This window comes from Micromonospora sp. NPDC047527 (genome assembly GCF_040643015.1).
In the GTDB taxonomy this organism is placed as follows: Bacteria; Actinomycetota; Actinomycetes; order Mycobacteriales; family Micromonosporaceae; genus Micromonospora.
Window position 1 is genome coordinate 1 of record NZ_JBEYTK010000014.1, and the last position, 57,671, is coordinate 57,671.

Here is a 57,671-nt window from a genome sequence, read left to right on the forward strand (position 1 = left end):
TTCGCCTCCGCCGACGGCTCAGGCCGCTTCTTCCGTCCGGTCTGGTCGTTCAGTGTCGCGGTCATCACGGCACCCTCCTCACCAGGCACAACGCCTGGCAGGTCAGGCCGGAAACACCCTTAGATCCACAGACCCGGGTCAATCCCGATCACGGAAAGTGGGCCAGATCCAGTTTTCACGCGGCGTCGACAGGGAACTGTCGATCAGCAGGCGACGGCGAGTGCCGCCGGCCTCGGGAGAGGCCGCGAGCCTAGCTACCGATGGTGTTTTCCAGGAGGCCGGAACGTGTCAAGGATTTGAGGCCAGCGGGAGTTATGCGGCTTGAGGTTCCGGCTGTGGTTTGTTGATCCAGACCTGTTTGGGCAGATCGAGGATCTTGGGCAAGGGCCGGTTGGCGCCGAAGCGTTCCGGGTGTGCTGCGCGGGCTGCGGCGAGGGTGTCCTCTCGGCCGGCGCGCACGGTGTGGTGGCGGCCGTGGTGGACCTCGGCGGGGGTGTGCAGGCCGATCCCGGAGTGTCGGTGGCAGTTGTTGTACCAGGTCACGAAGTCGGCCATGAACGCCCGGGCCTGGGCCAGGGACGCGAACCGGTCCGGGAAGACCGGCGCGTCCTTCAACGTCTTGAACCAGGCTTCGCTGTACGGGTTGTCGTTGGACACCTTCGGCCGGGAGTGTGACCGGGTCACGGTCAGGTCTTCGAGCAGGTCAGCCACCGATTTCGACGTCATCGACGTGCCGCGGTCGGCGTGCACGACGTGCGGCACGCCGTGAACGCCGAACACCTCGCGCATCATTGACTCGGCAAGGGGACCGGACTCGCGGGCGTGCACACGGGCACCGACGATGTACCGGGAGTAAATGTCGATCATTACGTAGGCGTCGAAGTAGGTGCCCTTCACCGGGCCGGCCAGTTTCGTGATGTCCCAGCTGAACACCTGCCGCGGCGCGTCGGCGACCAACTCCGGGCGCTGACGGGCCGGATGCCTGGCCAGCCGGCGACGTTCTCTGCCCTGCCGGTGTTCCCGCAGAATCCGGTACATCGTGGCGATCGAGCCGACGTAGACGCCCTCATCGAGCAGGGCCGCGTAGATCTGCGCCGGAGCGGCGTCGACGAACTGCGGGCTGTCCAGCAGCCGCAACACGTGCTCCCGCTCCGCCGCGGTGAGCGCGTTCGCCGGCGCCGGACGCGGCCGGTGTGACGGACTCGGCCGGCGCCGGTCCCGGTCAACGCTGGACCGGGCGATCCCGGTCATCGCCGCCGCGGCCCGCGTCGTCGCCCCCGCACCGATCAGCTCCCCGAAGGCGTCCATCAGCGCTTGCCGAGCCCGAACACGTCCGGACCGTCCGGCTCGCTCCTGGAGATGTCCTCCAAGAGCTCGCGCGCTTTTCCCATGATCGTCAACGCCGTCTCCGTCCGCGCCAGCCTCGCCTGAGCCTGCGCCAACTCACGCCGCAACCGGGCGATCTCGGCCTGCTCCGCGCTGGGCCGCCCGACCGTCTCACCAGCCGGTTCGCCCTGCAACAACCCTGCGTCCCGCGCCCGGCGCCACTCCGACATCAACGACGAGTACAAACCCTCCCGCCGCAGAAACGCCCCACCCTCACCAGCCGCGACAGCCTGCTCGTAGGCGGCCAACAACTCCAACTTCTGCCCCGGAGTAAACGACCGGCGTGCCCGCGGACCACCCGAACGCGGACCCTTCTCACGACTCATGACCCCATCCTGGGCCGTCACGACGTCAACAGCAGTATTCAACGACTCTCGATCCTGAACTCGCCCTGTCCGACGGACTTGCTACGTAGTCAGCACGATCGAGTGCTGGCCTGTGCGAATGCCAACGGCCGCCGTTCACCGCTTGTCGTTGATCACCAACACCTAGCGTAGTTCTCGGCGTGGAGAACGGAGGTGGCTTCTGGCGGGGAACGGATTTGGGAGACGGCACTAAGTGAATCACGCACACCACTTCTCAAGTTCCACGTGACAATTCCGGGCGAACACCTCCAACCAAGCGACGCCACGAAGTGAGCAAAGCCGGGACACACCCTGGTGCGCTGACGACTGGAGCGCCGCTCCCTTTCGAGTAGCCGATCAGGCGCTAGCAACCCCAGAGCGTCAACTCTTTTTCTTGGTCAATAATCCAGATCCTGTCATCCTTCACCCTCATGGCGGGAGCGACGAGCCCGGTGAAGCCATGAGGTCCAGCTCCGTCTGACCGCCACAGCGAGCCCGGTGCTGCCACCCAAGCCACCGGAGTCGACTAGTGCTCCCCAACTGCCGTAAAGTGTCGATCCTAGTAGTGATCCGGGCCCCCGGTTGCCGAGCATGGACGCCTCAAGATCGAGAGTGACGAGCCGAGGTATGACGAAGTACGGTTTCTCCCTTCTTGCCTTCAACGTTCATCGCCACGGCGCCACGGCTGAACCTCTTGGAGCCTTCGATGGCGGCACCGGAGATGCCCTGCCTATCCTCTACGGGATACTCCGCGGGCTGCAGACCGAAGGCGTGAGCAGCAAGGATCGCCACCTGAAGGTCAAGCGTGTGACTCCGTTCGGCCGCACGGTACGTTTCGCAGTCAGGGTGGGGAACAGTGGACAGTCGTCCGAATTTTATGATCGCGACGACGAAGACACGATAGTCTTTACGCGCAATGGCCGACACATTGAGCACACCACATTAAGAGGTGTGCTGGTCGCACCAGGAAATTCTGTTACCGGACTACTGGCCATGGAGGTCCATGGTCGCGTGGGGGCCAAAACATTGCTGGCGCCTGAGCTCTCCCGCCGGTTCCGGGCCTTCAGTGATAATCACGTCCTAAGTATCGACGCGGTCGCGGACGAAGACGGCCTAGTCAAGCTCCTTGAAGAGGCGCAGGCTCGCCAGATCACACTGCGCCGTCGTGGTCTGACCTCTGACGTCGCCAACGCCGTTGAGCTTTCCGCCGAAGACGCAGAAGCAGGCCGACTAGAGCTTAGAATTACCCCCGGCAAGGTCAAGCAGTTTCAGCAGAGGTTGATAGCAAAGCTGCGTGGCGAAGACGACAGCACGCGCCAACGACTGTTGCATATGGGAGGCATCGACTTTGACGAGCTAAGTGTTGCTCTAACGGTGGGAGATCGCAACACGACACTCACGGTGACCGCTGACCGCGTTCCATCCTTCGTTTACGACCTAGCGAGGGGGAACACCCCACCTGACGATGACTCCTTCTATCGCGAGGTGCTGAAGACCATCAACGATGTTGTAACCACCGTGGGCGTAACTGTCGGAGCCGGATGGGACACTGGAACCTGGTCGGAAGAAGCGCTCAAGATCCACCTCACGGTGCCGCAGGAGGAGTTGACCCATGCGACGGAGGGAAAGCAGTAAGTTCTCAGCGCTGGTGCTGGTGCAAGACCACTATGACACACTGCGCAACTTCGACACGAAGCAACGTCGCCCTGCCGATTACCTTGGGTACCTCGGGCCACCTACGGTGATCGCGCTGGTGACGTGGTTCCTGGATGGCAGGGCGCGCAATGTGCCCGACTTGCTAGCAGCGGTCGCAATCCTCACTGGCTTAATCTTCAACGTCTTCGTTCTAATTTTTGATCTCACAGCTCGCGCTACCGACACACTGCCGCGGGAAGTGCGAGGCGTCGTCGACCAACTCGCGGACGAACTGCGAGCCAATGTCAGCTACGCAGTCCTCGTTGGTATCCTTCTGACAGGCATTCTGGGCGGCGTCGTCATGTTCACAGAAACCGATAAGCCGCTCGGGCGAAGCCCCTCGGCGCTAATAGTCTTTGTTGGACTGCACCTTCTGATGACGATTTTCATGATTCTAAAAAGAGTTCGGGCAATGTTCCGCTCATTCCGCATGAAGCACACCGAGATCACACCGTAGCGAATCCGCCAAGCTTTCGGCCCATAGCGACTTCACCAAGTCAAACTTGTCTCGAAACACAGTTTATCAAAGCGGAGCAGCGCCCAAGAGCCGGCTCAATTGACTAGCAGGTCTTGAGGAATTTCGACTAGCCCCAAGGCGCCTGGCTCAAGTTTGACAAGCCCGTCGCCATGATGATTGCGGGCAGACGCACGCATTGCGAGTTGCCCGTCATCGCTCCTTAGCCACGCAGCTAGAGTTTCTATCCCGGCCCTCACACTGGACTCCCCGCTTCTCCGCCTAAGTCGGAGTCCGTAAAGGGTATTGGTGGGGACAGCAAAGATCTGGTTGACAACGATTCTGAACCGGTCTTTACCCATTGGGCCTACAAGAATGTCAGGTGCGATAATCTTTTCAAGAGCATACCAGGGCTTCCTCTTGCTACAAAGGTGACCCTCGTGGATTCGCTGTTCTTCAGCGCTAGCTATAAGCTCCTTTAGCGCAGGATCTTGTGCCTTATCTTCGTCGAGGTCAAGGAGCCAGCATCTAACGCCATCCTCGCCGAGCTTGCCGTGGGAAGCTGCGTCCAGAATGTCACCCTCGAGCGACCGCAATCTGCTGATTGCCGGTACACAGGATCCCGCCGGAAGCAAGCCCATTTCCTCGCTGGTGCGTAGGAAAAAGGTGTTAGCCCCAGTCGCAACCCCTCTACGAACGACGGCGACCGAAGCCAACGGAACCGTCGACTTCACGGATACTCCTCGACTAGCTCGCGAGGTGGACAAGAGCCGCTTCGGACTGAAGCTCGCCGGGACAGGGCCGTTCCGAGTTATCTCACCTAGAGCTCCTCGCCGAAAGCCTTCTTCGAGACTGCCTGTGACGTTATAAACTTTCAGCGTCTGCGCAGTGCGCCGCTGTGGCCCGACAAATATCACCATCGCCGCCACCTGCGCGCTCGGGAATACATTGAGATCATTGGGGAAGAGATGTAGCTGAACATCCCGTCTGCTCGACTCCCAAATTCTCTTCCGAACCGATCTGGCGTAATCTGCCTCAAGCCAATTAGCCGGCAGCAGTAAGCATAACGAGTCGACCGGCGCCAGAGAGGCCAAGGCAGCCGCAAGGAAGTAGGTTGAAAGACCAGCTCTTGCGCCGGGGCTCAGTTCACCAGCCGCCGCTTGTGCCGCTTCCTTCTCTGACGAGGTCAGCAGTTGATGCCTGGTGTAAGGCGGGTTCCCAAGAATCAGGCGAGGCCCATCCAACTCTCCCCAGCGAGTTGTCAGCCACTCAAGAAAGTCCTCGTGTCTGATCTTCAATCGCGTTGCTTCGCGGCTTCCGCCGTGCTGTGCCACGCCGGGGCGAGTCGCTAATAGCCCCAACGTCACGAGATTCACGTCGACTGCGTGGACCTCTGCCTTCTTCCACCACTGCAAGGCCGCTGCCGAGAAGGCGCCGACACCCGCTCCCGGGTCGGCAACAACACGAGGAGCCTTCGGAAGGTCTTTAACCAGCTCGCTGATGTAGTCCAGCACTGCGGCTGGCGTGAAGAACGTGCCGAGACGTCGGCGTCGAGGCCCAGAAACGATCCTTTCATAGATCAGCGCTAGAGGGTCCGACTTCCCATCAAGATCGAGACACAGAGCGTCCACAAGATCGGGCGAAGGCTGAGGCGCAGAAAGAAGCCAGCGTTGCACGTGATGGGGGAAACTCGAGAAGTCCATATCCGGGTTCGAACGTCTCGCGATTGCAGCGGCAACGCCCCCCAGAGCCGCGAGTTGACTCCGTTCATTCTCGTTTGCGCCCATCACGTCGCCAGCTGGAATCGCGATAGCCTTGGACTTACGACACCAACGAGCGACTTCCGTTACCGAGGACGGCCAAGTTCGCAGTTTCCTCTCGGCTGGGACAGCATCGCCACCGGGCTGAGTTCCATCGCCGTCAGGCTTAGATGCGTCTTGCGTCGACACGCGGTAGGGTCCTTACTTGCTTGTACTAGGGGGTTGGTCAAGTTTGTTTCATTAGTTCGGCGCATAGTAGCGCCATTCAACCCGAAAATCAACAATCTGTGGCACTACACACCATCCGGCAAGCCGGCGTGAAGAACCGTGACAGGTAAGTGAACTAGGGACTCGGTCCATCGTCCATTCCGGTCCACCGGCAGGTACGGCGTCAGTGCCAGCGCTCTACACCATCCGACGATTCGGACACCTTCGACGGCAAGCTCGCAACAAACTATTGCCCAGTTGCCGTCCCGACGTCCAACCTCGTATTCGTTGCGGGACAGGAAGAAACGGAAAGCCTCTCGCGGACGACCGCCTTGGGTTTTTACTTCGAGCCTGCGCCCAGGTCCTTGAAGGTTGGGCGCGAAGATGTCATAACCCAAAGAGTCGGACACGAGGCTGACCCGCTGGGTCTGCTCGGATAGGTCCGGCCGGCCGAGCTCTTCAAGCTCTGCCCTACATGCATTCAGTACATGCTCTTCGCCGAGCGCCCCGAGCTCCTCGCGATACACGTCGGCCGTCCGCCAGTCTCCGCTAGCCGCGTGAGGAAGGAAGGCGAAACTATTTCTTTCGTCATTGTCCGGCTCGGGATAGGTAGACAAGAGGCAATCCAGGAGGGCAACAGCCTCCTGAGGGGGAATCTTGCATAGAATGGATAAGTCGTCATTGGGCAACACGCGGCCATCTACTTCCGACAGTAGGCCCGCTTCTATCAGCAGGTCCTGGCCGCTTGCAAGATTTTGTTTGCTCTGCTTTCCGTCAGTTGTTGCATGAGCATAGGTTAGGCGAGCTGTTTCAGTGTCGTTGCCTGCCCGATCAATCAAGCGCGCCACCGCGAGAGCGCTTTCAATCTGGAAACGCGAGTAGCGGCTAGTCTGCATCGCCGTCAGCCGAGGCCGAGGCTTCGCCGAGGTGACGCAGGACCTCCTCGAGGTCATCTGGATCGTCGAGAGCGTCACCGTAGTCTTCATCATCGGGAAGCGCCATCTGTACGAGACCGGGGTCGCTCAGCATTTGCGACAATCGACGAGTCTTCTCTTCGACACGGCGATCCACTCGCTCGTCGATCGTATCCTCAGCGATGAGAAGTGTTATGCGGGTGACGGCATCCGGCCTTAATCCAAGACGGTGGATCCGGTCCAGCGACTGCAAGTACTGACCAGCGTTGAAGGTCCTATCGATATAAATCGCATCGTGGCATGTATGATGCAGGCTCACGCCTTCGGACATCGCGGCCGGATTGGCAAGGAGCACCATGCAATCGTCATCGTTGCGGAACCGATCCAGCTCTCGCTCTCGTGTACGGACACCAGGCGGAGCGTCCGGGTCGCTTGGGACGGAGCCATACACCAAGGCAGGGCGCAGGGCTCCCAGTTGACGCTCGAGAGTAAGCAGATTGTGAGGGAAGTTTGACCAAACTAACGTCTTTCTTCCAAGCATATAGTTATCGCGCACGATAGCGCAGGCGCGTCCGATTTTTGCTGGCACTTGGTGATAGTCGTAGCGCTCGAGTAGCCTGGCCAGACTCGTGCCCGGCTGGATTGACAGTGGTGGGTACCTGTAACTCGAGGTGTGGTCAGCGCTCGCTGACAGCAACTTCGGGCTGCACGCCGCTTGCAACAGGTACATCATCACCTCGCCTAGTTGCGAGAACATCGCGCTATCACGACGATCAAGGTCGAAGATGCCCGCGTAGCGATTCAGCATCGCATCGTAGATGTCTCTTTGAAGGCCGTTGAGGCGAACACGGACTGGCGTGATATGAACCGCAGGGAGTTGCAACTCCTCCTTGTTTGTCCTCACGTACATGGGTTGGATTGTCCGAGCTACATCGGCCATTGCGGTCATCGGCGGATCATTCTGCAATGCTGCCGCGGGCAACACCTCTGAAGCGGCGCCACCTGGCCAAAGAATATTGAGCAGGGCACGAAGATCTTTAGGGTGGTTCGGCGCGGGTGTTCCCGTCAGTATGTCCCTCCTTACGGCCAAGGTTGAGAGTTCGAGCAAGGCACGCCCCCAGTTCCCTGCAGCACCTCTTTTGGCACGATGCGCTTCATCGATTACTAGGTGGACCCGATGACGACTCATCCACGTCGTTAGCCGAGTAAGGGCACCTGATAGGCGTTGGTAGTTGATTAGGATGACATCGGCGTCTGGGATTCGTCCGTTCTTAAAACGCCCGATCGACAGCGCCGGCGCAAAGACGTCTTGAGCTTCTTCTTCCCACGCCCCAAATGCAGAGAGTGGCGCGACTACCAATAGCCGGTTGACGCGGTGGAGATGTGTCTGCTGATGGTGAAGCGCGTACGTCACCGTAGTCTTTCCGGCTCCGGGCACAGAGAAGTTTGCGCCGTGTGCCAAGCCAGCCAGTTTACTAAGATCGCGCAACTGGAAGTGTCTCAATGCACGAGTGAAGGTTCTGCCATTCACTGTGATTGAGCACGGGTCAAGCGACGATACAGCAAGGCCATCATTACGCATGGCTTCAGCGAACGCGCGATCATCAGCTACTGCTCTGCCGAGTAGCTCCCGGACCGGCTCGTTCGGTACTAGATTAATGCCGTAACGATTTAGGATCCCGCGCAGCCGACGACGCTCTGTTAAAAGGCGATCGGGCTTAACCAGCATGACTTGACCAGGTTGGACACTCTCCTCCGATAGCAGAAGGCCGATGTCGTCCCAAGGCCCGTCGTCAATGCCAATGCGCTGCAGGATGACGCGGGGAGGCGGGCCGCCGAGTTGCATCTCAAGGCGGGGCGCAGAATTCTGGATCGTCATCGTCAGTTCGCCGCCTCGACCGACTCGCGGCTTGGGCGGCCATGGCGTTCTTGCTCAAGAATAGCCACCATCGAGCCTGCCATCTCTGCAATCTCATCCACCAGCTGCCGGGCCCTCCGACCCTGATTGAAGGACGAGTCGGAGGCAACCTCTCGCAACGCCTCTAGTGCGCTGGCCAAGGCAGCTCGGGATCTTTCCAGCTCGCTGATCGGCTTTATTAACCGACCACCGGCGTCACGACGCTGCCGAGCGCGGCTAAGGGCGACTTGGACAACGCCCCGCACCTGTTCCTTCACTTCTGAGCCGGCGACCTCCGTGCCGTCGGGCAATGCCACAGGCTCGTCTCCGGCCTTATGGGCGGCTGCCACGACTTCGAGTATGGCGGCTACTGACTTAGCCTGCGGCGTAACTATCGGATCCGAAGTGCCCAGCAAATCCAAGTTCGACAAGTCTTGCGACGGTGGCGACAGGCTGGCCTCGTCCCCCTCGGTACCTGCCGGCACCCTTTGCGACGTTGGGTTCCTACTTCCGGCGGATGAGGCGTCAATCTCCGCCGACTGGAGTATGGACCTTAACTCTGGACTTTCCTGGACACCGTCGACGACCCCGTCATTCTCCACCCAGTCACCCATGGCGTTACGCAGCTTATGCACGGAGTTGATCCCAGAGAAGTAGGCAATAAGCCAGCGTCGGATGTGGAGATCGGCTGCCTCAGACCCTTCACTTGCCTCGATGCGGGCTGTCTCTCTCAGCAGTTCGGCCCAGTTTTGGTACTGGTCAACCTCGGAGTCAAAATCCGTGATTGGCAGCGGCTTAGATAGCAGCCGGCGAGCTCGCTCCATCAAGCGGAGCACTTCTCGCTGCTCTTTAATCTTTTGCGCCCCATTTCGCGTGCCAGATTTGCCGTCTTTACGGAGTTTGCGGGCGATCTGATCGTCGGTGAAGTTCTCTTCATGTAGTCGCTGCACCATCATGAGTCTGTTGATAAGACGATATTCGTCTTTGAGCTCGACCTGCTGCTGCAGCACCATTTCAAGCTCGAGGAGCTCATGATTGGTAACGTCGCCGGGGAGAACCGCCACGCGCAAAGTGGTCGGAACCGCTTTGCCTTCCCGGGCCAGCTCTCGAAGGAGCACACATCTCGTATTGGCGTTGACGAGTTTGCCGTCACGCGTTATAACGCCTGGCTGGGTCTGACCCTCGTCTAGGAGGTTTTCCTTCAGGTCATCAGCGCGCCGGTGCGCAGCCCGCACCAACTCCGCGATGACGGCCTGGGCTCCCGGCGACTCCGGGTCGCTCTTAACCAGCTCACGTCGCGGATGATCTTCCAACTGCGGGGCAATCCGGAAGCTGTCGCCGTTCAGGATGAGCACGCTCAGGGGAACGTCTATTACGTCGAGGACCATGGTTCCACGAAGTGGCAACCGGTAGGTTTCGTTGTTGCCACGGTCCTGCCGGTCGCGTACTTCGAGAAGGGCGCGCCGGATGTGCTCCCTGCGACTACTCTCCGTCACTACGAACTCCCCCTGTCGTCGCAGACTCTGTGGATCAAGGAGACTACCCCCGAGAATCAGCGCCGCCTATCGTTGCACGCAGGTACGACAACTTGGTGTCGAGCAGGTTCGTCGTGTGCTGGTACTGCAACGGCAGTTGGTCAGGGGTAGCCGTGTCGTCGGTAGTGACAGGTTCGGGCTTGGTGTTGGCGTCGTCGGCGCCATCGAGACCAGGCCCAGACCTGCTCTGGTGGGTGAGTTGATCGGACTACGAGTGCGGTGAGCAGTCTTCGGATCTCCGGTACGGTGTGGCCGATCATCATGCCGTCGCGGGCGTCGGATCCCCTTTTGCGGTAAGGGATCGGGCCACGGACAGCCAGGCGTGGGCGGCCATGGACAAGGTGACACGGGCGTACCAGGCCCGCCAGTCGCGGACCTGGTACTCGTCGAGGCCGGCTTCGTTCTTGGCCTGCTGGAAGCACTCCTCGATCGCCCACCGTGCCCCCGCGATGCGGGCCAGGTCGACCAGGCGGGTGAGGCGGGGCCCGTAACAGACGTAGTACGCGATCTCCCCGATGGTCATGCTTCGCCGGGCCAGGAGCCAGTGCCCGCGACCGGGTTGCCAGCAGATACGCACCGGGGCCCGCGCCCACCAGTACTCGCGCGGGCCGTGAGCGCCGGCCCCGGCGGACAGCCGGCACCACGTCCGATCAGGGAGAGCGGCGATCAGGTCGTCGGCGCGGGCCCGACCCATCGTGGTGGTGATCATGTCGTCGTTGCGGCGCGTCGCGACCACATCACCCACATCCCGGTGTTCCAACCAGACCCACAACGATTTCGACTGGCCGTAGGCCTCGTCCATCGTCACCCACCCGGCCGGCACGCCGGCGTCCAACGCTCGGCCCAGCATGTCCCGGGCCATCTGCACCTTCGTGGCGAACTGCACCTCGTCCGGGATCCCAGCCGCCCGGCACCGGTCCCGGTCATCGGTCCACGACGTCGGAAGGTAGAGCTGCCGGTCGATCAGCGCTTGGCCCTTCACGAAACGGTAGGCCAGGAACGTCCCGACCTTGCAGTTCTCTGTCCGCCCGGCGGTGCCGGAGTACTGCCGCTGCACCCCCGCCGACCGGGTGCCCTTCATCAGGAACCCAGTGTCGTCAACGATCAACACACCACCCGGGTCGCCGAGGTCCTCGACCACGTAGTCCCGCACATCGTCACGGACCGCGTCGACGTCCCAGTCCGCCCACCGCAACAACCGCTGCATCCCATCCGGCGACACATCCCCGGCCTGCTCAGCCAGAGTCCAGCCGTTCTTACGACCCAGGCCGAAATCAGCCCGCCCAGGTACTGACGCGCACGCCACCGTGGTCTCGAACGGCGAGACTGAGGCCCGATACGGGCATGCAACCGGTCCAACTCCCCATGCCAACGATCGACATCAACGTCAATCACAGGCAGGCCAACGAACGCGAACCGAACTCGATTCGCCTACTGCCGTTGCAGTACTAGAGTCTCGCCCGGCGCTTGTTCAGATGACGTAGTGGCCGAGGCGCCCGCGGACGAGCTGCGGCATCCATCCGGCAGCTTCGGCGATGAGCGACGGCAATTCCTTGGGGCGGCGATCCCCGCGATCTCAGTTACCTCGAACCACGCGGCGTTGCCGACTTCCTCGAGCCGGGCGCCGATCCATAAAGTGCGGCATCCAAGGCCGATTCAGCCAGGGCCGTTATTCGGGAAACCTGCTCCAAGCCCCTATCCGGGAGCCCTGCAGGTGCGAGGCCCGCGTCGGCGGCGGTGCGGCACAGATCGGTTCGCTGCTCTGGGGTGATGCCGCCGATGGGTTCACGGAAGCTGAGGATGTCTCGAGCGGCGTAGCCATCCTTGGAATCGATGGCTCTCTGTGCGGTTCGGCGCAGGATGTCTGCCGCGAGTTCGGCGCGAGTAGGACTGGCGAGGATCGCGATGGCGAGTCCGAGCCGTGTGCAGTAGGACGCGTAGTTGCGTGCGGGTATCGGCGTTGCAAGATTTTCGGTGGCGGTCGTGAGGTGGTGGCTGGTACCTGCGGCTGCGGGCGCGGCGCAGATCAGGTAAAGGCAGGCAGCTACCTGGTGTTCCCACGGCTGGGTGAGGGTGCTGCTACCGAGCATCCTGCGTCCCTGATCGGGCTTGCCCTGGTTGCAGGCTGCGATGATGGCCGCTTGGCGTCCTTCCATGAGGTGACCGCCGATGCCGTTGTGCTTTTGAGCCAGGGCAGCGGCATCAACCCAGCGGTTACTGAGGGCGAGGATGCGAATGCCTTCGCCGAGCAGTTGCAACCACACCCACTCGCGCAGCTTGCGGCGTTCACCAGCTTCGCCGTCGAGCGTGGCGGTAGGCAGGGCGTGGTCATCCACGATCAGGTCGGTGCGGTGGGTGACGGCGTCGTACATGGCCTCCAGGAGGCGCAGTGCTGGCCCGCCGTGATCGGCGCGGATCTGGAGACGGGCCAGGTTGAGGACGGGTTCGAGCATGTAGCGGGCTTCGAGGATCGACAGCGGCCGGCCCTTGCGGCGGTAGGCGTTGATGTGTCGCCAGCACAGCTTTCGGGCGAGGTCAGTCATGCCGGCGTCACTGGCGATGAGCGCTGCCTTGTTGAGGGTGTGTGCCGCGTCGGGCATCCCGTGCTCACGCTTCTGGATCGCGGTTTCGGCGGAGTCGGCGATCTCTTTGAGACGCAGCGGTAGGGCTGGGCAGTCGGGGCGAGGGCGGCCCAGGAGCGGGAAGTAGCGCAGGGCGGCGGCGACGCTGGCGTGGTACATGGTCAGCTCCTGGGCAGGATGGCGGCGGTCGCGGCGCGGGCGAGGATTCCTTGTGCGTGGGCCGGTAGGTCGAGCCGGTTCCAGTGGAAGATTACGATCTGGGCGAGAACGGCGCGGATGCCTCGGCGAAGTCGTCCGGTGTGCCCGGCGTCGGCGAGCTGGCGGCCGGCGGTGGCGAAGGCTGCGTGCCAGGCGATGGCATCGCTGCAGGGCCCGCCGGGGGCGAACATCGCGTCGGCCGGGAGCGCGAGGAGGGGCCGCATCTGGGCGGCAAGCTGGTCGACGCGGTTGGTGTCGGCGGCTGCGGGGGCGGGGCGCATCTGGGCTACCTGGTCGAAAACGTCCGCTGTCTCGAACCAGTCGAGTCCCGCCTGGTGTTGCAGGGTTCGGATGAGCAGTAGCGACAGCTCGCGGCGGCCGATCGGGGGTGCATGCTGCCCGCTGTAGTCGAGGACTCCCCGACTGTCGGCGCTGAACAGCTCGTGCACGATGGCCATGGCGGTGTCTCCGCCGAACGCTCCGGTCTCGGGTTCGTAGATCCCTGGCTTCCAGCCGGCGATGACGCCGCTGGTGGTGAGGTGATCGAGCAGTGCGCGTACGGCCTCGGGATGTGCTCCGCGGATGCGGATCCGCCAGTACGGGTGTTTGCGTAGGAACCACCAGCCAGTCTGCCCGTCGAGTTGGTTGAGGTGCGGAGCGACGTGCGTCCGGATTGCGGTCTCGGCGGTGTTCCAGTCGACCGGCCTGATGTGAGCATGGAGCCAGGCGGCATCGTGGCGGCGTTGCAGAGCGGTGAGTCCGGCGGCGCGGTAGGTCTGCACGGCGAGGTCGAGGTCGTCGGCGTCGATGTCGGCCTCGGCAGCCGCGGTGATCATCGGAGTGCCCCCGAGGACCGCCTCCACGACGGCGGTCATCCGATGGGGGTTGAGGGTCAGGCGATCAGTAGGCATGCGTCCCACCTGGTACGAGGAGGTGTGTTCGTGCGCGCGGTTTCCGACGCAAGGAGGCAGCCGGAGCCGCCCGTGAGGAATCCGGTGTGGTCGGGGCTGGGGACGCGTCGGAGGCGTTCAGCCAACGCGGGAAGCTGGGCGGCGATGTCCGATGTGCGGGCGTCTTGGGCCGCCCGGTAGGTGGTCGCGTGGAGCCCGGCGACGCCGTGGCAGATGCCGGGTTCGGTGAGCTGGTCGAGTGGAGTGCTGGTCAGGCTGGCCGCGAGTGCCGTTTCGGCTGCCGCCTGGCGAGCGGGTTGGTTGGTGGCGATGGCGGCGAGTTGGAGGGCTCGCGCGATGCCGGGCGTGCCGTAGCACCACGAGGGCCTGCCGGGGCCATCCTGTGCTGGGTGGCGGGTGCGGAGGTCGTCGCGGGTGAGCCACTGTGGCCACCACGGGCCGTGGGTGCTGTGTTGCTGCCACCGCTCGAACCAGGCGCAGAGGCGCTCGATCGCCTCAGCCTGCCGGTCGACGTAACGGCCGTCGCGTAGTGCGAGGGCGAGTAGGGCGAGCAGGCCAGCGGCGCCGTGGGCCATTCCGAGGTTGGCGTGGCCTCCGGGGGTAGGCATCATGGGGTCGGGGTCGTGGTTGACCCACCAGCCGGGCAGTTGCTGCGCGTCGTCGGTGCGGGGTTCGGTGAGCCGCGTGACGTAGGTCAGTAGGTCGGCGAGTTCGTCGCTGTCAGGTAGGTCCCGAAGCAGGAGTGCGCCGAGCCCGGTGAGTCCGTAGAAAAGGTCGTATTCGCCGAGTGCGGCGGCCTGGCCGTGTCGTCGGCGGTTGTCCGCGTCGGTGAGGCGTTCGCGGACGAGCCGCCGGACGTGCAGGGTGAGGTGTTGCCGGGCGGCGGCGTACCGGTCGTGGCCGTCGGTGGTGGCGGCGTTGAGGGTGAACAGGATGGCGGGTGCCCCGTAATACAGGCCGGCGTGACGTCCGGCATCGATGGGTCCGCCGGCGACCTGTGTGACGAGGCGGTGCGCGCGCCTCCAGGTGCCGCTCCCGTTGAGTGCCTGCTCGATCGCCAGGAGGGCAGGCCCGGCGCCGCCGGTGGCGAGCGATTGGCCGCTGGCTTCGTCCGCCGTGGTGTTGGGTTGCTCGGTGGCGGCGGTCATTGGGTTTCTGCCGTTGCCAGGCAGCGCATGGCTGCGGCTCGCGCGGCGTGGTTGGTGGCGCGCTCGAAGTCGGGGTCCACGCCGACCGCGCGAATGTGGTGCTCGTGCAGGAGGGTTCGCAGCACGGTGGTGGGGTCGCGTTGCGGCAGTAGGCACGTGTGGTAGGCCGCCAGGGCGTGGTCGTGGGCATGCCAGGCGGCGGCGGTGGTGTCCCCGCCGGGCATTGCCCGTAGGCCGTGGTAGTCGCGGGTGGGGTCGGCCAGCTGACGGGCCAGGTCGGTGATCCCGCGCTCGGCTGGTGCGGTGGCTTGTTGGAGGCAGGCCAGCAGGTTGCGGTAGCCGGTGTGGGGGTCGGGGGCGAAGGCGGCGGCGAGTCGTGCCATGGATGCTGCGGCGAGTGCCTGCGCTGGTATGCCGGCCTTGTCTGCGGTGCGGAGTTGGGCGATGGCGGCGGTGGTGTCGGCGGCGAAGACCTCTTCGGCGGTGTCCAGGGCGGGGCCGTGCCCGTAGCGGGCGGGGTGCTGGTGGTACGGGGCGAGGATGAGGTGGGCGGGCAGCGCGCGGGCGGCGAGGTCGTCGGCGAACTCGGCCAGGGCCGTCCAGGCGGCGGTGTCTGCGGCCGGTTCGGCGAGCCGGAGGTACAGGGACAGGTGCTGGTCGGCTTCGACGCGGATGGTGTCGCGGTGTCGCCTGATCCACCATCGTTGGAGGCCGAGGCCGGCGAACTGGTCAGCCAGTCGTGGTAGGTGGGTGGTGAGTAGTTCGTCGAATCGGGCCGGCGCGCCGATGAGCTGAACGTGGAGAACGGCGGAGGTACCGGGCCGCAGCGTCTCCCCTGGGGGTGCGGTAATGGGAAGGCGTCGGGCCGGCGGCGCGGTTGGTGTCATCACGGTAAGGAATTCGACCCGTCGGCCGTTGGTCCAGCCGTGGCCCTCGATGGGGGCGTCTTCGCGGAGTTCGAGTCGGTCGACGCCGCTGAGCCGGGCTCGAAGGAGTGCGCGGTCGAGCGGGTCGTCCAGGTTGAGGGGAAGCCGTAGCTCGCTGTGGCAGGCCACGACGCGGCCGGGTACGCGCCACCGTCTCCGCCAGTCGGCCAGGGCCACGCCCCACAGGTCTTCGGCGTCCCCTACATCACCTGCCGTGCGGGGAGGGAGGTCGCGGAAGGTCAGGAGCCAGCGCGCCGGGGCGAGGATGACCCGGCCGTGGCGGATGCGGGGGATGTAGGGCAGGTTGCGGGTGGCTGCGCCGTGATCGAACGGGCCGAAGGCGATGCTGCGGGCGTCGGCGACCTCGGCGAGGAACCTGGCTAGCGGCGGGCTCTGCACGATGGTGTCGAGGGCGTGCGGAATGTGCAGGATGATCCGGCAGCCGGTGGGCCGGTGGACGAGGTACATCTGCTCGCCGTCGACCGTTACGGCGACGTCGTCCAGGCGGATGTCCGGTTCGTCCGGCTGTTCGGAGAGCGGCAGCACGATGGGCAGGATGCGGCCGACGCGCGTGACGTTCTGATTACGCGGCAAGCGAGGCGGGAACGACAGCTGCGCCGTCACGGCCTCGTCAGCCTCAGCGGTGAACGAGGTCGTAATTTGCGCTTGCTCTGTCGCGTCGAGAAGGTAGGCGAATCTGCCGACCATGCTTGACGGGGTGCGGGGGGCGCCGGTTATCTGCAACGTGAACTCGCCTCGGCCAATGGCGTCGGTGGTGGTGGCGTACACGGCGAAGCCCAGCTCGACCCGAGGTGGCGGAACGGCGGTGCGGTGATCGCCGACGGTGAGCGCCCTGACGTCCGCGTCGGTGAGGCGGATCTCGTCGGCACCGTTGAGGAGCGACTGCTGGATGAGGGCCTGCAGGTGCGTGTCACGTTCGGTAATGACCCGCCAGGCGGGACGGGCGCGCGGCGCACCGAGAAACCCGGTCGGGTAGCCGAGGCCGGAGTCGGCGAGCAGCTCCCGCACGGGCACCAGCGCGCCGGGGCCGTAGCGTTCCCGGAAGCGGGCGTGGTAGTCCAACCACGCCACCGTCCCGAAAGGCTGCGTGCTCAGGCGCATCAGCAGGTCGACGGCGCGGGCCGCCTCGTCCAGGACCGGCGGCGGGATGCTGATCTGGGCGTCGAGGCGCATGTCGATCGCGAGCTGATGCTCTGCGTCGGGCGCCAGCGAAGTCATCGGCTCGGTCGCCGCAGCCCGGACGAGCAGCGCCTCCGAGCCGTCTACCTGCACGTTGTGCCGCGTCAGCAGTTGGCGGATCGCGCGAAGCCGGTCGAGGCTGCTCGCCACCTCGGGCAGGTCGGCCGCACCGACGCTGCTGAGGACGTCGATGACGTGCGTCAGGCCATCCACGGCGGTCATGGGTGGGCGAAGGTTGGTGATGAGGAAACCACCATCGATCAGGCCATGCAGCATCGCCTCGACGGTGGGGACCGGCACCTGAGGCGCTTCGTGAGCGATCCGTGCGAGGAGCTGATCGAGGCGAATCGGGCACGCCCCGAGCCGTAGAGCCAGCCCTACGGCTGCCGTGTTCCTGGTAGACGTCTCCCGCAGCATTCCCGGCGTCCGCTGCCCCACCGGGGACCGAGTGGCGACGATAACGCGACCGTCACGCACGACAGCGGCGCTGTCTGCCACCACGAGCAAGCGCTGCCGCAGAGCAGGATGGGCTTCCAGCCGGTCCACGACGCGCGTGAGCCATTCGCCATCTACCCGCGCCACCGCTCGGTGCCGATCCCCCAGCTTGGCGGAGGCAGGACCGACGGTCGCGGTCGTGATACCAGCGAAGACCCCGAACGGAGTGGTCCGCCGCTGCCACCGCAGTAGGTAGCCACACGTTGCGAGGACAGCCCGGCGGACGGTGGCGGCCGTCGCACTCGACGCACCGCCGGAGATGAGCTGGTCGACCCTACGAGCCAGGTCGGGGCTGGCCAGCGAGATGCCGTCGCGGACATCCGGCCTAGCCCATTGCTCGGCCAACCAGGCGAGACCAGCTTCGGCGCCGGCCGCGGGGCCGATCAGGTCCACTCCCGGCTCGCAGGCAAGGTCACCCGGGTCGGTGCTAGCTCGAACCAGTACCGGGCCGACCGGTCGGAAAGAGCGCTGGGGCAGCATTCGGACGCCTCCTGCCGCGAGGAAGGGGTGGGGCCGCCGGAGCCCGCACAGCGCGGGCTCCGGCGGCACTGCTACTGCGTTGCGTGGCCCGAGAATCAGGCCGGGTCGTAGGACGACGTGGCGCAGGCGCTGGTGCCGCAGCTGCTTCCGCAGCCGTCGCTCGTGCTGCACGCCATGGTCACCAGCGGCGTGGTCGCCCCGACCACCCGCATGTCGAGCACGAAGTCGCCGTCGGTGACGACCTCGGTGTCGATCGGCGGGGCGTCGAGGACCGCAGTCGGCGGAGCCATCGACATCACTCTCCTTCCCTGGAGGGGTTGTGGTGGTGCCACCTGGTCATCAGGACCAGGAGATCGAGATGACGCCGTAGGTCTTGTCCATGACGGCGGCGTCGGAGGGGATGTGGGTGTGGCCGCTGTCGGCGGGCCAGTAGCCGAAGCGGGGTTCCACGTCGCGCCCGTCGTGGTCCCAGGCGCGGATCTGCTCGACCATCGCGGCGGCGGCCCGCTCGCCGTCCGGGCCGAAGGCACGGGCCCCGAACTCGAACCCCTCCCCCTCGGGCGCAGGCCGCAACGCCAGGTAGGCGAAGCCCGCGCCGTGGACGACACCGAAGGGAAACCAGAGGCGCTCGGCAGCCAGGTCGGTGCCCTCGTCGGCAGCGAGGCGGCAGAAGCCGGGCAGGAACCACGCGAACCAAAGGTGCAGGTCGGCGAACGAGGCCCCGTTGCCGATCGTCACGCCGGACCACAGCTCAGCGCGCTCGCCGGCAAGGACGCCGTCGAGACGGTCCAGGTGATCGGGCACGTCGGAGTCGAACAGGATCCGCACGTGCCGGCCGTTAGTGTCAGGCATGAGAAACACCCGGTCCGGGTGCGCGCCGTCGCCTTGCATCGGTACGAACCCGGCGACTTCCACCGATCTGCTGACCAGGTGGTCGCCGTCGCGGCGGAAGCCGATCGTCCTCGTGACGCCGTTCATGATCAGGGGCAGGACGATCACGCCGCCTTCGCGTAGTTGGTCGAGCAGGGCGGGGGCGATGTCCCACGCCCCGACGGTCACGATGATCGCGTCGAACGGCCCCTCGTCGGGCACGCCATGCTCCGCGTCGGCGACGAGGACCCGGACGCGGCTGCCGTAGCCGTTCGCCTCGAGCAGCGCCGCGGCTCGGTCGGTGACCTCCGGGTCGATGTCCATGCTCACGACCCGACCTCCAGGGCCGACGATCTCGGCGAGGTACGCGGCGTTCAGCCCACCGGAGCCGACCTCCAGCACCGTCATGCCCGGCGCGAGTTCGGCCTGCTCCAGCATCCTCGCCTGGATGTAGGCCGCGGACACCGACGAGATCGCCACACCGTGCTCGTCGCGCTTGGTCACCACGGAGTTGTCGAACCCGTAGGCGACATCGAGATCGGTGCCGGCGGGCATGAACCGCTCGCGCGGCACCTGACGCACCGCCGTCTCCACCAGCTCCGAGGTGATCTTGCCCTGGGCGTGCAGGTTGCCTACGAGGGCGGCGCGCAGCTCAGTGGCGCGGTCCGCGGCGGATCTTGTGTCGGTTGTCTGGCTCACTCGCTACTTCCTCTTCCTCAAGCGGATCGGGGCACGTTGGGCCTTGCTTCCGCTGGCAACGGTTTGGACGGCGTCGATGATGCGGCCGGTGTGCGGTTCGGGGCTGGGTGGCCGGCGGCAGGGGGACGGGGGTGCCTCGCTGCCGCCGGCCCGTGACCGGCCATCCGTGGTCACCCCTGACACGGCGGCCGGTCGGGTAGCCGCCTCGCGGCGACTACGGGTGAGGGCTGAAGGATCTCGGGTCTCCCCAGCCCTGGTCTCGTGGAGTGCGGGTCAGGACTCCGGGGCTCGTCTTGCAGCCGGGACCGCCGCGACAAGAAGGGTCGCGGTGACGGCGGCGAGAGTGCTGGTGCTGGTGCTCATCCCAGGTCCTGGTCATTCCTCAGGCGGACGGAACGACCGTCTGGATGCGGGGCAGGAGTTGCGCAGCCTCGCCGATGACGGCTTGTTGTTGGGGGGTGAGGGGTTCGGCGGCGTAGCCGGCGACGACGGCGGCGAGGGGGTCGGTGACGTGGGTGGTGGTGCCGGCGAGTTCTTCGAGGAACGCGAGAGCACAGTACGGGGTGTAGAAGGGGCTGTAGCCGCCTTCGTGGGCGGCGATGAGCCGGCCGTGGCAGAGCCGGTCGGCGGCGCCGACGAGCAGGCGGGTCATCTCGCGGTAGGACGCGGCGGTGAGCATCTGCCGGGCGAGGGGGTCGAATACGCCCGCGTCGAAGCCGTTGGCGAGCAGGATCAGGTCGGGGGCGAAGCGATCCAGCGCCGGCAGGACCACCTGGTGCATGGCGTGGAGGTAGGCGGCGTGGCCGCTGCCCGGTGGCAGGGGCACGTTGAGGGCGTAGCCGGTGCCGTCGCCGGTGCCGTTTTCGTGGGGCCAGCCGGAGTCGGGTGGGAAGCAGTTGGCCTGGTGCAGGCTGATGGTGAGCACGCTCGGGTCGTCGTAGAAGATGGCTTGGGTGCCGTTGCCGTGGTGGGCGTCCCAGTCCAGGACCGCGACCCGGGCGAGCCCGAGTTCGGCCTGGGCGTGGCGGGCGGCGACGGCGATCGAGTTGAACAGGCAGAAACCCATCCCGGCCTCTGCGGTGGCGTGGTGGCCGGGCGGGCGGACCAGGGCGTAGCCGTTGGTGATGTCGCCGTGGACGGCGGCGGTGACGAGTTCGATCAGCCCTCCGGCGGCGAGGCGGGCGATGTCGTAGCTACCGTGACCGACCGGGGAGAACCCGTCTCCGGCGTCACCACCACCGCCGCGTAGATCGCTTTGGGTCTTGATGTGCTGGACGTAGGCGGCGGTGTGGACGCGTGTCAGTTCCGCGACGGTGGCCCGGCGAGGCTCGATGATCATCAGCTCGCCCAGCAGTCCGGAGGCGTGGATCAGCTCGTGGACGCGTCGCTTCGCCTCAGGGTTCTCGACGTGCACGGCGGGTTGGACACCGGCGGTCGGGTCGGCGGGCAGCAGGCCGGCGCTGGTGCCGGTGTCGTGCCACAGGTACTCGGGATGGAAGACGTAACCGCTGGTCATGATGGTTGCCCTTCGTCACTCAGGATGCTGGTGCTGGTGTGGTTAGTGCGCGGAGGCGTTGGCCGGTGATGCCTGCGCGGGTCGGGGTCGCGGGATCGGTCGGGATCGCGGTCGGATGGCGGCGGCGAGGTCCGCGACGAAGGCGTCGACCTGGCCGGGTGTGATCCCGGGCATGCAGATGAGGTGGCTCGTGTCGTCGTCGGTGGCGAGCAGCCACTTCTCGCGCACCGGATCGGGTGGTGTGGGGAGGACGACGGTGAAGGCGTGCGGGTGTCGCCAGGCGGGCCAGCCGACAGCGTTGAGCTGCTCGGTGGTGTAGGCGGCGAGCCGGCGGGCCTCGTCGGCCCGCCAGCGGTGCCCTTCCCGTCCGTGGGCGGCGATGGCGTGCCACAGCAGGGCGGCCGACAGGCCGCAGCGGGAGCCGGTGATGGTGGTGTCCGCTGTGGCGGTGTAGGCGATGCGGCTGCCGGTGGTGCGTAGGTGATCGCGAATGAGGACGAGGCCGCAGGGCGTCGGTGTGCCGAAGAACTTGTGGCCACTGATCGCGACGCTGCCGATGCCGCTGGCGTCGTCGAGGCGCAGCCGGCCGTCGAGGGCTAGGGGGATGCCGGACAGGGCCGCGTCGACGTGCAGGTGCCCGTCTGTGGGGTGTGCGTCGAGGACCTCGCGGATGCGGCTGGTGTCATCGACCGCCTCGGTCATGGTGGTGCCGGCGGTCGCGACGACGATGGCCGGGAAGCGGCGCCTCCTGTGGAGCTGCTCGGCGAGGTGCGCGTAGTCCATTTCCCCGTCGAGCTGCGCGTGGATCGGGACGCCGTGAGCGCCGAGCAGACGCACCACCTTGGCCACCGAGTAGTGGGCGGCAGCCGAGTAGTAGATCCGTGCCGTAGGTTCGCGCCGGCGCGCGGCGTGCAGGGCGGAGAGGGTGCCTTCAGTGCCGCCCGTGGTGACGTAGCCCCACCGGTCGTCTGTGGGCATGGCGAACAGGTCGGCTACCCACGTGATGACGGCGCGTTCCAGCGCCCGGGTGTGAGCGATTCCGCCCTCGTCGGCGGGGTCGCCGATGTTGTTCCACAGCCTGCCGCCGAGGCGGTTCATGACCTCGGTGTGGTCGAGGTCCACGGCGCCGGGAAACCCGATGCTCGTGGCCGCCGCGGCGTCGGCTTCGCGGACGAGGTGGTCAAGGACGGCCGTAATGTCGATCGGTGCGCGGCTCAGGTTAGCGGCGTCGGCGAGGTGCAGAGTGTGGGTCACGCCGGCCGCCCGTGCAGGTGCGCGGTGAGGGTGTGGTGCAGGACGCCGAGGTGCCGCCACACCGCCCGGGTGGCGTCGTCGCCGTCCTCGGTCAGGTGTTCGTGCCGGTTGTAGTAGGTGACGCGGTCCGGGTCGAGGGTGCGGTTGCAGCGGATGCCGTCCACGCCCAGGCGCGCGTGTGGGTCGCGGTCGATGTGCATGGCGGTGCCGTCGGTCAGCAACACGTACGCCTGGCCTTTGAGGTCGAAGACCGACAGGCGGTGCCCGGTGGCGGGCAGGTCCCGCAGGGTGTGGGCGAGCTGGTACCAGCGGCCCTGGTCGGAGTCGAGGGTGCTGACCCCAGCACCGACGTAGGTCGCGTGCTCCGGCAGGCTCATGTCCCCGCCGTTGACCATCGATCCGTCCGGGCCGAGGGGGTGCCAGCGGCGCTGGAGGGAGGCGGCGCGGGTGATGTTGTCTCGGGCCACTCCTGCGAGGTCGGCCAGCAGGTGGGGCAGGTCGTCTGCGTCCGGGGACGCCAGCCATAGCCGGTAGGCGGTGTGCAGCCGGTAGCCGTGCGGCTCGGCCGGCGCGTCGGAGACGAAGAACAACATCACGCCATGTGGGCCGAGCGCGTCGCGCCCTCCGAACCGCTGATCGGCCTCGACCATGTGGCCGGTGTTGATCCGCTTGGATCGGTACGCGACCTGCTTACGGAGGTCGGCCCACCGGCGGACTTCCGACGGCACCGTGTCATCGCTGGGTCCCTGTTCGTATGCCGAGGCGGGCGCTGGCGGCGGCACCGGATAGGCAGTGGGGGCCGGGGTGAGCGTGGTGTCCGGCGGCCGGGGGTAGTCGGCGGGTGTGTGCGCCGTCCCGTAGCCCGTCCCCGGCCGATGGGCGGCATGCCCTGGCCCGTAGGCCGGATTCCCCTGCCCAACGGCGGGCGGGACCGCCGACGGGTGTTCCTGTCGCCATCGGCCCTCGACTGGACCAGCGCTGTAGTGCCTGCCTGACTGCGGTGGCGTGGGGGCGTGGGTCATCATCGTCGCTCCCTCGTCAGATCGAGACGTTGATCGCGTCGGGGACGGCGTGCGTCGTCGGGGTGCCCCGGCCGATGCCGGCGTAGACCTCCGGACGGGACTGCCGCAGATGTCCCGCCCACAGCCCGCCAAGCACAGCGAACGCGGCGAGGATCGCAGGCAACAGCAACGGATACAGCGACCCCGGGGCGGCGCCCAACAGCGAGCCGACGTTGCCGACCATCAGGCCCAGCAGCACCAGCCCGCCCACCACGCCCAGCACGGGAGCCAGTCGCCACTCCCACATCCCCGGTCTCGGGCCGCGCACGCCCGCCGGTGCGGTCAACGCGGCCACGGACGCTGCCAGCAGCAGGCACAACAAGCCCAGCGCGCCCAGCGTCGACAGCCACGTGAACATCACGGCGATCGGGTCGGTCCCGGCGAGGGCGAACGCGCCCACCACCACCGAGGCGACGGCCGTCTGGGTCAACGAGCCGCCGCGCGGCGCGCTGACCCGGGTCGCGCTGCCCGTACGCGCGAGCCCCGGAGGCAGGACTCCTTCGCGCGCCATGGCGAACACGTACCGGGCCACGACGCTGTGAAAGACGAGCTTCGAGGTGACGATCGCCAGCACGAGAACCAGCTCCGCGAGCGGAACCCACCAGCCGCCGAGGCGTTCCAGAATCGAGAAGGGCAACCCGCCCGCCGGGTCAGCGGCCACCTCGCCGACCGCTCCGGGGCCGACTGCCACGCCCATCGCCCACGCCGCGAGGGCGTACACGCCGCCGAGGACGATCACCGCGCCGATCGTGGCCCGGCCCACCGACCGGCGGTCCACGGCTTCCTCAACCATCGAGCCCGGAACATCAACGCCCATCAACGCCGCCACAACGAAAGCCGCCGCGCCGCCGACGCCACCAACCGCGAGCCCTCTGGCGTCAAAGCCCGCCCACGACAGCTCCCCGCCCGCCGGCTGACCCACGCCTGCGAGGACGAAGGCTGCGACGATAAGCAGCGACACCACCAGCACGGCCACCAGGACCCGAGTGGACAGCACGATCGCCCGCACACCGAATGTCCCCACCACCGCCACGGCGAGTCCCGCCCACACCCACCACACCCCGCCGAGCTGGGTCGCCAAAGTCGCCCCGAACAACCCGTACAAGCTGATCTGGATGGAGTTGTAGGCAGCCAGGGCGACCAGGCCGGCGGCAACACCCCAACCGCGTCCGAGGCTGTTGGCGAGGATGCCGTAGTAGGCCGCCGGGTGTCCCACCTGCCGGGCCATCGCCGTGTACCCCACCGCCAGCAACGCCACCACCCCGGCGACGAGCACGAACACCAACGGCAGTGCCGTCACCTGGGTGGTCGCGTACGTGGCGACGATGCCTCCGGCGAGCACCACCATCGGAGCCGACGCCGCCGCCCCGAACACCCACAACCCCATTGGAGTCAACGTCCGGCGCGCCAGCGCTACCTGCATATGCGTCGCCCTCACCGCTGCCCCCGATTCGGGGAGTCCGGGCATCCCGCAAGCCGGCAGCCGTCAACCGGGTGCCGGTACACGTCGGTCACATTCGCCGCGACGAGGTACACCGCCGCCGGTCGGACCGGGCCGCGACGCCAGTAGCCCCGGTCATGATCGAGACGACACCGCGCAGTCTCGACGTCAGGGGTGAAACCGAACAGATCATGGGAGCCGCTGGCCCAGTCGCGCCGAATCGCGTACCCCCACGCGAACTCGCCCGACGTCACGTCTCCCGCGTCCGTGACGGCGGCATCGGCTTGCGCGGAGGACGACGACGGCCGCAGCCACCGTCCGGCGTTCAGGCGACGTGGCGGCGCCAGAGCCCTTAAACGGGTCAGAGCGGACAGCATGAGGGTGCCTCCTTCGATAGCGGGGTGCGAGAGGGTGACCCGCCGCGAGGTCATCGCCAGCAGGTGATCAACAAACGGGGGTGTGGTCAGGCCTCAGGGAGAACGAGGCGACGCTGCCGGCACGACGCGCCGACACACCGGCATGGCGAAGCGATGCGCTCGCACTCGGCACGGCAACCCGTCGGGCCCCCGGTCGCCAGAGGAGGTCCACCACATCCGCCACAGCACCGGCCCGCCGGGCTCCAACAACACCGGTGACCGCGGCTCATACCCGAGCCGAGCGATCATGCTCTCTCGCGGACAGGCGCCGCTCACCTCCGCGTACGCCGGAAGCTCGAGCTCGCGGTGGTAGCTGGACAGCACGGCATGGGCCGCACCGCATTGCCCGGTACGAGCCCCGAAGTGCGCCAGATAGTGATGCGGAGTATGCGGAACAACGGCATCGGCGTAGGCGTGCAACAACGCGAACCGGGGTGCGTGCGATCCGAGAATCCGCTGCAGGTCATACACCCACGAGGCAGCCGGCGCGGGCGGCTCCAACCGCGAATACCAGACCGACACAGCGGCTTGGTCGTTGGTCGCGACAACCTGGCCCTCGTTCAACCCGCGCATCAGCAGAAGTCGTGCGTAGCCGAGCAGAACACCGGTACGTTCAGCTGCATCCGGAACCAGCCAGGCAGCCGTGGGCTGCGCCATCAGCGTGTCCGCCACGACCCTCGACAGAGGGTCGATGTCCTCGACGGCCGCGCGGCGGATCACCGTCTTCGGAAACGTCATGTCGCGTCCCTCGCGGATCGGCTCGAGCCGCTGCTGGCAACAGCCGCGTCCGCTGCCTCTGGCTCCGGCGAGTGTGCAGCCCGCTGGCGGGACATCCATCGAGCCGAGTCGAGCGCGCGCTGAAAGGTGGTGGCGAGGTGCAGCCTGTCCGACGGAACCCCCGCCAGGGGCAGACGTTGCCGCGCCGTCTCCACCAGCCCCGGCGGGCCAGAGACGAAGACCGCCTGCCCTGGCCGGTGGTGATACAACGCCACGCTCAGCAGATCCCCCTGCGCGGCCGGTTCCACATCACAGTCATCCGAGAACGCCAACACCACCGTCAGCCAGTCACCATGCGCCTGCTCAAGCTTGTCCAACGCGACCGCGTCGTAAAGGTCCAGAAGCGTCCGCACGCCCACCACCAACGTCACCCGCCGCCCGCCCGGCGACGCGGCAACTTGCTCGACCAGCGCCCGCAGCGGCGCAAGACCGGTACCGCCGGCCGCCAACAGCAGATCGGTGTCACCAGCGGCCTCCAGCGACAACCCGACAACGGAAGCCGGCCCCAGCCACAGCACCTCCCCCGGCGCTACCCGCTCGACCAGAACAGGCGAAACCACACCCTCCGGTACGGCACGAACGTGCGTGCACGTCTCTACCCGCGCCTCGATAGCCCTGTGCCGCGTCACGTTGCTGCCCACGGGGTCGAACGACCGATCATCGGCCGGAACAAACCACTTTCTCCGGCGCATCTCTATGCCACCCTTCTCTCGGCCCCCGACTCGGCACATCCATCTGCAGGAGGCTCGCCAGCACTTCTGGGGCGGACCACCCCTGCTCACCGCCGAGCCCGGCGACCTCAGTTCTGACCGGGCCAATCACCGACAGCGACCGGTCGACACCGAAACGGACTGGCCCGTTCAGGAAAGCCGAACGACCAGAGCAAATCGACGCTTAGCCTGTTGTCTCGCTGTTGTCTCATGCCACATCCGAGCAGTTTCCGCAGTTGAGAGCACGTTTCTTTGACCGGACCGGACTAGAGTGACGGCGACGACCGGGGAGGCAGGATGACGCGGGCACCATCGCCACGGAGTCAACTCTTGGTGCATCCGTTGAGCTACGTTCGAGAACAGCGAAGCTGGACGCAGCAAGATCTCGTCGATGTCATCGCGCGCCGTCTAAACACTGCCGCCCGGCGCGAGAAGGCTTGGCGCTGGGAGCGATGGGGCGTGGTGCCGGATGAGGATTCACAGGTCGCATTGGCCGACGAACTCGGCGTTGATAGGCAAACAGTTAAGGCGCTCGGTTGGCCTCACTGGCTCCCTACCGGTCCCGCGATCAGCGCGTCAACAACTTGGACCGTCAAGGGAGCAGTGGATTTACTTGACAACACTGCAGGACCAGCAGTGCTAGATCGCCGAGGGTTTCTGATCATGAAGGCCGGGTTAGCTGCCGCGATAGCCGAACGGTGGCTCGCAACCGAGTCTCCAAAGATCAACGCGGCGCTTGTGGGAGGCCGCGTCGACGCAGATCTCCTAGATTGCTTTGAACAGCGGCTGCCGGCCCTGCGCCGCATGGACGCCAGCCTCGGCGGCGGGAGCGTGCGGTCTCTGGTTGACGCCGAGCTTCGGCTGGTAACGGATCTCCTGCGCCACAGCAGCTACTCGGAGGTTGCCGGCAATCGCCTGCTGGTTGTCGCCGCCGAGTTGGGGCGAATCGCTGGCTGGGCCAGTTTCGATGCAGGATTCCACGCGGCAGCCGAGCGTTACTGGTTTGCCGCCCTACACGCTGCCCACTCTGCAGCCGACCGCGCGGCAGGCGCGAACATCCTGAAGTGCATGAGCCTTCAGAGGGTCGACACTGAACGTCCCACCGAGGCCCTCCGTTTGGCCGACGCTGCGCGGGCTGGGGCGAAGGATGCACCCGCCCGCGTACGAGCGATGCTCACTACGCGTTTGGCTCGCACACATGCAGTGCTTGGTGAGTCGGTAGCGTGCGAGCGCCGACTTGCAGAGGCCGACACAGAGATGTCACGCGCTGACGATGAAGCAAGCCCGGCCTGGGCCAGCTACTTTGATCAGGCGGAGTACTCCGCCCAGGTTGCGGCCTGCTACCTGCTCCTGCAGCGCCACCAAGCCAGCGACTACTGGCTTAAGCAGACCCTCGCACTCCAACCGGCCGAGCGTAGCCGCGACCGCGCAACCTACCTGATCTGGCGCGCCGACTCCGTATTCAATCTCGGAGATGTCGAGCAGGCGTGCAGCCTCGTCGCCCAAGCTGCCCCAGATGTCGTCGCCACCCGATCCGTGCGCAACCATCGCCGCTTGCTCGACATCCATGGTCGTCTCGTGGCGCATCGACACCCCGCCGCAGGAGAGTTGGATGAGTGCGTGCGTAGTCTGCTGACATGAATGAGGCCAATAGGGTCGCAGTTGTCACCGGCTCCAACCGCGGACTCGGCAAGGCCATCGCCCGCGGCTTAGCCGAGACCGGCGCCCACGTAGTCGTAACAGCCCGCACGGAGGAGGCCGCCAATCGGGCCGCCGACGAGCTGCTTGCGGATGAACTCTCTGCATCCGGCCAGCAACTAGACATCGCCGATCCGGCAAGCGTCGCTCGTGCCATGGCCGACGTGGGCTACCAGTACGGCCGGCTGGACATTCTCGTGAACAACGCTGGCATCGCCATCGACCGAGGTCAGGCAGCGGCTAGCGCCGATATCGAGAAGGTGCGAGCCACCTTGGACACCAACATCATGGGGACCTGGCGCTGCTGCACCGCAGCCATCCCCGAGATGAGAAAGAACGGGTACGGCCGGATCGTCAACGTCACCAGCCACATGGGCACGTTTGGCGAAATGGGAACCGGCAGCGTCTCCTACCGCGTGTCGAAAGCTGGGGTGAACGCCCTGACCTGCATCCTCGCAGCTGAACTCAAGGACGACGGCATCTTGGTGAACGCGGCGTCTCCGGGAAAGGTCGACACCCGACTGGCCTACGGGAAGGCGAAATCCACGCCTGATGAAGCTGCGGACACCTTCGTATGGCTCGCGACGTTGCCCTCAGACGGCCCGTCCGGAGGGCTCTTCTACCAGCGACGACCACTCGCCTGGTAGCGGCATCACCGGACAGTCTGCGTGGCACCGAGCTACCTCTGCGTGATCAACAGATGACGTGAACGAGATCGGGTCCGCAGGGGCGGTAGCGCGGCAGGAGAACTCTCAAGCGTGGCCGGCCGGCGCGGCCCGCTTTGCGGGCCGCCTTGATCCAGAGAACGAGCGATTCGGCAGCCATCCCGGCTGGACACTTCAGACTTGACCACCGGTCAAGCAGCGCTAGGCACGCTTCCACTTGACTGATCTTGGTCCCCAGAACGGCGAAAGGGCCGACCCGATATTCGGATCAGCCCTCTGACCTGCGTCGGGACGGCCGGATTCGAACCGACGACCCCTTGACCCCCAGTCAAGTGCGCTACCAAGCTGCGCCACGTCCCGCCCTCACAAGGTTTCCCCTGCGACAGCCGGTACAGCTTAGCGCAGCAGCCTCTGCTCGTCCGCACAGGCCCCACCCGGGTCGCGGGATCACTGGACCACCACACAACCCCTACAGCGTCCTAGGAGGGTGGGGTAGGGAAATGCCGGATGGACCAGGTGGTCCATCCGGCATTTCCGTGCGAAAAGGTTAGCCGTGCGCCTTGCCTCGGCCGCCGGGGCCGAGCTTCTTGCGGGGGCGGACGGAGATCTCGATGGGGCTGCCCTCGTACCCGAATTCCTCGCGGAGCTTGCGCTCGACGAAGCGCTGGTAGCCGGCGTCCAGCGGGCCGGTGGTGAAGAGCACGAACCGCGGCGGCGCCACCCCGGCCTGGGTGGCGAACAGGATGCGCGGCGCCCGACCACCGCGCACCGGGTGCGGGGTGGCCTGCACCAGCGCGGTCAACCACTGGTTGAGGTGCGCGGTCGGCACCCGGGTCTCCCAGCTGGCGAGCGCCTTGTTCAGCGCCGGGGCCAGCTTGTCCACGGCCCGGCCAGTCATCGCCGACAGGTTCAACCGGATCGCCCAGGGGATGCGGCGCAGCTCCCGGTCGATCTCCTTGTCCAGGTAGTACCGACGGTCGGCGTCGACCAGGTCCCACTTGTTGAACGCGATGACCAGCGCCCGGCCGGCTTCGGTCACCATCGACAGGATCCGCTGGTCCTGCTCACTGATCGGCTCGCTGGCGTCCAGCAGGACGACGGCCACCTCGGCGGCGTCGATGGCCCCGGCGGTACGCAGGCTCGCGTAGTACTCGGTGCCGCTGGCCTTGCCGACCCGCTTGCGCAGCCCGGCCGTGTCCACCAACTGCCAGGTCTGGCCGCCGATCTCGACCAGGCTGTCCACCGGGTCGACGGTGGTGCCGGCGACCGAGTCGACGACTGCCCGCTCCTCGCCGGAGAACCGGTTGAGCAGGCTGGACTTGCCGACGTTCGGGCGGCCGACCAGCGCCACCCGCCGTGGCCCGCGCGGCCGGTTCTCCACGATCGTCGGCGCCTCGGGCAGCGCGGCGAGGATGGCGTCCAGCAGGTCGCCGGAGCCCCGGCCGTGCAGCGCGGAGATCGGGAACGGCTCACCGAGGCCCAGCGACCACAGCGACGTGGCCTCCATCTCGATGGAGGTGTTGTCCGCCTTGTTCGCCACCAGGATCACCGGCTTGGCGCTGCGGCGCAGCATCTTCACCGCGGCCTCGTCCACGTCGGTGGAGCCCACCATGGCGTCGACCACGAACAGCACCACGTCGGCGGTGACCACCGCGATCTCGGCCTGCGCCGCGATGGCCGCGGCCCGGTCCTTCGCGTCGGGCTCCCAGCCGCCGGTGTCCACCACGGTGAACGCCCGGCCGTTCCACTGGGCGTCGTACGGCACCCGGTCCCGGGTCACACCGGGAATGTCCTCGACGACCGCCTGCCGGCGGCCGATGATCCGGTTGACCAGTGTGGACTTGCCCACGTTGGGACGGCCCACCACGGCCACCACCGGCTGCGGGCCGGTCTGCTCCTCTACGGCGACGTCGGGCTCCCGCAGCTCGACCCACCCACCGCCATCGCTACTCATGCCACGCCCCGCTCGGTGAGCAGGTCACGCAGCCGCGCCACGACCTCGTCGATGCCCAGCTCCGTGGTGTCCAGCACCACAGCGTCCGGCGCCTGCGCCAGCGGGTTGACCTTGCGGGTCGAGTCGAGCCGGTCCCGGCGGGCCAGGTCGGCGGCGGTGGCCGCCACGTCGGCGGCGTCCTCAGCGCTGCGCCGGGCCGCACGGGCGGCCTCGGAGGCGGTCAGGAAGACCTTCAGGTCGGCGTCCGGCGCCACGACCGAGCCGATGTCACGGCCCTCGACCACCATCCGACCGGCGTTGGCGATCATTTCGCGTTGGCGGGCGACCAGCAGCTCGCGGACGGCCGGTACCGCGGCGACGGCGGAGACCGCCCCGGTCACCTCGGCGCCACGGATCTCCGTGTCGACGCCCACGCCGTCGATGGTCACGGCGTACCCCTGCGGGTGGGTGCCGATGCGCAGGTTGACCTCGCCGGCGACCTTGGCCACCGACGCGGTGTCGGTGAGATCCACGCCGGAGCGCAGCACGGCCCAGGTGATCGCCCGGTACATCGCCCCGGTGTCCAGGTAGCGCGCACCGATGCCGGCGGCTAGCCGCCGCGACACGGTGGACTTACCCGAACCGGACGGCCCGTCCACAGCGACCACACATCGCCCGGCCCGTACGTTTTCCTCCACCGTGTCCTCCTCAGCCCGTACCTCGCGGAACGCCCGGTGATTCGGCGCCGCAAGCGGTTGTCCATCGTTATCCATCATGCCCGGGGTCCGCGTCGGACCCGCGTGCGACGCCGCCGGAGGCGATCCACGCCACCTGGACGGCCGCGTCTCGGCCGTCACGGAGCCTACCGGCAGCCGTACCCGGAACCCGTGGGGTCAGTCACCCACCGCGTTGAACAGGGCGGCGACCTCCGCGTTGGTCAAGCGCCGGAGACGCCCGGTGCGCAGGTCGCCCAACCGGATCGGCCCGATCGAGGTACGCACCAGCCGGGTGACCGGGTGCCCGACCTCGTCCATCAGCCGCCGGACGATGTGCTTGCGGCCCTCGTGCAGGCTCAGTTCCACCTGGGCGCTCTTACCCAGGGTGCCCACCACCTTGAACGAGTCGACCTTGACCGGCCCGTCCTCCAGCTCGATGCCGGCCAGCAGCCGCTTGCTCAGGTTGCGCGGGATCGGCCCGACCACCTCGGCGAGGTAGGTCTTCAGCACCTCGTACGAGGGGTGCATGAGCTTGTGCGCGAGGGTGCCGTCGTTGGTGAGCAGCAGCAGGCCCTCGCTGTCCGCGTCGAGCCGCCCGACGTGGTAGACCCGCTGGTCCAGCCGCTTGCCGATGAAGTCGGCCAGCTCGTTGCGGCCCTTGTCGTCCGCCATGGTGGTGACCACCCCGCGCGGCTTGTTCATCGCCACGTAGACGAGGCGGGTGTCGACCTGGAGGCGCTCCCCGTCCACGTGGATCACGGCGATGGCCGGGTCGACCTTGTCGCCGAGCTTGGCGACGCGCCCGTCGACCGTGACGCGGCGACGGAAGATCAGGTCCTCGCAGGCGCGCCGAGAGCCCACGCCGGCGGCGGCGAGCACCTTCTGCAGGCGCTCCGCCCCCTCGAAGACGGGCGCGTCGGGTTTGGGGGAACGGTTATCGGGTCGCATCAGCAAGCTCTTCTACGTCGTCGGGCAGGAAGGGGGCCAGGGGCGGCAGCTCGTCGACGGTGTTCAGCCCGAGCTTCTCCAGGAACAGTGTGGTGGTCCGGTACAGGAAGGCCCCGCTGTCCTGTTCGGTGCCGCACTCCTCGATGAGACCGCGGCTCACCAGCGTACGGATGACACCGTCGCAGTTCACACCCCGGATGGCCGAGACCCGCGACCGGGTCACCGGCTGCTTGTAAGCGACCACAGCCAGAGTCTCCAGCGCTGCCTGGGTCAGCCGCACGGACTGCCCGTCCAGGACAAACCGCTCGACGTACGTAGCGTATTCCGGTCGGGTGTACAACCGCCAACCGCCGGCCGCCCGCCGCAGCTCGAACCCGTGCCCGGCGGCGGTGTAACCGGCGGCGATCTCGTCGAGCATCGGCCCGATCCGCTCGGCCGGCTGCTCCAGCACCTGGGCCAGGACCAGCTCGCTGACCGGCTCGTCCACCACCAGCAGGATCGCCTCCAGCGCCCCGCGCAGCTCGGCGTCGGCCAACTCCGGCGCGGGCTGCGTGACGACCGTCACCCGCCGTCGCCCCGCCACCTCCCGCCGGGGTACGCCCTCAGCACCGCCCAACTCCCCCGCAGGCTCACCCACCCCGAGCCCGCCGGCACCCGGCTCGCCCGCACCAGGCTCGCCCGAGATCTTGGAAGAATCCGGCCCCTGGAGGGGCAGTTTGCTTCCAATATCTTCCGGGGCCACCGGCGGGGCGGTGACGGACGCCGGTCCGGGTCGGCCCGTGGCGCGTTCTTCGCCAAGCTCGCCGGGTTCGGCGGCGCCGGTAGACCCAACAGCTTCAGGGGCGCTGGGAGACTCGGCAGCCGCGGGGGCGCTGGGAGACTCGACGACTTCGTGAGACTCGACAGCTTCGGGAGACGCGGCGACTTCGGGAGCGCCCGGAGAGTCGACGGCTTCGGGGGCGCCCGGCGATTCGAGGGCTTCGGGGGTGGGGGCCGGTTGGCGGGGGCGCTCCCATGGGGGGATCCAGGCGGCGGCCTGGTCGGCCAGGGAATCCCGGCGCTGCTCGTCACTCATTGCGCTCGCCCTCCGTCATTCCCGTCCCGTCCACTCCCCCGGCCTCGCCAATCGGCGCCGGCTCAGGCGCAAGCGCCGGCTGCGGCTCGCCAGTCGGCGCCGCCGTCGAGCCCGCTTCCGGATCGGCGGGGGTGCCGGCGTACTCGTCGACATGCAGTTCGGTCTCGCCGTCGGTCGGGCCGGTCCAGCGGACTGTCAGCTCCTCCAGGGCCTGCTCCTGAACGAAGGCCACCAGGCCCTCCCGGTACAGCTCCAGCAGCGCCAGGAACCGGGCCACCACCTCCAGGGTCGCCTCGCAGTCGGCGCAGAGCAGCGAGAAGGTCGCGGTGCCGGCCCTTCGTAGGCGGGAGGCGAGGATCGCCGCGTGTTCCCGGACGCTGACCCGGACCATGTGCACGTGGGCGATGGAGACCTCCGGCACGGGTTTCGGGGTCATCGCCCTGACGGCCAGCTTCAACAGCCGCTGCGGACCGATGCCGAGCACCAGGTCGGGCAGCGCCTCGGCGTAGCGGGGTTCCAGGCTGACCGCCCGGGGGTACCGCCGGCCGCCCACCGCCTCCAACTCGGCGATGTGCGCCGCCGCCTCCTTGTACGCCTTGTACTGCAGCAGCCGGGCGAAGAGCAGGTCCCGTGCCTCCAGCAGGGCGAGGTCCGCCTCGTCCTCCACCTCGGCGGAGGGCAGCAGCCGGGCCGCCTTCAGGTCGAGCAGGGTCGCGGCAATGAGCAGGAACTCGCTGGCCTCGTCGAGGTCCCATTTGTCGCCCATGGCCCGGATGTAGGCGATGAACTCGTCGGTGACCGTGTGCAGGGCCACCTCGGTGACGTCGAGCTTGTGTTTGCCGATGAGTTGCAGCAGCAGGTCGAACGGGCCGGTGAAGTTGGCCAGTCGCACCGTGAACCCGGTGGCGGCGGGGTCGGCGGGCGGCACACCGTCGACCGCGGCCGGAGCAGCGGCCTCGGGCGGGTCGAGGGGTGGCGCGGTCACCGGACGACCGTAGTCCACGGGGTGGGCACCGGGCGTTCCGGCTACCGCTCCGACTGGGCGGCGATCACCTCGCGGGCCAGCTGACGGTAGTTGCGCGCCCCGGACGACGCCGGATCCATCGTGGTGATGGGGGCACCGGCCACCGTGGACTCGGGGAACTTCACCGTCTTGGTGATGACCGTCTGGTAGACCTTGTCGCCGAACGCCTCCACCACCCGTTGCAACACCTGACGGCAGTGGGTGGTGCGGCTGTCGTACATGGTGGCGAGGATGCCTTCGAGCTCGAGGTCGAAGTTGAGCCGCTCACGCACCTTGTCGATGGTGTCCAGCAGCAGCGCCACACCGCGCAGGCTGAAGAACTCACACTCCAGTGGGATGAGCACACCGTGCGCGACGGTCAGCGCGTTGATCGCCAGCAGGCCGAGCGACGGCTGGCAGTCGATCAGGATGTAGTCGTATTCCTTGCGCACCGAGCGGAGCACCCGGGCCAGGGCCATCTCCCGGGCGACCTCGTTGACGAGCTGGATCTCGGCGGCGGAGAGGTCGATGTTGGCCGGCAGCAGGTGCAGGCCCGCCACGTCGGTCTTGATCAGGACGTCCTCGGCGGTCACGTCGTCCTGCATGAGCAGGTTGTAGACGGACAGGTCGAGGTTGTGCGGGTTGACCCCCAACCCCACCGAGAGCGCGCCCTGCGGGTCGAAGTCGACCAGCAGCACCTTGCGGCCGTACTCCGCGAGGGCCGCGCCCAGGTTGATGGTGGTGGTGGTCTTGCCGACGCCGCCCTTCTGGTTGGCCATCGCGATGATGCGCGCCGGGCCGTGCCGATCGGTGGGCATCGGTTCAGGGATGGGCTTGCGCATCGTGTAGGCAGCCGGGTCCGCAGGACCGAGGTCCGCGCCGAGCGTGGCCTGCTGCTCGCGGAGCTCCGACGTCCAGGTCTCGGCACGGTCACCGTTGCCAGCCATGTGCTCGTTGCCCCCTCCCGACGACCCACCCGGCGTCGGAGCCGTCCGACGTCCTTCGCGGCGCCGCTGCGCACCCCGGTCGTATCGCCCCAGGAGGTCCGCGCCGATGCCGACTGTACGCCACCGACCAGCAGGTCGTTCGGCACCGGCCCGGCGTGTCGGCGCCGACCCCGGCCGGGGTTCAGCCGCGGGCGCGCGGGTGGGCGGTGGCGTACACCTCGCGCAGCCGCTCGACGGTGACGAGCGTGTAGACCTGGGTGGTGGTCACCGAGGCGTGGCCGAGTAGTTCCTGGACCACTCGCACGTCGGCGCCGCCGTCGAGCAGGTGGGTGGCGTAGGAGTGGCGCAGGGTGTGCGGGGACACGGCGGCGGACCCGTCGACCGGCAGGCCGGCCCGCCCGGCGGCGCGGCGCAGGATGGCCCAGGCGCCCTGCCGGGACAGCGCTCCCCCACGCGCGTTGAGGAAGACCGCCGGGGTGCCGCGCCCGGCGGCGGCCAGCCCGGGGCGGGCCCGGACCAGGTAGGCACGGACCGCCTCGACGGCGTATCCGCCGATCGGCACCAGCCGCACCCGGCCGCCCTTGCCGCGCAGCAGCACCGTGCCCTCGTCGGTGTCGAGGTCGTCGATCGCGGCGCCGACCGCCTCGGAGATCCGCGCGCCGGTGCCGTACAGGAACTCCAGCAGCGCGCGGTCACGCAGCGCGAGCGGCGCGTCGTCGCCGGTCGCGGTGATCGGCCCGGCGGTCTCCAACAGCCGGACCACGTCGTCGACCGGCAGCGCGCGGGGCAGCCGGCGGGGCGGGGTGGGCGGTCGGACGTCGCGGCTGGGGTCGGCGCCGGCCAGACCCTCGCGCAGCGCGAAGCGGTGCAGGCCGCGTACCGCGCTGGCCGCGCGGGCGGCGGACGACACCGCCAGGGGCGGGTGCGCGTCGTCGCCGGCGCGCAGCCGGGCCAGATGCGATTCGACGACGCCGGCGCCGACCGACGCGAGGTCGGCGACGCCGGCGGCGGCCAGCGTCGTGAGATAGCGGTCCAGATCCCGGCGGTACGAGGCCAGGGTGTTCGCCGACAGGCCACGTTCGACGGTGAGGTGGTCGAGGTAGCCGCGCACGGCACGACGCAGGGCCGGCGTGGGCTCGTCGCCCACGCCGGCGGAGTCCGTGCTGCCGGTCAGCCCGCCACCGCTCAGGCCAGCGCGTCGGCCAGCGGGAGCACGTCCATGCCGTGCGCCTCGGCGACCGGGCCGTAGGTGACCTGGCCGTCGTGGGTGTTCAGGCCCAGGGCGAGGGCCGGGTCGCGGCGCAGCGCCTCGCGCCAGCCCTGGTTGGCCAGTTCGAGGGCGTACGGCAGGGTGACGTTGGTCAGCGCGTAGGTGCTGGTGTTCGGCACCGCGCCGGGCATGTTCGCGACGCAGTAGAAGATCGACTCGTGCACCTTGTAGACCGGGTCGGCGTGCGTGGTGGGGCGCGAGTCCTCGAAGCAGCCGCCCTGGTCGATGGCGATGTCGACCAGCACGCTGCCCGGCTTCATGCGGGAGACCAGCTCGTTGGAGATGAGCGTCGGCGCCTTGGCGCCGGGCACCAGCACCGCGCCGATGACCAGGTCGGCGTCGAGCACGGCCCGCTCGACCTCGTACGCGTTGGAGGCGACGGTCTGCAGGTGGCCGCGGTAGATGGCGTCGGCCTGGCGCAGCCGGGCGACGTTCTTGTCCAGCAGCAGCACCTCGGACTGCAGACCCAGCGCGATGGCGGCGGCGTTCATGCCGGAGACGCCGGCGCCGATGACGACGGTCTTGGCCGCGTACACACCGGAGACACCGCCGGGCAGCACGCCCCGCCCGCCGCCGGTACGCATCATGTAGAAGGCGCCTACCTGCGGGGCGAGCCGGCCGGCGACCTCGGACATCGGGGCGAGCAGCGGCAGTGAGCGGTCCGGCAGCTCGACGGTCTCGTACGCGATGCCGGTGACCTTGCGGTCGATCAGCGCGTCGGTGCACTCCTTGGAGGCGGCCAGGTGCAGGTAGGTGAAGAGCACCTGCCCCGCACGCATCCGGTGGTGCTCCTCGGCGATCGGCTCCTTGACCTTGAGCACCAGCTCGGCGGTCTCCCACACCTCGTCGGCGGTCGCCAGGATCTTCGCGCCCGCCGCCGCGAACTCGTCGTCGGTGATGCTGGAGCCGAGCCCGGCGCCGGCCTCGACGAAGACCTGGTGGCCGCTGCGGGTGAACTCGTTCACGCCCGCGGGCGTGATCGCCACGCGGTACTCGTGGTTCTTGACCTCGCGGGGGATTCCGACCTTCACGATGCAGACACCTCTCTCCGGGGCGGCTTCCCCCGACTGCTCGGTGCCGCGACGGCCCCATTGCCGCCACGGTCCACCGGTCCCGTCGGCGGCAGTCTAGGCGCGCCCGGCCCCACCGAGAGCCAGCACTGTGACATCCGGTGCTCGGGTGTCCTGACGGTGTGTCAGGGCAGCGACCGTAGGCCGGCGGTGTGATCCCACCTCAGCCGTCAGGACAGTGTTCGCCATTATCGTCCCATCTGTCGGGCGTGTATGCGGACAGCGGCTGAGTGGATCACTAATGTGTCCGCCCATGACCACTCCTCCTTATCAGCCCGGGTACGCCTCGGGCCAGTCCGACAAGAGCAAGGTTGTCGCGGGCATCCTCGGCATCCTGCTCGGCACCTTCGGTGCCGGTCGGTTCTACACCGGACACACCAAGATCGCTGTTCTCCAGCTCGTGGTAAGCATCGTGACCTGCGGCGTCGGCGCGCTCTGGGGCGTCATCGACGGCATCATGATCCTGGTCAACGGCGGCACGGACGCGCAGGGCCGCCCGCTGCGCGACTGATCCCCCACCTCGATCGCCGAAAGGGCCCCGCGGCTTGCCGCGGGGCCCTTTCGCGCGTACCCCTCAGCGGGGTGGTGGTTCAGCGCGGCAGCGGCGTGTCCGCCCGGCGCAGCGCCGAGAAACCGGTGTCGCGGGCGCGGGCCGCGGCCAGCAGACCGGCCACCGCCGAGGCGTTGGTGATCTCGCCGGCCAGGACCATGCCGACCGCCTCGTCCAGGTCGATCCGGACGATCTGCAGGTCGGCCTCCTCGTCGTGGCGCTCGTGGCGCTCGCTCGCCGGCACGTCGGCCAGGTCCCGGGCGAGGTAGACCCGGACCAGTTCGTTGGTGAACCCCGGCGAGCTGTGCAGGTCGACCAGCACGTCGATTCGCCCGGCGGTGAGGTCGGCCTCCTCGGCCAGCTCCCGCAGCGCGGCGGCCGGCAACTCCTCGCCGGAGACGTCCATCAGCCCGGCCGGCAGCTCCCACAGGTGCCGCCCGACCGGGTGTCGGTACTGCCGGATCAGCACCACCTGGCCGGCGTCGTCGAGTGCGACCACGGCCACCGCCCCGACGTGCCGGACGAGGTCCCGTAGGGCGGTCCCGCCGCCCGGCATGGTGACCTCCTCGCTGACCACGTCGAAGATCCGCCCCCGGTAGTGCTCCTCGCGGGAGCGCACCTCGTAGCGGTGCTCGACGGCGCTCACGCGGTCACCTCGCCGCTCACGACGGGGATCCGGCCTTCGTCGACGCGCCGTTGCGGGCGGCCTTGCGCGCCGTTGGGGCCTCCGTCGCCGGGTCCAGGTCGACCGGCAACTGGTCGGCCTGCGAGTACGCCACGGCGGACTTCACGAACGACGCGAACAGCGGGTGCGGCCGGGTGGGGCGGCTCTTCAGCTCCGGATGCGCCTGGGTGGCCACGAAGAACGGGTGCAGACTCCGGTCCAACTCGATGAACTCGACCAGCCGACCGTCCGGCGAGGTGCCGGAGATGTGCAGGCCCGCCTTGGTCAACGCGTCCCGGTAGGCGTTGTTGACCTCGTAGCGGTGCCGGTGCCGCTCGCTGATGTCCGTGCTGCCGTACGCCTCGGCGACGATCGAGCCCGCGGTCAACGTGGCCGGGTACGCCCCGAGCCGCATGGTGCCGCCCAGGTCGCCCTTGCCGGCGACGATGTCCTCCTGGTCGGCCATCGTGGCGATGACCGGGTGCGCGGCCTGCTCGTCGAACTCCAGCGAGTTGGCGCCGTCCAGGTCGGCCAGGTGCCGGGCCACGTCGATGGTCATGCACTGCAGGCCGAGGCAGAGGCCGAGCAGCGGGATGCCGTTCTCCCGGGCGTACCGGGCGGTGCCGATCTTGCCCTCGATGCCGCGCACCCCGAACCCGCCCGGGATGAGGATGCCGTCCACGCCGGCCAGGGCCGCCGCGGCGCCGGCCGGGGTGACGCACTCGTCGCTGGGCACCCAGCGCAGCTGCACCCGGGCCCGGTGACCGAAGCCGGCCGCCCGGATCGCCTCGCTCACCGACAGGTACGCGTCGGGCAGGTCGACGTACTTGCCGACCACCGCGACGGTGACCGTGTGCCGGGGCCGGTGCACCCGCTCCAGCAGGTCGTCCCAGCTGGCCCAGTCCACGTCCCGGAACGAGAGCCCGAGCCGGCGCACCACGTACGCGTCGAGCCCTTCGCGGTGCAGCACCTTCGGGATGTCGTAGATGCTCGGCGCGTCCGGTGCGGCGACGACCGCCTCGGTGTCCACGTCGCAGTAGAGCGACAGCTTCTCCTTGAGCTTCGCCGGGATCTCCCGGTCGCAGCGCAGCACGATGGCGTCCGGCTGGATGCCGATGTTGCGCAGCTGCGCCACGGAGTGCTGGGTCGGCTTGGTCTTCAGCTCACCCGACGGCGCCAGGTAGGGCACCAGCGACACGTGCAGGTAGAAGCAGTTGTCCCGGCCCAGGTCGTGGCGGACCTGGCGGATCGCCTCCAGGAACGGCAGGGACTCGATGTCGCCGACCGTGCCACCGACCTCCGTGATCACCACGTCGGGCAGGACGCCGTCGTCGTCCGGGTCGCCCATCGCCAGGATCCGCGACTTGATCTCGTTGGTGATGTGCGGGATGACCTGGACGGTGTCACCGAGGTACTCGCCGCGCCGCTCCTTGGCGATCACATCGGAGTAGATCTGGCCGGTGGTGACGTTCGCCTTGCCGGACAACGCCCGGTCCAGGAAACGCTCGTAGTGCCCGACATCGAGGTCGGTCTCGGCGCCGTCCTCGGTGACGAAGACCTCGCCGTGCTGGAACGGGTTCATCGTCCCGGGGTCGACGTTGAGGTAGGGGTCGAGCTTCTGCATCACCACACGCAGACCGCGCGCGGTCAGCAAATTGCCGAGGCTGGAGGCGGTGAGGCCCTTACCCAGCGAGGAGGCGACGCCCCCGGTGACGAAAATGTGCCTGGTCGTCCGTGCTGATGGGGCCAAGGCCTGCTCCCGTGTCGTCTGTCGCGGTCATGCAGACCGCCGTGCTCGATCACCAAAGTGATCACGCGATCCACGGGATTCCACGGTAACACCTCTACGGCGGGTACTCGCAGGCCGCACCCCGGGTGGGCCACCACCGGGCCACCGCGACGACGCCCGAGGGTCAGGGAGCGGCAACCCCGGTCGATCCTCGGTCGGCCCGCGCGGGCGGCTCCGGGTCACTCGAAAGGCGCTGCGCCGGGGCGACGGGCGACCCGGCCGCGCCGTCCGCCGGACGCTCGGGAGTCGGCGGCGCGTCGACACCGGCCCCGTCCGTGACCGGACGCGCCGACCCGTCCGGGGCGTCCGGCCGGTCCGGGGCGTCCGGCCGGTCCGGGGCGTCCGGCCGGTCCGGGGCGTCCAGGACGTCCAGGGTGTCCGGGGCGGGAGTGAGCGGCGGCGTCACGGACCGTGGTGGGCTGGCGGGTGGGCCGCTGATCGGCCGGGGGTGCACCGCCCCGAGGGGCCCTCCGCCGCCCGTCGGACCGTCGCCCCCACCGGCCGGGCCGGCGCCGCCGGAGCCTCGATCGTCGTCGGCGCCGTCATCACGGGTACGGCCCGTGCCGGGGCGGGTCCGGTCCGCGGCGTGCCCCAGGACCCGCAGCGACGCCAGCGCGGCCATCGGCACCACCAGGGCGGCGGCGGCGCCGGCCACGTCCAGTGCCGCGCCGTCGAGCAGGCCACCGAGCACCGCCGCGACCGCCGTGCCCGCCAGCGCGGCCCGCACGGCCGGGTAGATGCCGAACAGCCGCATCAGCCCACCCCAGGGCTGTAGCAGGGCGAACCACACCACCAGCGCGCCGACCAGGGCCAGCACGGTCAACGGGCTGTTCACCAGCGTCTCGAAGTTGGCGGTGCTGGACCGGTGCACGGTGAACCCGCCGGTGCCGTCGCCCACGGCGGACAGGAAGCGTCCCAGACTGCCGCGCTCGGCCGCCGGGCGGCGCAGGTCCACCACGGCGAAGCCGATCCCGACCGCCAGGGCGGCCATGGCGGCCCACGCCAGGCGGCTGATGGTCAACCAGCCGCCCGCGCTGATCACCGCGGCCACGCTCAGCCCGGCGGTCAACGCGATCGCCCCGACCGGGTCGGCGCCCAGGTACGGGCTGCCCACCACCACCACGGCGAGGCCACCCACGGCGACCATCACCGCCGGTCGCCAGCCCCGGTGCACCCGCTGGGCGAGCCAACCGCCGGTCAGCAGGGCACCGGCGAGGAACACCCCCAGCCCGACCGTGCTCAGCCCGGAGTACCGGCCGCCCTGCAACGCCGAGTAGCCGACCACGCCGTTGAGTTGGAGTCGGGCTCCGGTGAACACGTCCAACCCGACGACGAGTGTGGTGAGGCCGGCCACCGCGCCGAACGGGCCGAGCGTGTTCGCGTACCCGGGGGCGAACCGGACCGCCGCGGTGCCGCCGGCCACCAGCAGGGCCGTGACCCCGGCGAAGAGCCACCCGGGGTGCTCGCCGCGCCACCAGGGGACGGCGTCGGCGAGCAGCGCGGCCGGCAGGGTCAGCGCGGCCGCGACCAGCAACACCTCCACCACCCCCACGACCCGCGCGGACACCCGGGTCGGGCCGGTCGGCCCCGCGTGCGGGCGAGCCCGCCGCAGCAACGGCAGCACCGCCAGGGCCAGCAGCACCTGCACCCCGGCGAGCAGCGCGAAGAAACCACCGGAGACGGTCCGCTGGGCGGCCGCCTCCCGGTCGGCGTCGGCCGGCGCGTTTATCGCGTCGGTGAGGTCGCCGGTGCGTTCACCGGTGCTGATGGCGGGCCGGCCGAGGAAGAGCCGCTCCGGCATCGGTCGGCCCAACGCGGCGAGCGCGGTCGGCGCGAGGTCGACAAGTTGCAGGTAGCCGTCCCGGCCGGTGCTGGCCGAGGTGAGCCAGCCGCGCTCCCAGCCCGGCCCGTCGGCGACCGCCACGTGCAGCCGCGACGGCTGCGCGGTGTCGGAGATCCCCGCGACCAGCACCAGAGACCGCGGCGGCCGGGCGGCCAGCACCCGGGCCAGTTGGGCGTCCGCCTCCCGCGCCTGCTCGGCGCGCGCTGCCGGGTCGACCCCGTCCACCGTGCCGAGGTCGACGATGCTCAGCACGCACGAGCCGAGCAGCGCGCTCGGATCGGCCGGCAGCCCGGCGGCGTACCGGTCGACCCGGCCGAACGGTCGGGCGGCGGCCACGGCCGCGCCGGGACCCACCGCGACCGAGCAGCGCACCGACTCCGACAGCGACCCCGGCACGGTGCCCCAGGGCAGCTGCTGCTGGTTGTACTGGACCACGCTCTCCTGCTGGGGCAGGTTCGCGCCGATGCCGTCCGGTTGCTCCACGACCACCCCGGCGGGCGGGCAGCCGCCAGCGATTCGGCTGCCGTTCCACCCGGCGAAGCTGCCGGCGCCCAGGGTCAGCCAGCCGTCCACCGGGCAGGTTGGCCGGTGCGCGGACCGCACCGACAGCGAGCCGATCGAGCCGTCCTGGGCCATCCGCCACAACGTCGGGGTGTCCTGCGCGGACACGTCCTCCCAGCGCAGCCCGGCGACCCCGGCGAGCACCACGAAGTCCGCCGTGCGCTGCGGGGCGCCCCGGGGCGGTCGGGCGGACAGCGCGGCGACCCCCAGCGCCACCACGAGCACCGTCAGCAGCGCGGGAGCGAGGCGGCGCAGCATCACCGGTGTCCTGTCATCGGCGCGTCGGAGCCCGGGGCCGCCGGACCGGTGGGGTCCGCCGCCAGCTCGGCGTACAGGGCGGCCAGCGCGGCCACCGTGTCCGCCTCGGTGGGCCACGTCGCGGCCCGCTCGGTGCCGCGCCGGCCCAGCTCGGCCCGCGCCTGCGGGTCGTCCAGCAGCGCGCGTACCGCCGTGTCGACCGCGTCCACGTCACCGGCGGGGACCAGCGCGGCGGCGTCGCCGACCAGCTCCGGCAGGCCGCCCACCCCGGTGGCCACCAGCGGTACGCCGGCCCGCATCGCCTCCTGGGCGAAGAGCTGCCGGGCCTCCCAGTCGCTGGTCACCACCGCGAGGTCGGCGCCGGCGAGCAGGTCGGCCACGTCGGTGCGGTGCCCCAGCAGGGTCACCGGGGCGCGGGCCGCGGAGGTCCGGGCGGCCAGCGGCAGGTACGCCGGGCCGCTGCCGGCGATCACCACGACCGGCGGTGGGGTACGCGTACGCCAGCGGGCGGCGGCGTCGATCAGCACGTCGTAGCGCTTCTGTGGGTGCAGCCGGCCGACCGAGACGATCAGCGGCTGGTCCGGTCGCACGCCGAACTCGGCCCGGACGGCGGCGCGACGGCGGTGCGGGGCGGGCAGGGTCGGCGCGGCGACCGGGGCGAGCCGGGCATCGGCGGCGCCCAGCGCGGCGGCCCGCTGCACCAGGTCCGTGGAGGCGCCGAGGGCCACCCGGGCGCCCCGGGCCACCACCCGCTCGACGAGGCGGGAGACGCCGCCGCGCAGCCCGGAGGCGAGCACCGCGTTGTGCCAGGTGACGATCAGCGGGGCGGCCGGGCGGGCCAGCACGGCGACCAGCCCGGCGCGCAGGCCGTGGGCGTGCACCACGTCGGCCCGGGCGTCGGCGAGCGCCCGCCGCAGGACGAGCACCGCCCGCGCGTCGCCGGGGGTGGGGCTGGCCGGGATCTCCACCGGCGCGAAGCGCGCGCCGACGCCGGTGAAGTTGAACTGCTCCTGGGTCGCCGCCGGCCCGCAGACCACCACGGTGGCGCCGGCGGTGACGAGGCCGCGCGCCACCGAGCGGACGTGCTGGCCGACCCCGCCGGTGCTGGAGGCGAGCAGCAGCGCCACCGTCCCCGTCCAGCGGGTGGGCAGGCTGGGCTCCGTCATCGCGACCCCCGTCGGTCCCCCGTTCACAGCGTTCACCGAACCGCCGTCTCCTTCCCGTCGCCCCGCTCCGGGGGCGCCGTGTCCGGCGCCGACGTGCCGGTCCGGTCCCGCGATCCTCGCCGTTTGAGCCGGCGCGCCACCCCGCGCAGCAGCGGCTGTACGTCCCGTCGGTCGACGAACCAGACCACGACGAGGAACACGACACCGACCAGAACTCCGGACAGCATGCCCTGACCGAGTGCCGCGGCCATCGTCGGGGTGCCGTCGCCCACCGAGTGGAGCAACCGGCCGAGGCCCAGCCCGGCGAGCGCGGCGACCACCCCGGCCAGCACACCGGCCGACCCGGCGCGGGCCGCGCCAGCGAGTGCGGGACGCCCGGCGCTGCGCAGCACCGCCGCGACGAGCAGCGCCCCGAGCAGCAGCATGCCGACCGAGTTGGCGGCCGTCACCGCGAGCACCCGGTCCCCCAGCGGCAGCAGCGCGCCGAGCAGCAGGACGGCGGCGGGAACCACCAGCCAGCCGATCGCGGTGGCGACGGTCGCCGCCCGGGTCTCCCGCCGGGCGTAGAGCGCCCGGGTGAGGACCGCGAACAGGCCGTAGCCGAGCAGGCCGGGCGCGAACCCGATGATCGCGGCGGCGGCGGTCGGCGCGGTGGCGGCGGGGAAGAAGAAGTGCCCGACCGGCCCGGCGGTGCCGATCAGCGCGGCCGCGCCGAGGCAGCCGAAGAGCAGCACGCCCCGGACCGCCGGCGCCAGGGTCGCCCGGTAGGTGTCCTCGTCGCCGGTGGCCTGGGCGGCGACCAGGGTCGGGTACGCCGCCACCGCGAGGGGCACGGCCAGCACCGCCCACGGCAGCAGGTAGACGGTCTGGGCCAGGTTGTAGACGCCCGGGTTGGTGGCCGCGCCGTAGGTGACCTGGTTCAGGCTGACGATCAGGGCGATCTGCTGGGTGGTGACGGTGACCGCGCCGGCCACCGCGAGCCCACCGACCCGGGCCCGCGCCTCGCCGGGGAACCCGAACCCGGGCCGCAGCCCCAGGCGCAGCCGGCGGACCGGGACGAGCAGCGACAGCGACAGCACCACCACTCCGAGGGTGGTGCCCGCCGACAGCAGCAACTCGCCGTCGGCGCTCACCCCGCCGACGGTGGCCAGCCGGCCCTGGCTGGCGGTGAACCCCAGGTAGACGACGATCACGGTGAGGCTGGACAGCAGCGGGGCGAGGACCGGCCAGGCGAAGCGGCGATGCGCCTGGAGCACTCCGGTGAGCACGATGCCGATGCCGTACAGCGGTAGTTGCGGTGCGAAGACCCGCAGCATCCGGGCGCCGCTCTGCTGCTGGGCGGCGGTGAGGCCGTCGCCCAGCGTCCCGATCAGCGGCCCGGCGAACAGCACCACGAGCAGCGCGAGCGGCACCAGCAGGGCCAGCGTCCAGGTCAGCAACGCGCCAGTGGTCCGCGCCACCGCCGCCCGGTCGCCGACCTCGACCGCCCCGGCGAGCAGCGGCACGACGAGGCTGGCCAGCGCCCCACCGGCGACGATCTCGAAGATGAAGTTCGGCACCGCGTTGGCCACCACGTAGGCGCCGCCGAGGTCGGTGGGGGCCAAGCTCCAGGTGAACACGGCGGTACGGCCGAAGCCGGCGAGCCGGCTGAGCACGGTGAGGACGGCGATGAGCGCGGCTGCCCCGGCCAGCCGGCCGGCGCCGGCGAGGGGTGCCGGTCTGGTCACGTCAGTCGGCGCGCCGGCCCAGTGCGTCGAGCTCCCGCAACCCCGGCGTCCGCTGGATCACCGCCGTGAAGCTGACCTTCTCGCTGGCGGCGGTGAGGCCGGCGAGCACGGCGAGCAGCCCGGCGCGGCCGAGCGGGCCGCTCCGGGCGGCGAGCGCGACGCCGAGCAGCGCGCCGAGCGCGTTCGCGCCGCTGTCGCCGAGCATGACGTCCTCGGACAGGTCGTCGTGGAGCAGGCCAGCGGCGGCACCGGCGGCACCGGCGGCGATCCCGCCGTGCGGGCCACCGGCCAGCGGCGCGCCGAGCAGCAGGCCGGACTTGATGGCCCGGCCGGGCCGCAGGTCGAGCAGGTTGAGCAGGTTGGCGGTGCCGGCGATCACCCCGGCGCCGAGCAGCACGTCGACGCCCCGGCCGAACGCGCCGTGCCGCTGGCGGCGCGGATGCGCGGCGACCCGCGGGTCCGCGGCGAGCAGCGCGGCGGCGCCCAGGCCGGCGGCGCCCACCCCGACGACCTTGACCATGCCGGCGGTGACCCGGCCCTCGCGGAGCGCGGCGAGGTGGCCCGCGAAGCCCTTGGCCGCCTTCTGCTCCGGCCGGGAGCCGACCACGTCGTCGTACAGCCCGACGCCGCCGGCGCCGAGGCCGGCGACCAGGGCGGCACCACCGGAGGCGGCGCTGGTGGCACCGAACGCGCCCGCAGCGGTCGCACCGGCGGCGAGCGCCGGCCCGGCGGCCAGGGTCACCGTCCGGCCCCGGAAGTTGGTGCGTTCCAGCGTGGGCCCGGCCGGGGAGGTACGCACCTCCCGCAGCGCGTACCGGGCGGCGGCGGCACCGGCGCCGGCGATCAGCAGTCGACCCAGGGCCCTCACGCCACCACCTCGCTCCGCTCGGCAGCGGCGTGGGACGCCGCCCTACTGCGCCTGAGGTTCACTCGCTGCGCTCGCTCACGCACCACCTCGTCAGTTACGGACACGCGGGTACGTCGTTCGCTCACTTGGGCAGTGTAGGCAACAGACCGGAGGCGGCGTTGTCGCCGACGCCGTACTGGCCGGCCTTCTTGTCGGTGAGCTGCTCGGCCAGGGCGAGGCTGCTGACGAACTGGCCCTGCACCGTGTTGGCGTTGTCGACCGTGGAGATGGTCTGCGACAGCACCGGGTCGCCGCGCACCACGGCCACGACGTTGCCGCCGGCGGAGCCGTTGCCGCTCACCACGATCGCTCCGGTCCGGTCGAACTGCTCGACGACCTTGACCACCGACTCGTCGCGCCGCTCGGAGTCCTTGTCCACGTACGGCTGGCCGCTGACCACGACGACGGCCTCCGCCGGCCCGGTGACCTTGTTGCTGTCGGTGGTCAGATAACCGGCGTTGTTGTACGCGGCGAGCACCGCCCGCCGGTCGGCGTCGCTGACCGGCGCGGTGCCCTGCGGCCGGTCCAGCAGGACGCTGGCCAGCAGCGCGCTGGAGGTCTCCACGCCGTGCCCGTTGCCGGGCAGGCCGGTGGTCTGCGCGGTCGGCCGGGCGGCGGTGACGGCCAGCTCCAGCAGGTTGGAGTTGTTGTCCGGGTTGATGAACTTGTCCTGCAGGTCGACGCGGCCGGTGACGGTGGCGCCGGACTGCTGGATCTTCTTGAGCACACCCTCGGTGTGGTCACGGCCGTTGGGCAGGCTCAGCACCACGACCCGGCGCCCGGTGAGGGTGCCCGGGAGGACGACCTGGGACACCTGCTCGGCGAACTCCTCCTCGAGCGCGAGCTGCTTCTCCATGCTGTTGACCTGCTGGCGCCACTGTTGGTTGTCCTTGCGCAGCCCGGTGACCTGCTCCTTGAGGGAGTCGGCGACCGGGCCGTTGAGGGCGGCTGTGCCGACCACGAGCCCGATCGCCAGAGCCAGGAACACCGCGGTGAGGGACACCACGTGGTAGCGGAAGTTGATCACGCTTGCAGCCTCTTGATCGGTCGGGAACTAGAAGAGCCGGTACAGCTGGAACACGAAATTGTCCCACCACTCGGCGACCACGCCCAGGTACGCCTTACCGACTGTGGAGACGGCCACCGCCGAGGCCATCGCCGCGATCGCCGAGAGCACGAGCAGCAGCAGCGACGACCCGGAGATGCTCTGCCGGTAGAGCCGGCTCACACCCTTGGCGTCGACGAGCTTGCCGCCGACCTTCAGGCGGGTCAGGAACGTCGAGGCCATGCCGCCGCGACCCTTGTCGAGGAATTCGACGAGCGTGGCGTGGGTGCCGACCGCGACCAGCAGTGAGGCGCCCTTCTCGTCGGCCAGCAGCATGGCCAGGTCCTCGCTGGTCGCCGCGGCCGGGAAGGTGATCGCCGGCACACCGAGACCGTTGACCCGGGGCAGGCCGGGCGCCCGCCCGTCCGGGTAGGCGTGCACGATCACCTCGGCGCCGCAGCGCAGCACGTCGTCGGTGACCGAATCCATGTCCCCGATGATCACGTCGGGGGTGTAGCCCGCCTCGACCAGCGCGTCGGCGCCGCCGTCCACGCCGATCAACACCGGCTTGAACTCCCGGATGTACGGGCGCAGCACGTCCAGGTCGGCCTTGTAGTCGTAGCCGCGCACCACGATCAGGCAGTGCCGACCCTGCATCTGGGTCTCGATGTCCGGTACGCCCACACCGTCGAGCAGCAGGTCGCGTTCCTGACGGAGGTAGTCCATCGTGTTGGCGGCGAACGCCTCCAACTGCACCGACAGCCCCTCCCGGGCGTCGGACATCGCCTTGGCGACCGACTCGGCGTCCTGCAGGGCGCCGTGCGCCACCGGCTCGTCACCGGCGTACACCGTGTTGCCCTCGATGCGGACCTGGTCGCCCTCGCGGATCCGCTCGAAGACGCCCTCCCCCAGGTCGTCCAGGAGCGGAATGCCCGCGGCGATCAACACCTCCGGCCCGAGGTTCGGGTAACGGCCGGAGACCGACGGCTTGGCGTTGAGCACCGCCCCGACACCGACCGCGACCAACGAATCGGCCGCCACCCGGTCCAGGTCGACGTGGTCGATGACCGCGATGTCACCCGGACGCAGCCGGCCGACCAGGCGCTTTGTCCGGCGGTCGAGGCGAGCGGTGCCGAGGACTCGGCCCGGCTCCGCGTGTCGGTTCCGGCGCAACGTGGGTAGACGCATCGTGACCATCCTGGCATGTGAGGCAGGCTTTTCTGTCGCGACATGCCTGAGCAGGGCCGCCTACCCAGGGAAGCACACACCGGCACAAGCCGGTGTGCTTGCGCTCACAATACGCGGCGTCACAACCGCCTTTCCTTCGCCGCCACTGCGAGAAGCTCTTCCGCGTGGGCGATACCCAGATCAGAGTCCGGCAAACCGGCGAGCATCCGGGCCAACTCCCGGGCGCGTTCGGTGTCCTCCACGACCCGCACGCCGCTGGTGGTCACCGCGCCGCCGGTGTCCTTCGCCACCACGAGATGCCGATCGGCGAACGCCGCCACCTGCGGCAGGTGGGTGACGACCAGCACCTGGTGGGTGCGGGCCAGCCGGGCCAGCCGGCGGCCGATCTCCACCGCGGCCTGACCGCCAACCCCGGCGTCGACCTCGTCGAACACCAGCGTGGGCGGGCCACCCGAACCGGCGAACACCACCTCGATGGCGAGCATCACCCGGGACAGCTCACCGCCCGACGCGCCCTTCTGCAACGGCAACGACGGCGCGCCCGGGTGGGCCAGCAACCGCAGCTCCACCTCGTCACCGCCGTCCGGGGCGACACCCACCTCGACACCGTTGACCGAAAGCGTCGGCTCGGCCCGCCCCGCCGGCCGCGGCAGCACCGCCACCTCAATCCGGGCGTGCGGCATCGCCAGCCCGGCCAGCTCGACGGTGACCTGGTCGGCGAAGCGGACCGCCGCCTCCTGCCGGGACACCGACACCCGCGACGCCAGGTCGGCCACCTCGACGGCCAACCGCTGCCCCTCAGCGGCCAACTCGTCGAGCAGATCGTCGGACGTGTCCAGATCGGACAGCCGGGTACGCGCCCGCTCGGCCCAGGCGATCACCCCGTCGACGTCGTCGGCGTACTTGCGGGTCAACGCCCGCAACGCGGCCCGCCGCTCGTAGACGTGCTGCAACCGGGCCGGGTCCGCGTCCAGCGCCGCCAGGTACGTCGACAGCTCCGCCGAGACGTCGGTGACGAGCGTGGCGGCCTCCTCCAGCCGGGCCGCCAGCTCACCGAGCGCCGGATCGGTGCCGGCCTGCGCCTCGAGGGTGCGCCGGGCGGTGCCGAGCAGCGCCGCCGCGTCCGGTGTCTCGTCGGCCGCCTCCGCGCCGCCGGCCACACACATCTGGGCCACCTGCGCGGCCGTCCGCAGGCCCTCGGCGTGCTCCAGCCGCTGCGCCTCGGTCTTCAGCTCGTCGTCCTCACCGGGCTGCGGATCGACCCGGGTGATCTCGTCGAGGCCGAGCCGCAGCAGGTCGGCCTCCTGGTTGCGCTCGCGGGCGTTGCGCCGCCGGTCAGCCAGGTCGTCGACCACCCGCCGCCACCCGGTGTACGCCTCGCGCAGCGCGTCGAGCAGCTTCTCGTGCGCAGGGCCGGCGAACCGGTCGAGTGCGCCCCGCTGCTCGGCCGGGCGCAGCAGCCGCAGCTGGTCGGACTGGCCGTGCACGGCCACCGCCTGCTCACCGACCTCACCCAGCATCGACACCGGCATGCTCCGGCCGCCGACGTGGGCCCGCGAGCGGCCCTCCACCGTCACCGTGCGGCTCAACAGCAGTGACCCGTCCTCGTCGGGCTCGCCACCGGCGTCGGTGATCCGGGCGTGCACGGCGTCGGCGGCCCGACCGCGCAGGCGCAGCCGCCCCTCCACCACCGCCCGGCCCGGCTGGGCACGGACCCGCCCCGCGTCGGCCCGGCCGCCGAAGAGCAGACCGAGGCCGGTCACCACCATCGTCTTGCCCGCACCGGTCTCGCCGGTGATGACGTTCATCCCGCCGGTCAACGGCAGCGTGGTGTCCTCGATGACGCCGAGTCCGGTGATGCGCAGCTCTTCCAGCACAGCACCCGACAGTAGACGTGTGGGCCGACAGTGACCAGCCGACGAGCCCGCCGACGGCCCGCCCGACAGGCCCCGGCAGGGCCGACACGCAGGCGACGTACAGTCTTGCCCCGTGTTGGACGTGATTGGCCTGACCTCGGCCGAGGAGGAGCTCTACCGCTGCCTGCTCCAGCTCACCACGGCCCGCGTCGACGAGCTGGCCGACCAGCTGCGACGGCCGCGGGCACAGGTGCTCGAGCAGGTCGAGACGTTGCGGGCCAAGGGTCTCGTGCAGCCCACCGACAGCGACCCGGACGCCCCGCTGCGCCCGACCGCCCCGGACGTCGCCCTCGGCGCGACGCTGCTGCGCCGCCAGGAGGACCTGGAGTCCGCCCGGCGGCGGGTCACCCAACTGGCCGAGGAGTACCGCTCCGGGCTGCGCCGCCACCACGTCGACCACCTGGTCGAGGTGATCAGCGGCACCCGGGTGCTGCGGGACCGGCTGCGTGACCTCCAGAACTCGGCGCGTACCGAGGTGCTCTGGTTCTGCCGGGCGAACCCCCTCGCCATGGCCGGGCCGGAGAACGTCGAGGAGTTCGACGCGCTGGCCCGCGGGGTCAGCTACCGGGCCATCTACGAGCGGGATCTGCTGCTGGAACCGGGCGCGCTGGCCGACCTGGCCAAGGGGGTCGCCGCCGGCGAGCAGGCCCGGGTCCTCGACCGCCTGCCCGTCCGGCTGGCCATCGTGGACGCCCGCACCGCGATCTGCCCACTGGTGCCCGACCGCGACGGCGGCGAGCCGAGCGCCGCGGTGATCGGCCGCAGTCAACTGCTCGACGCGTTGCTCGCCCTCTTCGAGAGCCACTGGCGGGTGGCCACCCGGCTGCGGCTGGACGACCCGCTCGGCGTTGCGGCCACCGACGGCCGGCGGGCCGACGCCGACGGCCGGCACGCGGACAGCTACCAGCCGGACGCCGACGAGGCACGGCTGCTGTCGCTCTTCGTGGCCGGCGTACCGGACAAGTCCATCGCCTCCCAACTCGGGGTGAGCCGGCGGACCGTGCAGCGCAGGATCGCCGACCTGATGGCCGCCGCCGGCGTGGACACGCGACCCGGGTTGGCCTTCCAGGTCGCCCGGCGCGGCTGGCTCTGAACGCGCACAGGGGCGGGACGGCACCTGGCCGTCCCGCCCCTGTCCAGGATCAACGCAGCCCGTACGCCTCGAGCACTGTCTGGTCGACGGTGTTGCCGGCCCGGTCGGCGGCGTGCACCCGCAGCGACACAGTTCCGCGCCCGGCCGGCACAGTTGCCGTGTACCGGGTGCCCGACCCCTTGGTCGCCACGGTGCGCCAGGTGGCGCCGCCGTCGAAGGAGACCTGCACCGTCACGCTGGTGCCGCTCGGCGCGGCAACACCGGCCGGCTGGCGCAGCGTCAGGCCCAGCTGGTGCGGCTTGTTGCCGCGTACCGTGCCGAGCAGGTCAGCCGGCACCTCGTAGTCCACCTGCAGCAGCGACAGCGGCTTGGTGGCGTCACCGGCCGGCCGGGCGGAGCTGAACTGCCAGGCCGTTTCGGTGCGGGTCGCGTAACGCCACGCGGGCGAGGACCGCCGGGTGGTCATCTCCAGGCGGTAGCGGGCCGACCCGGCGGTGGTGGGCACCGACGCCCAACCGTCGGAGAGGTCGGCGATCTGCCGCCCGTCGCGACTGACCCGGACCTGGACCGTGTCCGACTCCTCGCTGGCGCCGCCCGCGCTGACGTGGCCGGCCGCGTCGACGAACTCGGGCACCCGCAGGTCGAGGTTGTCACCGGTGCGGCTGGGCACCTTCGCCCCGCTGGCCGGTACGGCCGGACGGACCACCGGCGCGTGCCAGGTCTCGACCTCCCGGTCGTCGGCGGCGTACCGCCGGGGTTCCTGGGTCAGACCGCCGATCAGCTGCCCCCACTGCATGAACATCGACTTGTGCAGCACCCGGTGCTGCCACCAGCTGTCCCCCGAGCTGACGAACTCCTGGCGGGTGGTGCCGTTGCGGACCAGGCGCTGGTCGTCGTTCCACGAGAACTCCTGCCAGGGACGCCAGCCGAACCGCTGCTCGGTGGCCCAGCCCGCGCCCATGTCGCCGTAGCTCGCTGTCACCTCGGCGGTGTTCTTCGCCGTCACCGTGTGCACGACCCGCTCCGGCACCCGGTCCTTCGACACCTGCCACACGTCGTAGAGGTAGGGGCTGTCCACTGTCAACGTCAGGTCCAGCGTCGTCCGGCCCTTGCGGGCCGCCGCGATCAGCCGCTGCCCGTCGTCGTACGCCACCACCATCGACGGGATCGCGAGGCGGTCCCCGTCGGGTCGCCACACCGTCCACGCGCTGAAGTCGGCAGGCCGGACGATCAGCACCGCTGCGGCGCCGGCCCCCGCGGCCGCGGCGACCTGCTCCTCCTCGGAGCGGTCCGGGTCGCTTGTCAGCAGCGCGGCGGCTCCCCGAACCCGGGTCAGCTCAGCCGGGCTGCCGGTGCCGGCCCAGACCAGCGGCAGCTTGCGCCGGCCCGTCGGCGCCGGCGAGGTGCCCATGAGGTTGATGTCCGACGGACCGGACACCCCGCTGATCTTCGCGTCCACCATCGGCGCGACGAGCTGCCAGCGCGAGGCGAACTCGAACTCGCCCTGACGTACCCGCCGGGTCGGATTGACGTTCACCTGCTGCACCGCGCTGAAAGCCATCACACCGTGGTCGATCTGCCGGCCGTTGCCCAGCACCCGGTGCACGTAGTAGCTGAGAGTGGCCCGCTGCTCGCTGGGCTTCGGCGTCTCGATGCGTACCGGCGTGCCCTTGCGCGCGTCGAGCACCACCGTCAGGTCCCGGTCGACTGTCAACTCCGGCTCGATGACCTCCGTCAACTGCTCGTCCAGTGGGGCGCCGTGCTCGACCATCGCGGTCAGCAGGTACGTGCCCTCCTCGACCCGCAGGGTGCCCTCGCCCGGCCACCAACCCCAGTAGTCCGACTCGGGCTGCTCACCGAAGAGCGTCAACCCCGGCGACAGCGTCAACTGACCGTCCCGGCCCAGCACCTTCACCGTGACCTCGTGCAGCGGGCCGCTGACGGTGAGCCCGACCGGGGTACGCACGGCGACGCCGTTCGCGCCGGTCGCCACCAGCCAGCCACCGTGCGGCCCACGGGCCAGCTTCGCCGGGTCGGCGCGCAGCGGCACCGCCGCGCTGGCACCCGCCGGCACTGTCACCTCACCGGCGACGGAGACACCGTCGGTCTCGGCCACGCCGGTGTCGACGTTGCGCAGGTCCAACGCCAGCCGCAGGGTCTGCGCGGCCTTCGTGCCGTTTGTGTACGTCACGGTCCGCTCGACCGCCGCACCGCCGGTGCTGACCCGGCCGAAGTCGGCGGTGGCCGAGGCGTACACCTGCTGCTGGAGCGCCCGGGGCACGTCGACGCGACCGCCGCCCTGCTCGAAGACGGTGAGCGCCGGGTTGGCCTTCGTGGTGCTGACCAGCGCGTCCTTGAGCTTCGCGGCGGGCCAGTCGGGGTGTTCCTGGGCGAGGATCGCCGCCGCGCCGGACACGTGCGGCGTGGCCATCGAGGTGCCGGACGCTGTCGTGTACGCGTCGCCCACCGGCGTACCCATCGTGGTGCCGGCGGCCCGCGCGGCGACGATGCCGACGCCCGGCGCGGTGATCTCGGGCTTGAGGCCGTTGTCGCCCAGGCGTGGGCCACGGCTGGAGAACGTCGCCAGGTTGTCGTTGCGGTCGACAGCGCCCACTGTGAGCGCCGCCGTGGCCGCGCCGGGCGAGCCGACGGTACGCGGCTCGCCCGCGTTGCCGGCGGCGATCACGAAGAGCGCACCCGTCTCGGCGGTCAGGTCGTTGACGGCGAGGCTCATCGGGTCGGTGCCGTCGGTGGGTTCTCCGCCGAGGCTCATACTGACGACCTTCGCGCCGGAGCGGGCTGCCCACTCCATGCCCTCGATGATGGCCGAGGAACTGCCGGAGCCGCCGTCGTCGAGCACCTTGCCGACCAGCAGTCGCGCGCCGGGCGCCACGCCCTTGCGCAGCCCGTCGGACGCCGCGCCGCTGCCGGCGATGGTGGCCGCCACGTGGGTGCCGTGACCGTGGCCGTCGCGGGCGCTGCCGCTGCCGGAGAAGTCCCGCGCCTCGACGATCCGATCGGCCAGGTCGGGGTGGCTGCTGTCGACGCCGGTGTCGAGCACCGCCACCTTCACGCCGGCACCGTCCCGGCCGGCCGCCCAGGCCGCCGGCGCGCCGATCTGCGGCACGCTGTGCTCCAGCGCGGGACGGACCCGCCCGTCCAGCCAGACCCGGGCGACGCCGGCACCGAGACGCGTCGGCGCGCCGCCGGTGCCGCGCTGCGCCGGCGCTCCCCGCAACGTCGTCCACAGGCCGCCGAGGTCGCCCTTGCCCACCCGCAGCGCCGCGCCGTTGATGCTCTCCAACGGTCGGGCCCCGGTGGTGCCGGCGAGCGGCCGGACCCGGCCGGCGGCAGGCTCCTGGTAGCGCACGATCAGCGGCAGGAAGCCCTGCGCGGCGTCGCCGTAACCGTCGGCGGCCAACTCCTGCACGTCGAAGAGGTTCGCGTCGAGGACCCCGCTGGAGACGTACGGCAGGACGTCGCTGGGCAGCACCCGCAGCCCGCCGTCGACCTCAAGGGTCTGGAAGATGATCCGCTCGCGCCCGGGGCCGGGGCGGACGGTGGCGGCGACCCGACCCGGGGCCGCGGGCGCCAGCTCCACCTGGTCACCGGTGATGAGGGTGATACGGACGGGCTCGGCGCCCGGGGCGGGGCCGCCCAGGCTCGGGCCGGTGGGCGGGCCGGGCGGCTCGGCGGAAGCCGGTGCGGCGAGGCCGACCACCAGCGCGCCGAGCACGCCGACGGTGAGCCAGCGGGGGGACCAGTGCATGCGATGCGCTCCTTCACTCCGGTAGGCCCGCCATCCGTAGATGAGGACCGATCGGAGTCTGCGGCGCGACGCAGCACCAGGTCACTAGCCGTCGGCCGCCGCAGCGGCGACATGTCGCCAGGTGGACAACCGCCGTGCACCGACGGTGTGCCCCACGGTCACTGGCGGCTGCCGCGCCACCCGTGCACCGGCAGCCCGAACTTGGCGACCAGCCGGTCGGTGAACGGGCGGGCGCGCAGCCGCACGATACGCACCGGCAGGGCGCCCCGACGCACCGTCACCCGGGCGCCGGGCGGCAGGTCGTAGACCCGCCTGCCGTCGCAGCAGAGCACCGCGAGGGTGGTGAACGGGTCGACGGTGATGACGAAGGTGGACGTGGGGGCGGTGACCAGCGGGCGGCTGAACAGCGCGTGCGCGCTGATCGGCACCAGCAGCAGCGCCTCCACCTCCGGCCAGACCACCGGCCCACCGCCGGAGAACGCGTACGCGGTGGAGCCGGTGGGGGTCGCGCAGACCACGCCGTCGCAGCCGTAGCGCGACAGCGGTCGCCCGTCCACGTCGACGAGCAGTTCGAGCATCTGGGCGCGCTCGCCCTTCTCGACGCTGATCTCGTTGAGCGCCCAGGACTCGATGGTCGGGCCGCCGTCGAACTCGGCGGTGACGTCCAGCGTGAGCCGCTCGTGCACGGTGTAGTTGCGCTCGACCACGTCGCGTACCGCGATGTCCAGGTCGTTGATCTCCGCCTCGGCCAGGAAGCCGACCTTGCCGAGGTTGATGCCGAGCAGCGGCACCTTCGCCGGCCGGGCCAGCTCGGCCGCGCGCAGGAAGGTGCCGTCCCCACCGAGCGCGAAGACGATCTCGGCGCCCTCGGCGGCCTCCGGGCCGACGACCGGGAGGACGCCGGGCAGATCGAGATCCTCGGCCTCCTCGGCGACCACCCGCACCTCGAAACCGGCGGCGATCAGGTCAGCCGCGACCGACCGGGCGTGCTCGG

The 57,671-nt window shown here is 69.6% G+C and carries 42 protein-coding genes, 1 tRNA gene and 2 pseudogenes (1 of these 45 running past the window's edge); 6 read left to right on the forward strand and 39 right to left on the reverse strand.

What is annotated here, in order from left to right; all coding sequences use genetic code 11:
• Positions 1-312: 312 nt before the first annotated feature.
• Positions 313-1,712, reverse strand: a pseudogene (locus tag ABZ808_RS30190) (IS3 family transposase).
• A 645-nt stretch (positions 1,713-2,357) separates the two neighbouring features.
• On the opposite strand from ABZ808_RS30190, the gene ABZ808_RS30195 reads away from it, so the two are divergent.
• Together ABZ808_RS30195 and ABZ808_RS30200 are read left to right on the forward strand one after the other, a co-directional pair.
• Positions 2,358-3,365 carry a hypothetical protein gene (locus ABZ808_RS30195; RefSeq protein WP_357012804.1) on the forward strand — a complete coding sequence of 336 codons (1,008 nt, stop codon included), beginning with the start codon at positions 2,358-2,360 and terminating at the stop codon, positions 3,363-3,365.
• On the forward strand, positions 3,343-3,882 hold the full coding sequence (locus ABZ808_RS30200) for a hypothetical protein (RefSeq protein ID WP_357012805.1): 540 nt from the start codon (positions 3,343-3,345) through the stop codon (positions 3,880-3,882). Before ABZ808_RS30195 ends, ABZ808_RS30200 begins: the two co-directional genes overlap by 23 nt.
• Positions 3,883-3,977: 95 nt before the next feature.
• Here the strand turns inward: ABZ808_RS30200 and ABZ808_RS30205 are convergent, their stop codons facing one another.
• The 18 genes and pseudogenes from ABZ808_RS30205 to ABZ808_RS30290 all read right to left on the reverse strand — a co-directional run bounded on the left by ABZ808_RS30205 (position 3,978) and on the right by ABZ808_RS30290 (position 26,858).
• Positions 3,978-5,666, reverse strand: a complete 1,689-nt coding sequence (locus tag ABZ808_RS30205; RefSeq protein ID WP_357012806.1) for an Eco57I restriction-modification methylase domain-containing protein — start codon at positions 5,664-5,666, stop codon at positions 3,978-3,980.
• Positions 5,667-5,932: 266 nt separating this feature from the next.
• Positions 5,933-6,742, reverse strand: a complete 810-nt coding sequence (locus tag ABZ808_RS30210; protein WP_357012807.1) for a DUF3883 domain-containing protein — start codon at positions 6,740-6,742, stop codon at positions 5,933-5,935.
• The gene (locus tag ABZ808_RS30215; protein WP_357012808.1) at positions 6,732-8,639 is read right to left on the reverse strand and encodes a DEAD/DEAH box helicase; all 1,908 of its coding nucleotides are present in this window, start codon (positions 8,637-8,639) and stop codon (positions 6,732-6,734) included. The genes ABZ808_RS30210 and ABZ808_RS30215 overlap by 11 nt, the downstream gene beginning before the upstream one ends.
• A 2-nt stretch (positions 8,640-8,641) precedes the next feature.
• A complete protein-coding gene (locus ABZ808_RS30220; RefSeq protein WP_357012809.1) occupies positions 8,642-10,153 on the reverse strand; it encodes a hypothetical protein in 1,512 nt (503 codons plus the stop codon).
• 298 nt (positions 10,154-10,451) lie between these two features.
• A pseudogene (locus tag ABZ808_RS30225) lies at positions 10,452-11,542 on the reverse strand (IS701 family transposase).
• Positions 11,543-11,772: 230 nt separating this feature from the next.
• Positions 11,773-12,933 carry a hypothetical protein gene (locus tag ABZ808_RS30230; RefSeq protein ID WP_357012810.1) on the reverse strand — a complete coding sequence of 387 codons (1,161 nt, stop codon included), beginning with the start codon at positions 12,931-12,933 and terminating at the stop codon, positions 11,773-11,775.
• Positions 12,934-12,935: 2 nt separating this feature from the next.
• Complete coding sequence (locus ABZ808_RS30235; RefSeq protein ID WP_357012811.1) at positions 12,936-13,883, reverse strand: thiopeptide-type bacteriocin biosynthesis protein; 948 nt, start codon at positions 13,881-13,883, stop codon at positions 12,936-12,938.
• Complete coding sequence (locus ABZ808_RS30240) at positions 13,865-15,031, reverse strand: lanthionine synthetase C family protein (RefSeq protein ID WP_357012812.1); 1,167 nt, start codon at positions 15,029-15,031, stop codon at positions 13,865-13,867. Before ABZ808_RS30240 ends, ABZ808_RS30235 begins: the two co-directional genes overlap by 19 nt.
• Positions 15,028-18,045, reverse strand: coding sequence for a lantibiotic dehydratase (locus ABZ808_RS30245; protein ID WP_357012813.1), 3,018 nt, complete (start codon positions 18,043-18,045; stop codon positions 15,028-15,030). The genes ABZ808_RS30240 and ABZ808_RS30245 overlap by 4 nt, the downstream gene beginning before the upstream one ends.
• A gap of 182 nt (positions 18,046-18,227) precedes the next feature.
• Positions 18,228-18,422 (reverse strand): FxLD family lanthipeptide, encoded by a 195-nt coding sequence (locus ABZ808_RS30250; RefSeq protein WP_357012814.1) that lies wholly within the window; start codon positions 18,420-18,422, stop codon positions 18,228-18,230.
• 49 nt (positions 18,423-18,471) lie between these two features.
• A complete protein-coding gene (fxlM, locus tag ABZ808_RS30255) occupies positions 18,472-19,701 on the reverse strand; it encodes a methyltransferase, FxLD system (RefSeq protein ID WP_357012815.1) in 1,230 nt (409 codons plus the stop codon).
• Positions 19,702-20,083: 382 nt separating this feature from the next.
• A complete protein-coding gene (locus ABZ808_RS30260) occupies positions 20,084-21,217 on the reverse strand; it encodes a class II histone deacetylase (RefSeq protein ID WP_357012816.1) in 1,134 nt (377 codons plus the stop codon).
• Between the two features lie 42 nt (positions 21,218-21,259).
• Positions 21,260-22,471, reverse strand: coding sequence for a histidine decarboxylase (locus ABZ808_RS30265; RefSeq protein ID WP_357012817.1), 1,212 nt, complete (start codon positions 22,469-22,471; stop codon positions 21,260-21,262).
• Positions 22,468-23,199 (reverse strand): hypothetical protein, encoded by a 732-nt coding sequence (locus ABZ808_RS30270; RefSeq protein ID WP_357012818.1) that lies wholly within the window; start codon positions 23,197-23,199, stop codon positions 22,468-22,470. Before ABZ808_RS30270 ends, ABZ808_RS30265 begins: the two co-directional genes overlap by 4 nt.
• A 310-nt stretch (positions 23,200-23,509) precedes the next feature.
• Positions 23,510-24,955, reverse strand: a complete 1,446-nt coding sequence (locus ABZ808_RS30275) for an APC family permease (RefSeq protein ID WP_357012819.1) — start codon at positions 24,953-24,955, stop codon at positions 23,510-23,512.
• An 11-nt stretch (positions 24,956-24,966) separates the two neighbouring features.
• Positions 24,967-25,350 (reverse strand): hypothetical protein, encoded by a 384-nt coding sequence (locus ABZ808_RS30280; RefSeq protein WP_357012820.1) that lies wholly within the window; start codon positions 25,348-25,350, stop codon positions 24,967-24,969.
• 93 nt (positions 25,351-25,443) lie between these two features.
• Complete coding sequence (locus tag ABZ808_RS30285) at positions 25,444-26,127, reverse strand: N-acetyltransferase (protein ID WP_357012821.1); 684 nt, start codon at positions 26,125-26,127, stop codon at positions 25,444-25,446.
• Positions 26,124-26,858 carry a hypothetical protein gene (locus ABZ808_RS30290; RefSeq protein WP_357012822.1) on the reverse strand — a complete coding sequence of 245 codons (735 nt, stop codon included), beginning with the start codon at positions 26,856-26,858 and terminating at the stop codon, positions 26,124-26,126. The genes ABZ808_RS30285 and ABZ808_RS30290 overlap by 4 nt, the downstream gene beginning before the upstream one ends.
• A gap of 351 nt (positions 26,859-27,209) precedes the next feature.
• Between ABZ808_RS30290 and ABZ808_RS30295 the strand changes: the two genes are divergently transcribed.
• Positions 27,210-28,517, forward strand: a complete 1,308-nt coding sequence (locus tag ABZ808_RS30295) for a transcriptional regulator (RefSeq protein ID WP_357012849.1) — start codon at positions 27,210-27,212, stop codon at positions 28,515-28,517.
• Positions 28,514-29,221: an SDR family oxidoreductase gene (locus ABZ808_RS30300; RefSeq protein ID WP_357012823.1), complete on the forward strand. Its 708-nt coding sequence runs from the start codon at positions 28,514-28,516 to the stop codon at positions 29,219-29,221. Before ABZ808_RS30295 ends, ABZ808_RS30300 begins: the two co-directional genes overlap by 4 nt.
• Positions 29,222-29,525: 304 nt before the next feature.
• Here the strand turns inward: ABZ808_RS30300 and ABZ808_RS30305 are convergent.
• From ABZ808_RS30305 to ald, 9 genes are all read right to left on the reverse strand, one after another.
• Positions 29,526-29,599: transfer RNA gene (locus ABZ808_RS30305), tRNA-Pro, on the reverse strand.
• A gap of 187 nt (positions 29,600-29,786) precedes the next feature.
• The gene (der, locus tag ABZ808_RS30310; protein ID WP_357012824.1) at positions 29,787-31,193 is read right to left on the reverse strand and encodes a ribosome biogenesis GTPase Der; all 1,407 of its coding nucleotides are present in this window, start codon (positions 31,191-31,193) and stop codon (positions 29,787-29,789) included.
• A complete protein-coding gene (cmk, locus tag ABZ808_RS30315) occupies positions 31,190-31,870 on the reverse strand; it encodes a (d)CMP kinase (RefSeq protein WP_357012825.1) in 681 nt (226 codons plus the stop codon). The genes der and cmk overlap by 4 nt, the downstream gene beginning before the upstream one ends.
• A 195-nt stretch (positions 31,871-32,065) precedes the next feature.
• Positions 32,066-32,836, reverse strand: a complete 771-nt coding sequence (locus ABZ808_RS30320) for a pseudouridine synthase (RefSeq protein ID WP_357012826.1) — start codon at positions 32,834-32,836, stop codon at positions 32,066-32,068.
• Entirely contained in the window at positions 32,823-33,911 is a 1,089-nt protein-coding gene (gene scpB, locus ABZ808_RS30325) for an SMC-Scp complex subunit ScpB (protein WP_357012827.1), read from the reverse strand. Before scpB ends, ABZ808_RS30320 begins: the two co-directional genes overlap by 14 nt.
• Positions 33,904-34,914, reverse strand: a complete 1,011-nt coding sequence (locus ABZ808_RS30330; protein ID WP_357012828.1) for a segregation/condensation protein A — start codon at positions 34,912-34,914, stop codon at positions 33,904-33,906. The genes scpB and ABZ808_RS30330 overlap by 8 nt, the downstream gene beginning before the upstream one ends.
• A gap of 23 nt (positions 34,915-34,937) precedes the next feature.
• Positions 34,938-35,861 (reverse strand): ParA family protein, encoded by a 924-nt coding sequence (locus ABZ808_RS30335; protein WP_088990243.1) that lies wholly within the window; start codon positions 35,859-35,861, stop codon positions 34,938-34,940.
• A 181-nt stretch (positions 35,862-36,042) separates the two neighbouring features.
• A complete protein-coding gene (locus ABZ808_RS30340; protein WP_357012829.1) occupies positions 36,043-37,008 on the reverse strand; it encodes a site-specific tyrosine recombinase XerD in 966 nt (321 codons plus the stop codon).
• Between the two features lie 38 nt (positions 37,009-37,046).
• On the reverse strand, positions 37,047-38,162 hold the full coding sequence (ald, locus tag ABZ808_RS30345; protein WP_357012830.1) for an alanine dehydrogenase: 1,116 nt from the start codon (positions 38,160-38,162) through the stop codon (positions 37,047-37,049).
• Between the two features lie 217 nt (positions 38,163-38,379).
• Between ald and ABZ808_RS30350 the strand changes: the two genes are divergently transcribed.
• The gene (locus ABZ808_RS30350) at positions 38,380-38,712 is read left to right on the forward strand and encodes a TM2 domain-containing protein (protein WP_357012831.1); all 333 of its coding nucleotides are present in this window, start codon (positions 38,380-38,382) and stop codon (positions 38,710-38,712) included.
• Between the two features lie 79 nt (positions 38,713-38,791).
• Here the strand turns inward: ABZ808_RS30350 and ABZ808_RS30355 are convergent, their stop codons facing one another.
• The 9 genes from ABZ808_RS30355 to recN all read right to left on the reverse strand — a co-directional run bounded on the left by ABZ808_RS30355 (position 38,792) and on the right by recN (position 51,776).
• Entirely contained in the window at positions 38,792-39,397 is a 606-nt protein-coding gene (locus ABZ808_RS30355) for an NUDIX hydrolase (protein WP_357012832.1), read from the reverse strand.
• 16 nt (positions 39,398-39,413) lie between these two features.
• On the reverse strand, positions 39,414-41,165 hold the full coding sequence (locus tag ABZ808_RS30360; RefSeq protein WP_357012833.1) for a CTP synthase: 1,752 nt from the start codon (positions 41,163-41,165) through the stop codon (positions 39,414-39,416).
• A 163-nt stretch (positions 41,166-41,328) separates the two neighbouring features.
• Complete coding sequence (locus ABZ808_RS30365) at positions 41,329-43,866, reverse strand: hypothetical protein (protein WP_357012834.1); 2,538 nt, start codon at positions 43,864-43,866, stop codon at positions 41,329-41,331.
• Positions 43,866-45,032 carry a glycosyltransferase family 4 protein gene (locus ABZ808_RS30370; RefSeq protein ID WP_357012835.1) on the reverse strand — a complete coding sequence of 389 codons (1,167 nt, stop codon included), beginning with the start codon at positions 45,030-45,032 and terminating at the stop codon, positions 43,866-43,868. The genes ABZ808_RS30365 and ABZ808_RS30370 overlap by 1 nt, the downstream gene beginning before the upstream one ends.
• 32 nt (positions 45,033-45,064) lie before the next feature.
• A complete protein-coding gene (locus tag ABZ808_RS30375; RefSeq protein ID WP_357012836.1) occupies positions 45,065-46,759 on the reverse strand; it encodes a lipid II flippase MurJ in 1,695 nt (564 codons plus the stop codon).
• 1 nt (position 46,760) lies between these two features.
• Positions 46,761-47,627 (reverse strand): hypothetical protein, encoded by an 867-nt coding sequence (locus ABZ808_RS30380; RefSeq protein WP_357012837.1) that lies wholly within the window; start codon positions 47,625-47,627, stop codon positions 46,761-46,763.
• A gap of 121 nt (positions 47,628-47,748) precedes the next feature.
• Entirely contained in the window at positions 47,749-48,693 is a 945-nt protein-coding gene (locus tag ABZ808_RS30385; protein ID WP_357012838.1) for a copper transporter, read from the reverse strand.
• A gap of 27 nt (positions 48,694-48,720) precedes the next feature.
• Entirely contained in the window at positions 48,721-49,899 is a 1,179-nt protein-coding gene (gene steA / locus ABZ808_RS30390; protein WP_357012839.1) for a putative cytokinetic ring protein SteA, read from the reverse strand.
• Positions 49,900-50,018: 119 nt separating this feature from the next.
• Positions 50,019-51,776 (reverse strand): DNA repair protein RecN, encoded by a 1,758-nt coding sequence (gene recN / locus ABZ808_RS30395; RefSeq protein WP_357012840.1) that lies wholly within the window; start codon positions 51,774-51,776, stop codon positions 50,019-50,021.
• A gap of 112 nt (positions 51,777-51,888) precedes the next feature.
• Here recN and ABZ808_RS30400 point away from each other — a divergent pair, with 112 nt between their 5' ends.
• Positions 51,889-52,908: a helix-turn-helix domain-containing protein gene (locus ABZ808_RS30400; protein WP_357012841.1), complete on the forward strand. Its 1,020-nt coding sequence runs from the start codon at positions 51,889-51,891 to the stop codon at positions 52,906-52,908.
• 49 nt (positions 52,909-52,957) lie between these two features.
• Here ABZ808_RS30400 and ABZ808_RS30405 read toward each other — a convergent pair whose 3' ends face one another.
• Together ABZ808_RS30405 and ABZ808_RS30410 are read right to left on the reverse strand one after the other, a co-directional pair.
• The gene (locus ABZ808_RS30405; protein WP_357012842.1) at positions 52,958-56,677 is read right to left on the reverse strand and encodes a S8 family serine peptidase; all 3,720 of its coding nucleotides are present in this window, start codon (positions 56,675-56,677) and stop codon (positions 52,958-52,960) included.
• A gap of 158 nt (positions 56,678-56,835) precedes the next feature.
• A protein-coding gene (locus ABZ808_RS30410) for an NAD kinase (protein ID WP_357012850.1) crosses the window boundary here: on the reverse strand, positions 56,836-57,671 show its 3' portion. 49 nt of this gene lie beyond the right edge of the window; only the last 836 of its 885 coding nucleotides appear in the window; its start codon lies off the right edge, out of view; its stop codon occupies positions 56,836-56,838.

Excerpts from the sequence above, each read along its gene's own strand:
- ABZ808_RS30210 (WP_357012807.1), bottom strand. The coding sequence starts at position 6,742 with ATGCAGACTAGCCGCTACTCGCGTTTCCAGATTGAAAGCGCTCTCGCG.
- ABZ808_RS30215 (WP_357012808.1), bottom strand. The coding sequence starts at position 8,639 with ATGACGATCCAGAATTCTGCGCCCCGCCTTGAGATGCAACTCGGCGGC.
- ABZ808_RS30370 (WP_357012835.1), bottom strand. The coding sequence starts at position 45,032 with ATGACGGAGCCCAGCCTGCCCACCCGCTGGACGGGGACGGTGGCGCTG.
- ABZ808_RS30405 (WP_357012842.1), bottom strand. The coding sequence starts at position 56,677 with ATGCACTGGTCCCCCCGCTGGCTCACCGTCGGCGTGCTCGGCGCGCTG.
- ABZ808_RS30335 (WP_088990243.1), bottom strand. The coding sequence starts at position 35,861 with ATGGCTGGCAACGGTGACCGTGCCGAGACCTGGACGTCGGAGCTCCGC.
- ABZ808_RS30300 (WP_357012823.1), top strand. The coding sequence starts at position 28,514 with ATGAATGAGGCCAATAGGGTCGCAGTTGTCACCGGCTCCAACCGCGGA.
- ABZ808_RS30275 (WP_357012819.1), bottom strand. The coding sequence starts at position 24,955 with ATGCAGGTAGCGCTGGCGCGCCGGACGTTGACTCCAATGGGGTTGTGG.
- ABZ808_RS30205 (WP_357012806.1), bottom strand. The coding sequence starts at position 5,666 with ATGGGCGCAAACGAGAATGAACGGAGTCAACTCGCGGCTCTGGGGGGC.
- ABZ808_RS30260 (WP_357012816.1), bottom strand. The coding sequence starts at position 21,217 with ATGACCAGCGGTTACGTCTTCCATCCCGAGTACCTGTGGCACGACACC.
- ABZ808_RS30240 (WP_357012812.1), bottom strand. The coding sequence starts at position 15,031 with ATGACCGCCGCCACCGAGCAACCCAACACCACGGCGGACGAAGCCAGC.
- der (WP_357012824.1), bottom strand. The coding sequence starts at position 31,193 with ATGAGTAGCGATGGCGGTGGGTGGGTCGAGCTGCGGGAGCCCGACGTC.
- ABZ808_RS30195 (WP_357012804.1), top strand. The coding sequence starts at position 2,358 with ATGACGAAGTACGGTTTCTCCCTTCTTGCCTTCAACGTTCATCGCCAC.
- ABZ808_RS30280 (WP_357012820.1), bottom strand. The coding sequence starts at position 25,350 with ATGCTGTCCGCTCTGACCCGTTTAAGGGCTCTGGCGCCGCCACGTCGC.
- steA (WP_357012839.1), bottom strand. The coding sequence starts at position 49,899 with ATGCGTCTACCCACGTTGCGCCGGAACCGACACGCGGAGCCGGGCCGA.
- scpB (WP_357012827.1), bottom strand. The coding sequence starts at position 33,911 with ATGAGTGACGAGCAGCGCCGGGATTCCCTGGCCGACCAGGCCGCCGCC.
- ABZ808_RS30250 (WP_357012814.1), bottom strand. The coding sequence starts at position 18,422 with ATGGCTCCGCCGACTGCGGTCCTCGACGCCCCGCCGATCGACACCGAG.
- ABZ808_RS30200 (WP_357012805.1), top strand. The coding sequence starts at position 3,343 with ATGCGACGGAGGGAAAGCAGTAAGTTCTCAGCGCTGGTGCTGGTGCAA.
- ABZ808_RS30235 (WP_357012811.1), bottom strand. The coding sequence starts at position 13,883 with ATGCCTACTGATCGCCTGACCCTCAACCCCCATCGGATGACCGCCGTC.
- ABZ808_RS30290 (WP_357012822.1), bottom strand. The coding sequence starts at position 26,858 with ATGCGCCGGAGAAAGTGGTTTGTTCCGGCCGATGATCGGTCGTTCGAC.
- ABZ808_RS30230 (WP_357012810.1), bottom strand. The coding sequence starts at position 12,933 with ATGTACCACGCCAGCGTCGCCGCCGCCCTGCGCTACTTCCCGCTCCTG.
- ABZ808_RS30365 (WP_357012834.1), bottom strand. The coding sequence starts at position 43,866 with ATGCTGCGCCGCCTCGCTCCCGCGCTGCTGACGGTGCTCGTGGTGGCG.
- ABZ808_RS30320 (WP_357012826.1), bottom strand. The coding sequence starts at position 32,836 with ATGCGACCCGATAACCGTTCCCCCAAACCCGACGCGCCCGTCTTCGAG.
- ABZ808_RS30285 (WP_357012821.1), bottom strand. The coding sequence starts at position 26,127 with ATGACGTTTCCGAAGACGGTGATCCGCCGCGCGGCCGTCGAGGACATC.